This window comes from Micromonospora noduli, assembly GCF_003264365.1.
GTDB lineage: Bacteria > Actinomycetota > Actinomycetes > Mycobacteriales > Micromonosporaceae > Micromonospora > Micromonospora noduli.
Genome location: NZ_PYAK01000002.1, coordinates 285,288 through 331,529 on the forward strand (window position 1 = coordinate 285,288; position 46,242 = coordinate 331,529).

A 46,242-nucleotide genomic window follows, 5' to 3' on the forward strand; every position below is an offset into this window, starting at 1 on the left:
GTGAGCCCGTCCCTCTGACGACCGATCACCCCGGGCAGGTGGCGTCTGCGACGCCACCTGCACCGGGTCGGTCCCGCCGGTTGAGCGACCGCTGGCTCGCCGTCACCTTCATCTCCCCCGCGATGCTGCTGTTGCTCGCCATGTCGGTGTTCCCGTTGCTGTGGGCGTTGTACCTGTCTTTCACCGACTACTCGGCCACCCGCGGAGGGCCCGCCAATTTCATCGGGTTCGGGAACTACACCGCCATCCTGACGTCGGCGCAGGTCCACACGAGAGCCTTGACGACGTTGATCTACGTGGTCGGCGCGGTCGGCCTGCAGACCGTGCTCGGATTCGGCATCGCCTACCTGATCTCACGGCGCACGCATGGGCGAGGAGTACTGACCACCCTGTTCCTGGTCCCGATGATGCTGTCGCCGGTCGTGGTCGGGCTGTTCTGGCGATTCATGCTCGACGCGCAATTCGGCGTGGTCAACAGCATGCTCGGCTCGATCGGCCTGGGGCAGGTGGAGTGGCTCACCCGGCAGCGAACAGCACTGCTTTCCCTGATCGTGGTCGACACCTGGCAGTGGACGCCGTTCATCATGCTCATCGCGCTTGCGGGCCTTACCGCGGTTCCCAAGTACCTCTACGAGGCCGCCTCGATCGACCGGGCGTCCGAGTGGTTCCGGTTCCGCACCATCACTCTTCCGCTGGTGTGGCCACTGCTTCTCATTGCCGTGATGTTCAGGGCCATCGAGGCATTCCGGCTGTTCGACCTCGTCTACATCCTCACCAACGGAGGCCCCGGTGTCTCCACCGAGACGTTGTCGTTCCACATCTACAAGGTCGCGTTCCTTGGCTTCAACACCGGAACCGCCTCGGCGTACGGGATCCTCATGGTCCTCGTCGTCATCGTCCTCACGCAGTTCTACCTGCGTTACTTGAACAAGCTCAAGGAGGGCTGATGGCCGTCTCCGTCGACGAGGCCGTGTCCACAGGTCCTGCCCGCGATCACACGGCCCCCGCGCGCCGCCCTGGCGGCCGGGGCCGCTCCGTGCTGGAGGTCGCGCTGCTGACGGTGCTGGCCGTCGTGATGCTCTTTCCGGTGCTCTGGATGATCGAGACGTCCATCAAGGAAAACCGGGACGTCTACGCCATCCCGGCCAAGCTCTTCGACTTCACTGTCACTCTGGAGCATTACAAGGACGTGTTCGTCGCCTCTGACGGCGGGCGCTCGGCCTTGTCCGTCTCGTTTCTCAACTCCGTCGTGGTCGCCGGAGCCTCCACGGTGCTGGCCACCGTGTTGGGAGTCCCGGCGGCCTGGGCCTACTCACGTTTCGCCGTGAAGGCCAAGAAGGACCAACTGTTCTTCATCCTGTCCACCCGCTTCATGCCGCCCGTGGTGGTCGTGATCCCGATCTTCCTCATGTACCGCCAGGTCGGACTCATCGACAACAAGCTCGGCCTGATCCTCATCTACACCGCGTTCAACGTCCCGTTCACGATCTGGATGATGAAGGGGTTCGTCGACGAGGTGCCCGCGGAGTACGAGGATGCCGCCATGCTCGACGGCTACACCCGTCTGCAGGCGTTCTGGCGATACACCCTTCCTCTGCTCGTGCCCGGCATCGCCGCGACGGCGGTCTTCGCGCTCATCTTCTCGTGGAACGAGTTCGTGTTCGCCACCTTCCTCACCTCCAGCGACAGCGTCCGGACGGCCCCACCCGCCATCGCCGGCCTCATCGGCGGCACCACTACGGACTGGGGTCTCGTGGCCGCCGCCTCCGTGGTGTTCGCCCTACCGGTGCTCGTCTTCGCGTACCTGGTGCGCAAGCACCTCATCGCCGGCGTGACGCTCGGGGCGGTGCGACGCTGATGGCCGGCATCGAGGTGACCGCCCTGCACAAGCGCTACCCGGACGGGACGGTCGCAGTTGATCACGTGGACCTGTCCATCGGCCACGGCGAGCTGTTCGTGATGCTCGGCCCCTCGGGTTGCGGCAAGACGACCACGCTGCGGGCCATAGCCGGGCTGGAGAGGCAGACGACGGGCGACATCCGCATCGGCGACACACTGGTCAACGACCTGCCGCCCGCCGAGCGCGACATCGCCATGGTGTTCCAGTTCTACGCCCTCTACCCGCATCTGAAGACCCGCGACAACCTGGCGTTCCCACTGCGGGCCGAGGGACTGCCCAAGCCGGAGGTGCACGAGCGGGTCAACGAGGCCGCCCGACTGATGCGGCTCGGTCCGCTCCTGGACCGGCGACCGCGCCAGCTGTCCGGCGGGGAGCAGCAGCGCGTCGCTCTCGCTCGCGCCCTGGTGCGACGACCGCGCGCCTTCCTCATGGACGAACCTCTCACCAATCTGGACGCAGAGCTGAGGGCGGACATGCGCACAGAGATCAAGCACCTGCAGGGAGAACTGGGGGCGACGATGGTCTACGTCACCCACGACCAGGTCGAGGCGATGTCGCTCGGTCACCGAATCGCCATCCTCAACAAGGGCCGCGTCGAGCAGATCGGCACACCACTGGAGGTCTACGACCGTCCGGCGAGTCTCTTCTGCGCCGCATTCATCGGCTCCCCGCCAATGAACCTGATCGAGGTGGAGGTGGCCGACGGGGAGCTGCGCGGTAAGGGCGGACTGGTCCTCCCGCCACCGCCAGGCCTGCCGCGCGACCGTTCCCTGATCGCAGGCGTCCGGCCGGAAGCGCTGGAAGTCACCGCACCAGGGGCGGAACGTTCGGTCCCGGCCCGCGTGGTCTCGGCGGAGTGGCTGGGCGACGAAATCATCTACGTGGTCGACCACGGCGGCGAGCGCGACGTGCGGGTTCGGATGCCACCGACTGTCCGTTTCGCCGCTGACGCAACGGTCGGGCTGCGGCACACCGGCGGGACCCCGGCGGTCTACGACGTGAGCACGGAAGAGCTGGTGGCCTGATGGGAACCCTGGCAGCGCACGGGCTGCGCAAGTCCTTCGGCAAGGTCCAGGCCCTGGACGGGGTGACGCTGGACGTGCCGGACGGCTCGTTCTTCGTCGTGCTCGGGCCCTCCGGGGCAGGCAAGACGACAACCCTACGAGCGATCGCCGGCCTGGAGAAGCTTGACGCCGGGTCGGTGCATCTGGACGGCAGGGACGCGACCGGTGACGCCCCGGCCGCACGCGACCTGGCCATGGTCTTCCAGAGCTACGCCCTCTACCCACGACACACGGTGTACGAGAACATTGCCTCGCCGCTGCGGGCACGCCGCTGTTCCTCGAGTGAGATCGCCGCTGCCGTCGAGCAGATGTCGAGCCTGCTGCACATCGAACGTCTGCTGCAGCGTCGTCCCGCGCAGTTGTCGGGCGGTGAGATGCAGCGTGTCGCCCTGGCCCGGGCGCTGGTCCGTCGCCCGCGCGCGTTTCTCATGGACGAGCCCCTGACGAACCTCGACCTCAAGCTCCGCGTCGAGATGCGCACCGAGCTCACCCGCATCCACCGGAGCATCGGGGCGACCTTCGTCTACGTGACCAACGACCAGGTCGAGGCCCTGTCCATGGCCGACCAGGTCGCGGTCCTCAAGGAGGGGCAGGTGCAACAGGTCGGAACGCCGACCGAGGTGTACGAGCGTCCAGCCAACCAGTGGGTCGCGGGATTCGTCGGAAGCCCGCCGATCAGCCTGCTCGCCTGCCGCGCCGAGGGAGATCGTCTGGTCGGTGCGGAAGGCTGGACGCTGCCGCGGCCCCGCTGGACCACGGCCGAGGACGGTCGTCCGTTGTTGCTGGGCCTGCGCTCGGAGGACCTGTCCGTCGAGCAGCGTGGGAGCGCGTCGTTGTCGGGTGAGCTCTACGGGCTTGAGCCGCTCGGTGACCGGACGGTGGTCGACGTCCGAGTGGGGACGGAGATCCTCAAGGTCAAGGCACGACCCACCGTCACCGGTACGCCGGGCGAGCGGCTGCTCGTCACTGTCGACCTGGACCGTGCGCACCTGTTCGATGCGGACACCGGGCTGTCGCTGTCCGAAGCTGGGCGGTAACCGCGTCGGGCGGCGACGGCAACATGCGCCCGCACCTGGCAATCGAGCCTCGGCGGACCGTCACCGGTGCGCGCTGCCTGACGACGCTGAGACGGCCGTCGCGCCCGCGAAGGCGATCGGTGCCGCCGCCCCGCAGACCGGGCCACTGCCACATTCGACCCGCTCGGCAACCTCGCCCCCCGACGAGGGCGTGTGACCCGTCCGTCTACGCGCACAGCCCGATTGCTGAGGCACGCCGGACATCACCAGGAAGATCATAGGAGGCGACGCGATGAGTGACCCGATGAACGTGCTGGCCCCCGAGCATCGGCGGCTGCGGATCGGCGACGCCTGGCGCGACGCCGCAAGCGGAGCCACCTTTGCCGTCGAGGACCCGGCCACCGGCAAGACCATCGCCGAGGTGGCGGACGCCGACGTCGTCGACGGGCTCGCCGCCCTGGACGTGGCCAGCACGGCAATGGCGGAGTGGGCGGCCACCCCGCCGCGGAAACGGTCAGAGTTGTTGACCGCGACGTACCGGGCACTGACCGAGCGATCCGAGGAGGTCGCCCGGCTGATAACGCTCGAGATGGGCAAGCCGCTCGCCGAGGCTCGGGGAGAGGTGGCCTACGGCGCCGAGTTCTTCCGTTGGTTCGCCGAGGAGGCGGTGCGCGTCGAGGGGCGCTACAGCATTGCCCCCGCGGGTGGATATCGCATCCTCACCGTGCCGAAGCCGGTCGGACCCTGCGTCTTCGTGACGCCCTGGAACTTTCCGTTGGCCATGGGTGCCCGCAAGATCGCTCCTGCGCTGGCCGCGGGCTGCACGACGATCACCAAGCCAGCAGGCCAGACGCCACTCACCATGCTGTTCCTGGCCCGCATCATGGAGGAGGTTGGCGTTCCCCCGGGCGTCGTCAACGTGGTGACCACCAAGCGTTCCGGCGAGGTGGTCTCGGCACTGCTGGCCGACGGTCGGACCCGCAAGCTTTCGTTCACCGGGTCGACCGAGGTCGGGCGCGTACTGCTCCGACAGGCTGCGGACAACGTGCTGCGCACCTCCATGGAACTGGGTGGCAACGCGGCCCTGATCGTGTGTGCCGACGCTGACCTGGACGTCGCGCTCGACGGCGCCATGGTGGCCAAGATGCGCAACATCGGGGAGTCCTGCATCGCGGCCAACCGGATCTACGTCGAGGAGCCGGTGCGCGACGAGTTCGCGGCGCGCTTCGCCGAGCGGATGGGCGCGCTTTCGATGGGCCACGGTCTCGACGACGGCGTGAACGTCGGGGCGTTGATCGACGAGGCCTCGGTCACCAAGATCGACGAGCTCGTCGTCGACGCGGTTGATCGCGGCGCCCGGGTCCTGGTGGGCGGCGAGCGTCCGGATGGGCCGGGCCACTTCTACCCGCCTACGGTCCTCGTCGACGTGCCCGACGATGCGCGGATGCTGAAGGCGGAGATCTTCGGCCCGGTGGCGCCGATCATCTCGTTCACGTCCGACGACGAGGTGATGGCGAAGGCCAACGACACCGAGCACGGCCTGGCCGGATACGTCTTCACCCGCGACCTCCAGCGGGCGCTCCGGTTCACCGAAGGGCTGGACACGGGGATGCTCGGCATCAACCGTGGTCTGATATCGGACCCGTCAGCTCCGTTCGGAGGCGTGAAGCAGTCCGGGATCGGCAAGGAGGGGTCGCACGAGGGCATCCTCGAGTACCTCGACCTCACCTACGTGGCGATCGACCTCCCGTGACCGCTCTGCTGCTCCGGGCGCCCGGCGCGCGCGCCTGCGCCACCCGGGCGGCCAACCTTGCCGACGTCGTCCCGGCCTCGCAGGTGACCTGGACGTCTGCCCAGCACATCGCCGCCGACGTTCCGGAGAGGCACTGACATGCTTGAGACAGTCCGCGGGCCACGCCAGCTGATAGTGGGCGAAGGGGTCGCGCAGAACATCCCACGAGTGGTGGCCGAGAGCGGCTCGCGAGTCCTCATCGTGACCGACCGGGTTCTTCTGGGGCAGCCGGGCGTGGCCGAGATCGTGGCCGCCGTGCGGGCGAAGGTCACTGTCGTCGAGGTGTTCTCCGACGCGACTCCAGACGTGCCACTCTCCGATGTCGACCTGGCCGTCTCGGCCGCCGCCGAGGTGGACGCCGACGTGATCCTCGCCATCGGGGGTGGCACGGTGATCGACCTCGCCAAAATCGTCGGCGTCATCCGGCGCCACGGTGGGACGCCGCGCGACTTCTACGGCGAGTCGAAGGTGCCGGGGCCGACGATTCCTCTCGTCGCGGTCCCGACGACATCAGGCACCGGCTCCGAGCTCACACCCGTCTCGGTGTTGACCGACCCGGACCGGCAACTGAAGGTGGGGGTTTCCAGCGTCCACATCGTGCCCGACTTCGCCATCGTCGACCCCGAACTCACCTACACCTGCCCTGCGACCGTCACCGCCCACTCCGGCATCGACGCGTTCTGTCACGCCGTGGAGAGCTACACCGCGCGACCCCGGGCCCACGGACCGCGCGACCCGGTGGAGCAGGTGTTCCTCGGCCGCAACCCGATCACCGACCACTACGCGCTCCGGGCCGCGGAGCGGATCGCCCGTAGCTTGCGTCGTGCTGTCACTGACGGAGGCGACACGGACGCGCGCGCGGACATGTCCTACGGGTCCATGCTCGCCGGGCTCGCCTTTTCCCACGCGGGCAACGCCGCCCCGCACGCTCTCCAGTACCCCATCGGCGCAGCCACGCACACACCGCACGGCCTGGGCGTCGGGCTGCTACTGCCCTACGCGCTGGACGCGGCCAAGGATGCCATCGGCGACCGGTTGGCCATCCTCGCCAGGGTGTGCGGGCTCGACGTGACCGACGCCTCCGATGCCGAGGCCGCAGATACGTTCCTCACCTGGCTCGACGGGCTCCTCGCCGACATCGGCATCCCTCGCACCTTGGCGGACATCGGCGTGGCACGCGCCGACCTCCCGCGCTTCGCCGAGATGGCCAGTGGCGTCACCCGCTTGATCCAGAACCATCCAGGCCCGACCGACACCGCCAGCCTGACCGCGATCCTCGAAGCGGCCTGGACCGGGGACCGGACCCGACACGTCCTGACTCCGACCAGAGATAGCGGCCGGCGGATGGATACTTGAGTGAATGCCGGGGCGACGTCCGGGTACGCCGTAGGGGGCGTCGATCGGCGGACCGGATGAGCCCGGCGAGACTGGGCGTGCGTGCCGCACGGGCCGTTGCTTCAAGAGATCACCTGCGGCACCATGATCGCGATGATTAGGCACCTGGACTGGGTAAACCGCTACGTCGCCGGGCAACAAGATCGGGTATGGCATGAGATGCGGCAGCTTGGCAGCCGCGTCCGTGAGCCAGCCTTCGCCGCTGAGGCGCAGGCGGTGTGCGACGAGATGGCCCGCCGAGCCCGGAGCAACATCGAAACCCTGGTCGCGCGCCTACGCGAGCAGGGCTACCGATTCCACCAGAACGACGACGACCAGACCCCGACAGAGCCATACACGCCACCCGACCCGAAGGCGGAAGAGCTCCTTCACTGGCTGGAACAGCGTCTCGGCCCACTCCCGATGGTGTTGTCGTCGTGGATCCGCATCGTGGGCGACGTGTGGTTGGTTGGGACGCACCCGCAATGGCCCAACTCGGCTGCGGCCGACCCGCTTGTGCTGGAGTTGGCGGGTTCCCGCTACCCGAACAGCGACATCCGCGAGTACTTCGCGGAAGAGATCGAGGCGTGGCAGGAAGACCAGGACGAGCCATTCCTACTGCCCGTCGCGCCCGACCACTTCCACAAGGACAACGTCAGCGGCGGTGGCCCCTACGGCATCATCCTCCCCGACGCATCCGCCGACGCGCACTTCGTGGGCGACGCCCGCATGCCCTTGGTGGCCTACCTGAACTGGACCTTCCGACACGGCGGCTTCCCCCGACCCACCGCCGACCAAGCACAGTGGCAAGTCATCCGCCAGCTGAGAAAAGACCTCCACCGCCTCTGACGAACGCAGGCGATACCCCTCCCGACTGCAACCCGAACCACGGACGGGCGTGCTGACGCCTCACAAGCGTCGGCACCACTCGTAGCCGTAGACCCACCCAGTCGCCCTGCCACGCAGCTGCGAGAATTCGCGTACGAAGCCGGCGAAGTCGACGAACGAGGCTCCGTCGATGACGAGCACGGGAAGGGCATCGCTCTGGATGCTCACGAGGCAAGCATGAGCGCGACCCAAAATCGCTACGCACAGCAGAGCCAATCCGACTCAATGAGCACCGTCAGTTTGGAAGGTGCCGAGCATCTCTTCGTGGGTCATGCGCGCGACCTTATCGCCGGGACGACCTGTAGGACCAAGCACAGGCGCTGCCATCGGCTACTCCGTGCGCTCACGCTCCGCCATCTGTCGCTAGGTTCCAAACCCCTGCCGAACATGAGCCCAGCGGTGTCGTGCACCGGCGAGAGCAGAGCCGAGCTTTGGAGAACCGCCGGTTCTTCACCTCGCGGACCGGTGCACCTGGGGCGGCGCAACCGCCGTGCACCGGATGTTCGACGCCGATGCGTAGCCACTCAGTTAGCGGGCCGGTCCGCCGTACGGGTCGTGGCTGAGCTGCTGGACGCCGCCCTGAGGGGGCCCGCTGTACGGGCCGGGGAACCCGTCGGCCGGCGGCGTCGTGTGCAGCACCGCGGTCGGTGCGTCGCTCATGCCCACTCCGGCCGGCGCTGTCAGCTGAGTCGCCGCGTGCGGAGCCGGCTTGTCCGGCGTGTTCCGGCGGCGGTTCACCAGCAGGGCCAGTGTGCCCAGGCCGACGGCGACCAGCAGGCCGCCCAGGATGTACGGCAGGGAACCGCTGCCCTCGTTGCTGACCGGTTCGAGGGCGGGGGGTGCCGCCGCGACTACGCTGGTCTCCGGCTCGGGAGCCCCGTCCGCTGCCGCGGTTGCGGTGGGCGAGGGCGGGGTCTTGGTGGGCGCGGCCGCGGTGGCCAAGGTCAGCCGCACGCTCGCGATGTCACCGGCGGGGCCCTGTACGGTCGTGCGGGTGGTGCGATAGCCGTCCAGGGCTGCGACGATCGTGATCCGGCCCTCGGCGATCGTCTTACCGGCACCCGACTTGATCGAGAACCGGCCGCTCCGGTCGCTCGTCGTACGGTATTCGTGCCCGGCGCTGTCCCGGATGGTCAGGGCCACGCCGCCGATCCCCTTGCCGCTGGTGTCACGGACCTGGCCGGACACCCCGTCCACCTCGGACGACGGCTTGTCCGCGCCGGGTTGCGGCGCGCCCGCGCCGGGTAGCGATGTGCCCGGGCCGTAAATGTAGACCATCTTGTAGTCGAAGCTGTTCTGCCCGCCGAGCCGTACGGCGACCGAGATGTTGCGACCGGAGATCTCGCCCGCGTTCACCTGGGGCGCGACGACGGTGGCTTGAAAGTCCTGGCTCTGGCCGGATTTGAGGTTCGGCTCCACCCGGCAGCCGGTGGTGCATTGCAGGCCGCCACTGACCACCACGATGGCCGTTTCGGCCCTGTTCCCGTTGTTCCTGACGCGGAACTGAACGCGAACCTTGTCGCCGGGCTTCACGTTCTCCGCCGACACGCTCCGGATGCTGATGGGTGCCGGGGCGCCCGCCACGGGTGCCGCGGACACCGCTAGCGTGCCCCCGGTCAGCGCGATCAATGCGGCGACCCGGGCCCATCGGGCAGGTGAACGCGTCGTCACTTCCTACCACCCTCTCCTCGGGCAGGCGACATCGCCCGATGACACCGCAGGACACTATGCACTGTCGGGATGGGTTGCGACTCGCGGGCCCCTACCCGGCCTCTCACAGGGGACCTCGCGCCGCGACCAGGAGCCTCGCCCGTGCAGTGCCGGGTAGCGCCGCGCCCGACGGACCGCACGGCACAGCCACTTCTGGCAGGATCCGCCGGATGCGCAAACTGATGGTGCTCCTTCTCCTGATGGCTGTTGCCGGCTGCGGCGACGATGATGCGACCGAGACGGGAGCCACCGAACAGTTCACCCAGGGCGGCGTCAGTATGGAGCCGACGGTCAAGGCCCGCCAGGTCGTCACCGCACGGACAGTAACCGGGATGTACGAGGCACGACGCGGCGATGTCGTCCTGATTCGTTCCCCCGGCGGCCTCTGGGGTGACCGCAAGGTGCCGCTACTCAAACGCGTCGTCGCGGTTGGCGGCGAAACCATCGCCTGCTGCGATAGCTCGGGCAAGGTGACGGTCGACGGTAAGCCGCTGGCCGAGTCGTATGTGGCTGAGGACGCGTCGCTCGACGAGCCGCCGAACGCAGACTTCTGCGGCCCGCGGCGGTTCGCCGCGGTTACCGTGCCGGCCGACTCCGTCTTCCTGATGGGCGATAGCCGCGCCCGGTCGAACGACTCCCGGTGTGCCGGGCCGCTGCCGGTGTCGTCGGTCTTCGCCGTAATGGTCGGCTGACCCGGGGCGCACCTGACACTTGCCGCGGACGTACCGAGGTGGCTGACGCCAAGCGCCCGGACGGCGGCAGTGGGTACGTCGTCCTGTACTGGGGCTTTCAACCCTCGGCACCACTCGTAGCAATAGGCCCCACCCGGTCGCCCTGCCATCCCGCGCACTTCCGCCTCAGCCGCAGGTTGGGATCTTCTCCGTTACCGGGCTCGTACTGTGGATCGTCAAGCACTTCCCATGCCCGGCTGTCCGTCCGGGCTCCTCCTCCGCTGTACAGGCGCTGGCAGCTCCGGCGGTCGATCGCAGACCGGACGGTCCGACACAGCGACGTTTCCCCGTTCCCTGCCGCGATGTCGACTGCCGTGGGTCGGCACTGTCGTCCAGGAACAGCCTGAGGAGGCTGGTCGATCATGGGGTGGCACCCACACCGGTGGTCCCGCCACGCCGACCAGCGGCCCTACGTCGTCGCCGACCGGCTTGACGACCTACAGGGGCCTCCCCGCCACGCCGTGAGCCTGGATCGCCAACTCGACTGGTCCGGGCCGGCGCGCTACGACCTAGACAACCCAGCGTGCTGGTGACCCCGTCCGTATGACGCCTCCCACAGTTGTGGACTGATCAGTCTCCTACTTCTTAAGGTTGTCGCATGGGCAGGCCAAGGACGTTCGACATCGACACGGCGGTGGACCGCGCGATGGAGTTGTTCTGGCGTCAGGGATTCGAGGCGACCTCGACCGAGGATCTCGTGGAGAGTCTCGGAATCGCCCGGGGCAGTCTGTACAAGGCGTTCGGGTCCAAGGAGCAGCTCTACGCGCTGGCACTCCGCCGTTACTGCCAGCGCCACGCGGCAGGGCTGACCGAGGTGTTGGACCGGGCGGAGCAGGTGCGCCCGGCGATCCGGGCGGTGCTCCTGGAACTGATGGAGGCCGACCTGGCCGACCCGGAGCGGGGCTGCCTGCTGGTCAACGCGGCCACGGAACGCTCGGCGCATCCGGACACGGTGCTGCAGGTCTCGCGCACGATGGGTCAGGTCGAGTCGGCCCTGGCCGGGGCGTTGGAGCGGGCGCGGGTCCGCGGGGAGATCGCGGCGGACAAGCAACCGCAGGAGCTGGCCCAGTTTCTGACCACGTTTCTGCAGGGCCTGCGGGTGATGGGCAAGGCCCGCGCGGATCGGGCGTTCCTCAACAATGCCGTGGAGGTCGCCCTGGGCGCCCTCGACTGACTTTTTGCTGCCCGAATTAGGAACTGATCAGTCAACAATTGTGGGAGTGAGTGTTAGTGGATCTCGAACTGCAGGGCAAGGTTGCCATCGTCACCGGCGCGAGCAAGGGCATCGGTCTGACCACCGTGGCGGCGTTGCTCGACGAGGGTGCGCACGTGGTGGCGAGCAGCCGTGCGAGCACGCCGGAGCTCGACGCCCTGGCCGCGCGTGGCGCCACCGTGGTACTGGCCGACATCACCGACGCGGCTACCCCGCAGCGGCTCGTCGACACCGCGCTGTCGGCGTACGGGCGTCTGGATGTCCTTGTCAACAACGTTGGCGCCGGCAGTGCCCGGTCAGGATTCCTCGACGTCGACGACGCCGAGTGGGCGCGAGTGTTCGACGTGACGTTCTTCAGCGCCGTGCGCACCAGCAGGGCAGCCCTGCCAGCCCTGCTGGGCAACGGCGGGACGATCGTCAACATCAGCAGCATCAACGCTCGGCTGCCGTTCCCGATGGTGGTCGACTATTCCGCGGCCAAGGCGGCGATGTCCAACCTGACCAAGACCCTGTCGGAGGAGTTCGCGCCGCGTGGCGTACGGGTCAACGCCGTCTCGCCCGGCCCGGTGCGAACCCCGTTCTGGACCGGGCCGGATGGCTTCGCGCACGCCGTCGCCGCCAGCGCGGGTGTCAGCATCCAGCAGGCGCTTGACGAGGTCGTGCCACAGAGCATGGCGATCAGCACCGGCCGGATCACCGAGGCCCGCGAGGTCGCCGACCTGGTGCTGTTCCTTGCCTCCGCCCGCTCCTCCAACACAACCGGCGCCGAGTTCATCCTCGATGGCGGCCAGGTCAAGACCCTCTGACAACAAATGCTCACCGTGCGCCGGCCGGGTCTCTCACTGACCCGGCCGGCGCTCCGACGGTCAGTGCTGTGCCAGCCGGGCCGGCCAGGAGCGTCAGCCGCTGGATGCTGGGGTGTCCACCGCCACAAGAAAGGCGCGGCAGCTCGATGAGCGAGGCCGCGACTGCGATCTCCAAGAAGGGCCCCGGCGGCGCGAACGTCCAGACGCGCGGGTGCGGCGGATTTCGCTGGCACGTTGCCTCATCGGCGAGCTGGAGGTCCCGACGAGTCTGCGGGCTCTGCACGCCGGGGTGACGGGTCAGCGGATGAGGGCGCGGCTGAGGAGGTGCTGTAGGGCGTCCTGCTCTTCGGGGGCCAGAGGGGCCAGGGGGCTGTCTTCGGAGAGCAACTTGAGGAGGCGTTCGCGCAGTTCGGTGCCCTTGGGGGTCAGGACGAGCTGCTTGGCGCGGCGATCGTCGGGGTGTGGGTGGCGTTCGAGATGGCCCTGCTCTTCGAGGCGATCGGCGATGAAGGTGATGTTGGAGGGCTCGCAGCTCATCCGTTCGGCGAGTTCACGCAGGGTCAGGGGGTGGGTCAGCTCGCGCAGCAGGTTGCCCTGTGAGGTGGTCAGACCGAGGGCGGCTGTCCGGGCCCGAAGGTGGGCATCGATCTGATTGGCCAGGTCTTTGACCAGCCCGCACAGCCGGCGGTCGCTCTGGCCTGGGGACTCGCGCTCGGTGGACACGTCACAACCTTACTACAGCTGACATAGTTGCAGCTGAAGTAGTTCTAGCTGTAACTTGTTGCCCGTGCCGCTGCCAGGTGGCACCTCTCCGAGCACGAGGTAGGACCATATGGCCGCAACAACAGATTTCGACCGCATACGACTGACCAGCGCACCGCGCGTCCGTTCGCTCAGCCTGGGTGAACTGAAGATCACCTACGTTCCGGACGGGCTGGCCCTGTGCAAGCCGCGCGGCTGGCTGCCCGCCGCCACCGACGCGGACTGGGCGGCCAACCGCGATCATCTCGACGACGGCGGCTTCCTGCCCGCAGCCATTGGCGGGCTGCTGGTCGAGCGGGGTGACCGGGCGCTGCTCATCGACACCGGGTTCGGACCGGAGTCCCACCCCGACGACCCGGCCAACCCGATGCTGGGGAGCATCCACGGCGGTGAGCTGCTGGACGGCCTGCGGCGGCTGGGCCGCGAACCGCGCCAGATCGAGGCCGTCGCCATCACCCATCTGCACCTCGACCACCTGGGCTGGGCCTGGAGCGCCGAGCCCGGCACCGATGCGCCGCCATTCGCACACGCCACCCATTTCATCGCGGCACCCGAGTGGGAGCGGCGCGACCTGGCCGCCGAGGGCGGGGCGACCGAGGAACGTGTGGCCGCCTTCGCACCCCGTGTTCGTACCGTCGAGGACGGCGAGGAGATCTTCCCCGGCGTGCGGGCCTCGTTCTCGATCGGACACACCGTCGGCCACGTCACGTACATCATCACCGGCGGCGACCGGCGGCTCATCGCGTTCGGCGACGCAATGCACGCGCCGGTCCAGGTCACCCACCCCGAATGGGGCTGCGGGATCGACCACGACCCCGCCGAAGCCGCCGCGCACCGCCGCCACCTGGTCGAAGAGCTGAGCCGCCCCGACACCATCGGCTACGGCAACCACTTCGCCGACGTGGTCTTCGGACGCGCCGAACGTCGCCCCGACGGCCGGTTCACCTGGGTCCCGGTCGCCTGACTGTCCCGCCGGCCGCCATTGGCCCGCCATCACCGCCGCCACGCTCACCCTGACCAGCGGGAGTGATCGGCAACAGTGCCGGCGATGAGCGGCGGAGCCGCTCATCGCCGTGCCCGACAAGTCGTACGAATCGCTAGAGGAACGGAGAACTGTCATGAAGCACATCAAGCTGGGGGACCTGGACGTCTCCCGCATCGGTCTGGGCTTGGTATCGATGTCCTACGCCTACACCGGAGCCGGCACGGACGACGCCGAGTCGGTACGCACCATCCACCGGGCCCTGGAACTGGGCGTCACTCTCCTCGACACCGCCGAGGTCTACGGCCCGTACATCAACGAGGAACTCCTCGGCAAAGCGCTCAAGGGCCGCCGGGACCAGGCCGTAGTGGCGACAAAGTTCGGCATGATTTCGCATGCGGGCGGCGGGGCAGGGCAACTCGACAGCAGCCCGGCCAACATCCGCACCGCCGTCGAAGGGTCGCTCAAGCGGCTGGGCACCGACTACATCGACCTGTACTACCAGCACCGGGTCGACCCGACCACGCCCATCGAGGACACCATCGGGGCGCTGGCCGAACTGATCGCTGAGGGCAAGATCCGCCACATCGGCCTGTCCGAGGCCGGACCGGAGACGATCCGCCGCGCCCATGCTGTCCATCCCATCGCTGCCGTCCAGTCGGAATACTCCCTGTGGACCCGGCACCCGGAGGCACAGGTGCTGCCCCTGCTGCGCGAGCTGAACATCGGCTTCGTGCCGTACTCGCCCCTGGGACGCGGATTCCTCACCGGCCAGATCCGCTCGACCAGCGGCTTCGACGAGACGGACCTGCGTAAGAACAACCCGCGCTTCACCGGCGAGAACCTCCAGCGCAATCTGCGTCTCGCAGACGAGGTCCAAGCCGTTGCCGCCGAAGCGGGTACCACTCCGGCGCAGATCGCACTGGCCTGGCTGCTGACCCGGGGCGACGACATCGCCCCCATCCCCGGCACCAAGCGCGTGGCACGCGTCGAGGAGAACACCGCCGCTGACGCCGTGGAACTGACCGCCAAACAGATCGAGAAGCTCGACAACCTTCCTCCCGCTGTCGGCGACACCCACGACGAAGCCGCCATGCGCCTGTTGGAGCGTTGACCCCAGCCCCGGCGGTGAGCGCCCTTGCCGCTTGTGCACGGGCGGCATCGACCCCAGCAGCTCTGACCGAGAACGTCTCTTAGCCGGTTGAACCCGGCGAACACCCCGTCGAGCGGTTCAGTGCGCAGCGTGCAGATGCGCCCTTGCGCCTGCACGCTGCGCACCACAACCCCGGCGATCTCGGGGGACCCTTCAGATGCGGAGAGACGGTTGGCTTGCTGACCTCACTGGCTGAGCCAGCATTCCGACAGTGGCCGGCCGTGGCTCAGCCGCGCCGGCATGGCACGCCGGCTTGCGTCGGTCAGGGCACCGAAGATGAGTTGGGACGTCCTCCGACGCTCGGCAGCTCCCCAATTGGGCACTTCTTCAGATGGAAGGCGGATTATTTGTCATGTCTAGTGATCTTCGCTGCGCCGTGCTGGACGACTACCAGGACGTGGCACTCGGCCTGGCGGACTGGTCCCGGGTGCGGGCCACCAGCTTCCGGAAGCACTTCACGAACACCGACGATCTGGTGGCGGCCATCCACGACTGCGACATCGTGGTCGCCATGAGGGAGCGCACGCCGTTCCCCGCCGAGGTGTTCGACCGGCTGCCCCACCTGCGGCTGCTCGTCACCACCGGCATGGGCAACGCCGCCATCGACCTGGGGGCGGCGCGGACGCACGGCGTCACGGTGTGCGGCACAGGCGGCGGCTGGACCTCGACGGTCGAGCTGACGTGGGCGTTGATCCTCGGCCTGGCCCGCCACCTGGTGCCCGAGGCGACCGCGCTGCGCGCCGGCGGCCCCTGGCAGCACACCGTCGGCACCGACCTGCACGGACGCACACTCGGGCTGCTCGGCCTGGGCAGGATCGGGTCCCAGGTGGCGGCGGTCGGGCGGGCGTTCGGCATGGACGTGCTGGCCTGGAGCCAGAACCTGACGCGCCAGCGGGCCGAGGAGGGCGGCGCGCGGCTGGCCCCCGGCCTGGATGCCCTGCTCGCCGGGTCCGACGTCGTCTCCGTTCACCTCGTGCTCGGCGACCGGACGCGCGGGCTTGTCGGCGCGCGGGAACTCGCGCTGATGAAGCCCACCGCCTACCTGGTCAACACCTCGCGGGCGGCGATCGTCGACCAGTCCGCCCTGGCATCCACGCTGCGCGAAGGGCGGATCGCGGGAGCCGGGCTCGACGTGTTCGACGAGGAGCCACTACCCGCCGGCCACGAGTTCCGTACGCTGCCGAACGTGCTGGCCACGCCGCACCTCGGCTATGTCAGCGAGCTGAACTACGCGACGTTCTTCCGTGACGCCGTGGACGACATCGGCGCCTTCCTCGACGGCAACCCGATCCGGGTGCTGACCTGACTCACTCGACCCTGGTCCTGGCCCGGAAGGCAGCAGCCTGGATGTGCTGTCCAGGCAGGTTGTCAACCTGGTAATGGATGGTAGGCCGCTGGTGGCGGTGTGGGGTCGGTGGCGGTTGTTGGGCTGTGGCCGGTAGGGGCGGGTCTTCTTCGGCGTAGTTCCCAGTCCGGTGCAGGCGTCGCGCCAGGCATGCGACTTGCAGGCCGAGCCGTGCGGGGGTCAGGCTGCGGTCAGAGATCCGCCTGCCGTCGATCTCGTGGGAGAGTTCGCAGCAATGCACGGTCGGCGGGAACTCGGTCAGGCACCGGTGTACGCGAAGGCCGCCCAGTGTTCCGAATCGGTGTAGGGACAATCACCCGGTGCACCTGGTGGCTCGATGTCGGGTAGGAGCGCGGTCAAGTCAGCTTGGTTAGCAGTGCGGAGCCACTGTTGGGCGCGGTTCAGCGCAACGGCCGGCTCGTTTTCCTCCCGACACCACAGGTGATAGAACGCCGTCATGAGATAGGTGGTGGCCAGATCGTCGACTGCCCACGCTGTCGCGATCACCCCGGCGAATCCGAGCTGGATCAGGGCCGACGGCAGTCCGACCACCTCGTTCGGTAAGGCGATACCGCTGACATTGGTCTGGCAGGCGGAGAGCACCGCCAGGCGGCGTCGGCCCGTTGCTAGGGCGCGACGCAGTTCCTCCAGCGTGACCTGACGGTCGGCGAAGTACAGCCGGCTGTCCAGGATCGAGCCGGGTTCGGCCGAGCCGTGGCAAGCGAGGTGCCAGACGGTGTGCTCGTTGGCCGCACTGCGGAACTCCTCCCAGGTGCAGGCGTGGCTCGGCGACGTGGGCAGCCCCGTCCAGCGGCGCACGATCTCGATGGTCTCCCGGGCGACGTACCGCAAGTGACCACGAGGGTCGACCCGGTGTCCGTCCGGCACATCGATGGCAAGCAGACTCTGCTCTCGTACGGCGAGTTCCCTTGCCGTGTCCCGGCAACGCCGGAGGGCGCGAGCGTTAGGTGCGTACCGAATCGCGGAGAACTGTCCGATGTGGCGCCGCCCGGCGGGTTCCTCACTAGGCGTGCTCGGCTCACCGGCGGCGTGAAGCGGCAGCAGGTTGAGCAGACCGACCGGCACGAGTGTCACGATCCGACCTCGCGCACTGAGAAGGACAACATCGCGGACACCGTCGTTCCACAACGTATGGAGGGCCTCGGTCATCGGACTGGTTGTCGTCTGCCCGAACGCTGAAAGGTCGCGCGCCCCAGCAGGCTTCCCATTCACGATCGCAAAGCTACGGAGGCCGGTCGCCGCCTCGGTTTCTGGCAGCACCTTGGCGACGAGCCCGGCGACACTCGCCCGATCGAGCTTGGGCAGGTCGACATACTGCGGATCGTGCCGCGCGGCCACCACGAGCGCGTACCCACCCGCCTTTGCCGCACCGAGGTATACCAGGGCGCCGTCGCCGGTCGCGGCGATGATGTCGTCGTAGTTCACCGCGATCGCCATCGGGTCCGCGCCGGTCACCGCGGCTATTCGCCGGGCGACATCACGGAGGTACGCCCAGGACCCCCGAAGTCCGGCGGATGGGTGACGTTCCTGCTCATCGAAATCCTCGATCGCACGTCGGTACTCGTCGGCAAGGTCCGCCCGACCGGCAGCACGCAGCCGATCGAATACCACGGCGTTGTCCCGCCCGATCACCTCGGTCAGGCCGACGGCCCGCCCGGTCTCCAACGCGAGAACCGCCTCCCGGTACCGCCCGGTCCGGGCCAGCCAGTATCCGGCCTCCTCGGCGTACTCCTGGGCGGCGGCGAGCACCCGTTGCTTCGCGCCGGCACCGTACCGCGCGACGGCGTCCTGAGACGCCAGAGCGACCAACTGCTGGTACGCCTCGGCGGCGAACTCCGCGACGCCGGTGCCGACGGCCCACTCCGCCCACGCGACGGCCAGCCGGGCCCTCGCCGCGGTGCTCCACGGCGTGTTCACCGAGTCGCGCCAGGCCCGGTGTCGATGCTCGTTGCCGGTGTTACCGGCGAGGGCGTCCCTGGCGGCAAGCGCTTCCTGGAGCAGGAGTTGGTCGTCCGCGCCGTGGTGGTGTCCGAGGCGGGATCTGCGACGGATGAGCCGTAGCGCCTCGTGCACGTCGCCGGGACCATCGACGAATGGCGATCCGGGCCGCAGCCCCCGCCACAACAGCAGCCTGGCCAAACCTGCATCAGCCGGGGTGGTGCGCCTCCACCAGCGAAGACCGGCCTGCCGACCGGCTCGACAGCACTCGATTCCCAGTTCAAGGTTCTTTGGGTCGATCCGTACCAGAAGCAAGCCAAGGGTAGCGAGGATCTGCGGCCGCAGCCGCCGAGCGAGCCTGTCGTCCTCATGAGAGCCGCGTTCGAGTTCAGCGACGGCCGCATCCAGGTCCCCGGTCACGATCTGCCGGCGGCCCTGCAGCAGGCGGATGAGACCAGGATAGGTCCCGGCGTAGTCGAGGCGTTGGACCAGCTCGTCGAGCGGACCAGTGTCGTCGTGGGTCTCCGCGATCGTGATCGCCGCGTCGGCGAGCGCCAATACGCGCTTCGAGTCCAGTTCCGAGACACCGGGAAGATCGTGCGGATCGTCCGTGGCGCAGGGCCCTCGGCCGAGCGCGATCGCCGCCGAGATCGGCGGCAAACCGTCGAAGGCGACCGCGGACGACCGGCGGGTCCGCACGATGGCGGCCCGGGTCCGATGGAGGGCGCGGATCTCGGCGATGCGACGGAACCCGCGGTGGTGCTGGTCCAGCAGTACGCTCTCGATGCGGCCCGCGACGTCGCGCATCGCGGCGTGGAGTTCTGCCTCCCGAGGATGGTCAATGGAGGACTGGCGCACCAGCACCGCGATGCACATCGACACGAAGGTGCGCGAGATCGTCCGCCGGGTGTTGTCCTCGTCGACGTCGCTGGTGTTGATGAATGGGTAGCACTCCAGCACGTCGTGTATCGCAGGGTCGAGGTCGTCGAACGCAGCGGCGAGCCGCACCATCTCGGACATGGACTTCGTCGTCATCCAGTAGCCGTCGGTCTCCTGCCACCGTGGTGGCCTCGCCCGGCGGTACGCCCTCCACGCCCGGTCGGCCGCCAGGCGATCGTCGCGGAGCCACGCGTCCTTGTACGCCCAGCTGTGTTGCTCCAGCTCGGCCATCCCCCGCAAGTGATGGTCCGGGCTGTGCAGGTGATTCTGGATCTTGTAGCCCCTGGCGTCGTGCGCCCACGGTTCCTCGAAGGTGGCATCGGTTGGCCTGTGACACTCCCGACACGGGTACGGCCAGGAGTGCGGCGCAGGTTCGTCGCCGGTCCCACAACCGTCGTTGTTGCACTCCCAGCCTTGCACCCGCGCGTCCGGCGGCGCGAGGTATCCGTAGGAGGTTCGCGGCGGCCGTTCACCCATTGCCGATGCCGTCCTCTCGCCGTGTCGCAGGGACCTCTCGGTAGCCTTCCGCCGTTCTCTGACGGACAGCGGTCCGTCAGAGAGCGGCATGGGAATCTTCAGTCGGTCACCTCAGTCCCCGTTTCCCGACGACATGTTCAGGTGGTTGGAGACCTTCGGCCGGTACTCGCTCGACGTGCACGGGAGCGGCATCGACGGTGGCGACATGTGGGACCGCTTCGGGGAGCTGCACCGGCACGCGACCAGGGACCAGGATGGCTTCCTGACCGCGCTGCGAGCCGTCGTGGCAGGAGACCAGGGCGGTTTCGCGACGTTCGGCGCGGCGCGCCTTGCCTGGGAGATGTACGGCGGCGACACGCTCCGCATCCCCGCCGCGTTGCCGCTGATCGACGCGGGCATCGAGTTCAAACGCTCACGTGGCCTGCCGACCGCCCTGTTGACCGGCTACGAGATGCAGCGTGTCAACCAGCTCCGAGAGCAGCGCGACTGATTCCTCCGCCGTGTCACCTGGGCAGGCCGTGTCAATGCCATTCACTGAGAAATGGAGCCATTATGGAAGGCTTTCTTTGCTTCGTTGGGGTCACCGCCCTAGTCAGCTTCGTCGTTTGGCAACTCATCGAGACACGAAAGGCGGTCGCGACAACCACGACCGAGACCGCGTACGACCCGGCGCAGACCGCCCAGATCGTGCGCACCGCGTTCGGCGGCCCCCGCGCGGTGCTGTGGACCACCGCGAGCGGACCGGGCACGATCAACATGCGCCGACGCGGAATCCACGGCGGCATCACCATGTCCATCACCATCGCGCCGCGCCCAGGTGGTGGCTCCCGGGTGGCGATGTGGGCATCGGAGACCGTCATCTTCTTCGGTTTCCTGGTCAACTTCGCCGGTTCGGTCAACGGACGCAAGAAGGCGATCGGACGTCTGCTGGAAGCAGCGCAATGAGCCTCTGCCTGACAGCCTGCGCAAGGCAGCCGGCACACCAGGTGTCGGCCAGGGCGACTGGTGAACCGGGGTGGCCAGGCCACGGTGCCCCCCGTCACGTCACGTCTCCTGGGCTGACCTGTTGGGTGGTGCCCAGCGACACCGATGGAGCTTCTTGATCATGGTCTGATGGCCGTGGGGAGGAAGTTTCAGTGGCAGCACCGAAGAAGTGCCCCGATGAGCTACGTCAGCGCGGTGTGCGCTTGTATCGCGAGTCGGGTGATCCGGAGGTTGGCTGAGTAGCTTGTGTGCATCACGAGGCGCTCAGGAACTGGATCCGGCAGGCCGAGGCTGACGCGGGTGAGCGCACCGACCGGCCGACCAGCGAGATGGCAGAGGAGAACCGCCGGCTGCGCAGGGAGGTCACACTCCAGATCCTCGCTGTGTTCATCTGCCCTGCACCAGCACAACATCCCGCAGTACGACAACACGCCCTGAAGCCACTCGGAGAAGACGCCACCAAGATCCTCACCAACCAGACCAAGACCAGCCTCGCCGAGCTGTTCACCGACTGGCGATCCGACGGCGATGCACCGCCAAGCGGATAGCTGCGCAGGGCCGGTGCTCCCCACGACTGACTGCGCCCTCATGAAAGCAACGTGCCACTCTCCTCTGAGGAATCGGCAGACACCGAGGGCAGCATCACGATGACCTGCCCGATCGTCATATCAGGTAGAGCCCGAGGTCGCCCCTCCGGCACGATGCCCGGATGATGTTGCTGGTCCCTGCGAACCCCCTACGGCCACGCCGGCCCGACGGCCACTTCGCGCCCGAAGCCCGCGGCCCGCGCCGCCGGGATCGACGTCGCGGTTATCGACCACGACGCTGCACCGAGACGCTCCCACGCCGCTCCGGCAGGTCGGCGGCCCATTCGACGATCTCCACGACGCGGCTCGATTCCCGAAACCACCGCCGCGATCGCGAGCAGTCCCGCCAGCGGATGGATCCGGCCGCCAGCGTCCCGTCGGTCCGGAACCCGGGCGAGGGCCTGCGGCAACCCCTGGCATGTCCTGTTCCGACAGCGGCAAAACTCGCCGCTGCACCGATCGCGACTCCTGCCTGACAAGGCGCCTTTGATAAACAGCGTAAGGCCCGGCTACCGGAACGGCATTGATCGATGTCTTGACTCTATGCGCCGCCCTGCTCATGATTTACTGCGGCAGTTCAACAGTGAGGGTCAATGTGATGACGCAGGTAGAGCCACCGGCAGGAGGCCCGACATCAGCCGTCACTCTCAGCGAGCTTGGAAAAATGGCCGACTCGCGCGCGCCGGTCGAGGCACGAGGGACTGGCTGACACGTAGGGCCCATCTGCGAGAACTGAGTATCGCGAGCCTCGGTTCGGTGCTCCTCGCTGTCGCGATGATCTGGCTGATTCCGCCGTACGCGGTTCGCGTGATGACTGCCGGCGCCAAGACTGTGCCCATCGCCGACCCGGCCCACACCATCGTCGGTGACGTGGGTGACCCGACGGCCCAAGCATGGCTGGTGGGATGGGGTGGCCACGCTCTCACCCACGGTCTGCGTGGCCTGTGGGATACCAACGCCTTTTATCCCGACACGTACGGCCTAGCCCTGAACGACAGCCTGCTCGGCTATGCCCCGGCAGGGCTGATAGGCAACGGTGTAGTCGGCGCCGTGCTGCGCTACAACATCCTGTTCGTGCTGGCTTTCGCGCTCGCCTTCCTCGGCGGCTACGCGCTCCTGCGTCAGCTTGGCGCGAATAAGGTCGCCGCCGCGGTAGCCGGGGCCGCCCTCGCCTACGCGCCCTGGCGCTACGGCCACGACGGCCATCTGAATATTCTCTCCACCGGTGGTATCACTCTGGCCCTGGCGATGCTGGCGCGCGGCCACGGACTCTCGTTCACCCGCGGCTACCTTGCCGAACGAGTCCGGCCGGGCTGGGCGTTCGCTGGCTGGCTGGTTGCGGCCTGGCAGGTCAGCCTTGGCTTCGGCGTGGGGCTGGGATTCGTATACGTCCTCGCCGCCCTCTGTCTGATCACACTGACAGCCTGGCTGATCCACCGCCCACGCCTTAGCCTCCGGCTGATCGTCGGCGATCTGATCGGCGGGTTGGTCTTCACCGCGGTGACCGGATACTTCGCGTACGCGTACCAACACGTGCGCGAGCTCAACCCACATGTCACCCGGGACTGGGACTACGTCGCGTTTTTCTCCCCGACACTGCGCGGACTTCTCGTGGCTCCGCAGTCCTCGCTGCCCTGGGGCACCCTACACAACGACGCCCGCACCGCTCTTGGTGGCGCACCGACTGAGAAAGTGCTGCTATGCGGGTATGCACTGTATCTACTGGCCTTCGCCGGCCTGTTCCTATCCCGCTGGTCACCGGTGCAACGGCTTCTGCTGCTGTTTGGGGCGGTCGTCGGAGTGTTGTTCGCGCTAGGCACGAACGGGCCGATCTACCGTCTGCTCTATCTTTACGTGCCCGGGTTCGATGGATCCCGTACACCAGGCCGGTTGATCTTGTGGCCCACTCTCTGCCTGGCCATCCTCGCGGCCGGCCTGGTTACCCACCTAGCCGAGGTGGCTCGCAGGGGCGCCAAGCCGAAATGGTCGGTGGGAGAGGCACGGCTACTGACCGTTCCGTTGCTGGTCCTCGTGCTAGCTGAGGGCCTGCCTGACCTGCACCACCCCCAAACCCCAGCCAAACCGGCCGCGATGGCGCTAGCCTCCGCGCACGCTCCGATCATGGTATTGCCGTCCGACGACGGCATCGACCTCCACGTCCTACTTTGGTCGACCGACGGTTTTCCCGCCATGGTCAACGGTGCGGCCAGCTACACCACACCTAACCGTCAGGCGATCCGCGACGTTATGGCGACCTTCCCCAGCGAGCCGGCCTTGGATCGGTTGCACCAGCTCGGCATCCGCAGCGTCGTCCTGCTGCGCAACCGGGTCCAAGGCACCCCATACGAACCACTGCTTAACATCCCCGACGTACCCGGCATCACCCGCCACGACGTCGGGCCAGACGTGGTTTACACCATCGACACCAACACCAAGAACCCCTAACGAAACGATGTCGGGCGCGTCCTCCTCCGCCAACGGCCGAAAATCAGTACGCTTGCACAACTCCAGATCTTGAGCGCGATACATGGGGCCGGCCGAGGCAGTGGGCGCGGTGGAGGCAACGCTGCTCGTGGCCCGCAGGTCGCCTTGGGCGCCTGCGATCGGCCCTACGGGCCCTTGCCAGCACGAGCATGTCCCGTTGACCGAACAGTTGGACGAGCCTCGACAGTTGGCGCGCGGTCAGTTGAACAGCGGAAGGACTACGACGGCGGCATCGGTTCGAGATTGCTCAGGCGTGCCGGTCGGGTCAGAGGAAGTCCCGCCAGAACGCCACAGTCGCATTCGGGTTCCAGGGGTCCGGCTGCTGCGCCTTCCGTCCAGCTGAAGGCTGAGACCTACCCCCGCGGACGGGACTAGGTGTCGGTGAGGACGGAATCCGTGAAGCTGTATCGCAGGCAGACCCTCATCCAACATGTGCGCCGCCGTTGGGGTCATCTGCTGGACGGAAACTGCCCTACAGTCGACGGCACGGTCGACGGGAGGAACCTCATGGACGAGAACGAAACGGTGTTCCGTACGTCCGCCCGCCTCACCTTCGTGTTCATGCTGCTGATGGGCTTGCTGGTTTGGGTTGTCGTCCAAGCCGTGCTAGCACTCATCGCCGGGCGGCCGCCGGCCGATTTGACGAGCATCGCCGCTTCAGGTGTCCTCTACGCCGTCGTTTTCAGCGCTCTCTCGCTTGTGCTGCATCGCAGGAACTGGTCCTCGGTTGAGTTCACCGGTCCGGCAGTGGGGCTCGCCGAGAAGGGGCGAACGGCCGTCCTGCCGTGGCAGGCGATCCAGTCGGCGACGGTTCGCCGTCCTGGCCCATTCGCCGTCCTCCAGGTCACTTTGCGCCCAGGAGCGGTGGCGCCGTCCGGCATGACGCTTCGTCCACGGATCCGTGCCGGTCAGCCTGTCTACACGGTCAACGTCGGACTGCTTCGGCCTGCGGCGGGCGTCCTGCGTACCGAACTTGCCCGACACCTGCCATAGGTCGCCTCCCGCTCCTGATTTCGCTCGAAGTCACTCGTACGACCACCGCCAGCACTGGCTCAGGGCCGCCTCGTACCCACCGGTTGTCCCCCGAGGACAATCGCCGGAGTTGGCGTGGCCGCTTCAGCGCCGGCCCGGATGCCGGCGCCGGTTCAGATGGTGGCGGGGACGGTGGAGTTCGGCCGGGTGGTGCCGCCGTCGGGAGAACCTGCAAGTCGCGGGCAAGCAGTTCTGGCTCGGCCCGGCCCGCTCCGGCGTGACGGTGACGTTCTGGGCCGACCCCGACGTCATCCACCTGCTCATCGCCGGCTCCCGGATCAAGACGATCCGGTCCCACTTGTCGGTGGCGGACCTGGCCGTGCTGCTGCGTCAGGGCGGTCGACCGCTGGCTCGTCCCCGCTACCCCTGGACACCGCCGGGCGTCCGGGCGTCGTGGAGGTCGACCGGACAGTCAAGCGGGACGGGAAGGTGTCGCTGGGTCAGCATGTCGTCCTGGCCGCCGAGATCCTCGCCGGCCGTCGCGTCGGTGTCCGCATCGACCCGACCACCCTGGCGTTCTTCGACCCCGAGACCCGGCAGCTGCTGCGCACCCGACCCAACCCGCTCACCCCGGAGCAGATCATGGGCTTTCGGGGTGCCCGACCGGCCGGACCGCCCCCCGCAGCCCTCGACCGAACCGGTCCGGGTCCAACGCCGCGCCTCCAACAGCGGCGTGGTCATGGTCGCCTGGCAGAAAGTCGCTCTCGGCCGCGTCCATGCCGGCAAGACCGTGACCATCACCTCTCGGACACCGAACCGGCGGTCGAGTGCGACGACGGCCTTCGCACCATCCGCCGCTCCAACGACCACCCACTCACCCGGACCAAAGCCCACCGCCCCCGCAAGGTCGCCCTCGATGTCTAAACCAACCGCCCGGCCCAGTGGTGCTCGGACATCAACGGTGGGGCCGTGCTACCTCATCGCCTTGCGGGTCGTAGATCGTCAGCCCATATCGCGCTGCAAGATCCACGACCAGCTCGATGGCGGGAGTGCTGCGCCGCCCAAAGCTCATGTTCATGCTGACGTGATCAGTACCAACGTCGAGCGGCATCGACATCCAGGGCGAGTCGTCGCGGTATGGCGGGAAGTCGGGGTAGCGGGCACGCAGACTCTCGTAGAAGCCCACAATGCGTTCGTCCAATTCGCCCTCGGGGTGCTGACCGCTTCTGCAGCGCTTCGCCATGGCGCGCACCGCGTCGTCGCTCGCCGCTGGGTCGATGGCCAGCACGTCGAGGTCGAAACTCACCGGCACATGCTGCCGCACTCGTACTCAACAGTCGAACAGCACCTGAGCCCGGTTCCCTGCAAGGAACCCCCACGAGACCTAGGCCCAAACGACAAGCATCTGCTGGGACAGATCCGTCAAGCATGTGGTGGGACTAGACACGACCGGCAGTTGGTGTCCGGTCTCAGGACGTGCGTGACAGATCGGTATCAACACCTGCCCGACAGTTCAACGAGGCGTCGTGCCGGCCGGCTACGAGGTTGTCTATTCCGGGACGACTCTTCCTAGTTCTGAGCGGAAGTCGCGTACCTCGCGCGGGTCCCCTTCCTCAACAACCACAGCCCCTGCCCTGCGGTTAGCCAAAGCCTTGTCTCCCGCCACCGCCGCTGCGAACGCTGCTGCTTGCAAGGGCGCGGTGCCCCCGGGATACACCTGCCGGAACGCCCCCCATGACCCCTGTTGGGCATGGACTTCGGCCGCCCACTGGCCGAAGGCGTGAAGGTCTGCGGCGTGACGCAGGAAGGCGACGCCGGGTCCGGCGACGTCATCTATCAGCTCTGCTGGCAATGGCTCCTCAGATGCGGGGCGCGGGTACTCGTTGAGTTGGCGGATCGGCTCAAGGTGAGTCCATAGCGCGTCGCGGCGGAACTCCACCAGTGGTTCCGGCAGGCCCACGATCCGAACGCTGAGGAACACCTGGATCCCCTTCATGGTGGGGTCGCCCCACCGAGGGGTGTAGAACCACATCTCGCGTAGGAGACCGTTGTCCGCCCGCGTGCAGCTGTTGCCGTGGCGCTCGAATTCGAGCGGCGCCAGGACATCGCGATGAAGGCGGTTCACAGCACGTCGGAGGCTCCAGCGACCGGACACCCATGAGATGTTAGGGCCAGCCATCTCTAGCCGCGGCTGTCATCCAGGTCCCGAGAATGACGAACGCCGGCCACCGAAGAGCCGCAAGTGCTGCGCGGTTGGCCGGTGCTGCCGGGACCTCCGCAGCTCGCACCGTCAAGGGAATCCGCGCCGTACTCCGCTCGGCGCTTTCTCAGGCTGAAGTGGAGGAACTGGTCGCAAAGAACGTCGCGGCCCTGGTGAAGCTCCGACCGATCCGCAATCGCAAGGGCAAATCGTGGAGCAGTGAGGAAGCTCGGGCTTTCCTGGAATGCCTCCGACGACGACGACTACCTGTACGCCGCCTATGTCCTGGTCCTCGTGCTCGGCTTATGCAAGGGAGATGTCCTCGGCCTCACCTGGGACCACATCAACCGGGACGGCTGGCAGAAGCCGTGCACCACCCACAGCGAGAATTTCTGCGAGCACGGCCGCGACAACCACGACATCAGCCTCGTCATCGACAAGCAGCTCCAGCGGGTACGTGGCCACCTACTGCATCGGGCCACCAAGACCGAAGAGTCCGACGCTCCCCTACCGCTACCAGCCATCTGCGTCGCCGCACTGCGGCACCGCTACCAACAACAGCAGGCCGCACGAGAGAAAGCCGGCGACGCCTGGCACGACACCGGCATGATCTTCACGACCCGCTACGGACTGCCGGTCGAACCCCGCAACTTCAACCGCTCCTACGACAGCCGCATCGCCCGCGCCGGCATCCGAAAGATCACCGTTCACGACGCCCGACGCACCTGCGGTTCGCTGCTGGTCGACCTGGACGTGCACCCCCGGGTCGCGATGGCGATCCTGCGGCACGCGGACCTCTTGATCAGGATGGAGATCTACAGCCAGGTCTCGTCCAAGACGACCCGCGAAGCCCTGCGGAGGCTCGGCGAAAGCCTCGATCAATGAGCCGTTGCTGTACTTCACTGCTGCACAAGATCAGAAATGGCCATCCGGAAGATTCCGAATGGCCTCTGACCTGCGTCGGGACGGCCGGATTCGAACCGACGACCCCTTGACCCCCAGTCAAGTGCGCTACCAAGCTGCGCCACGTCCCGCCCCCGCGTGGTTTCCCCGCGGCAGCCGGTACAGCTTAGCGCAGCAGCTCCGAGTCCTCCGCACAGGCCCCACCGGCGTCGCGACGCAACCGAACCACCCAGTGAGCAACCCCCGCCGACGACCATAAGGAGTCACCGCACACCCCCTAAAGCGTCCTAGGAGGGTGGCGTCGGATAGGGAAATGCCGGATGGGCAGAGGTGCCCATCCGGCATTTCGGCAGAACTTGACCGCGTCAGCCGTGCGCCTTGCCCCGGCCGCCGGGGCCGAGCTTCTTGCGCGGGCGGACCGAGATCTCGATCGGGCTGCCCTCGTACCCGAATTCCTCGCGGAGCTTGCGCTCGACGAAGCGCTGGTAGCCGGCGTCGAGCGGGCCGGTGGTGAAGAGCACGAACCGTGGCGGTGCCACACCGGCCTGCGTCGCGAACAGGATCCGCGGCGCCCGCCCTCCACGTACCGGGTGGGGGGTGGCCTGCACCAGCGCGGTCAGCCACTGGTTGAGGTGCGCGGTCGGCACGCGGGTTTCCCAGCTGGCCAGCGCCTTGTTCAGGGCCGGGGCCAGCTTGTCCACGGCACGGCCGGTCATCGCCGACAGGTTCAGCCGGATCGCCCAGGGGATGCGGCGCAACTCCCGGTCGATCTCCTTGTCCAGGTAGTACCGGCGGTCGGCGTCGACCAGGTCCCACTTGTTGAACGCGATGACCAGCGCCCGGCCCGACTCGGTCACCATCGACAGGATCCGCTGGTCCTGCTCGCTGATCGGTTCGCTGGAGTCCAGCAGCACCACTGCCACCTCGGCGGCCTCGATCGCGCCGGCGGTACGCAGGCTGGCGTAGTACTCGGTGCCGCTGGCCTTGCCGACCCGCTTGCGCAGCCCGGCCGTGTCGACCAGTTGCCAGGTCTGACCGCCGATCTCGACCAGGCTGTCCACCGGGTCCACAGTGGTGCCCGCCACCGAGTCGACGACCGCCCGCTCCTCGCCGGAGAACCGGTTGAGCAGGCTCGACTTGCCGACGTTCGGCCGCCCGACCAGCGCCACCCGGCGCGGTCCGCGCGGGCGGTTCTCGACGATCGCCGGTGCCTCCGGCAGCGCGGCGAGGATGGCGTCCAGCAGGTCGCCGGAGCCGCGTCCGTGCAGCGCGGACACCGGGAACGGCTCACCGAGGCCGAGTGACCACAGCGAGGTGGCCTCCATCTCGATGGAGTTGTTGTCGGCCTTGTTGGCCACCAGGATCACTGGCTTGGCGCTGCGCCGCAGCATCTTCACGGCGGCCTCGTCCACGTCGGTGGAGCCCACCATCGCGTCGACCACGAACAGCACCACGTCGGCGGTGACGACCGCCGTCTCGGCCTGCGCCGCGATGGCCGCGGCCCGGTCCTTCGCGTCCGGTTCCCAACCACCGGTGTCCACCACTGTGAACGCCCGGCCGTTCCACTGCGCGTCGTACGGGACCCGGTCGCGGGTCACGCCAGGGACGTCCTCGACGACCGCCTGCCGGCGGCCGATGATCCGGTTGACCAGCGTCGACTTGCCCACGTTGGGGCGGCCGACCACGGCCACCACCGGCTGCGGGCCGGTCGGTTCCTCAACGGCGACGTCGGGCTCACGCAGCTCGACCCAGCCACCACCATCGCTACTCATGCCACACCTCGCTCGGTGAGCAGGTCGCGCATCCGCGCCACGACCTCGTCGATGCCCAGCTCGGTGGTGTCCAGCACCACCGCGTCGGGCGCCTGGGCCAACGGGTTGACCTTGCGGGTCGAGTCGAGGCGGTCCCGCCGGGCCAGGTCGGCGGCCGTGGCCGCCACGTCGGCGGCGTCCTCGGCGCTGCGCCGGGCGGCACGGGCCGCCTCGGAGGCGGTCAGGAAGACCTTCAGGTCGGCGTCCGGCGCCACGACCGAGCCGATGTCGCGACCCTCGACCACCATCCGACCAGCGTTGGCGATCATCTCGCGCTGCCGGGCGACGAGCAGCTCACGGACAGCCGGCACGGCGGCGACGGCGGAAACCGCGCCGGTCACCTCGGTGCCACGGATGTCGGCGTCCACGCCGACCCCGTCGATGGTCACGGCGTACCCCTGCGGGTGGGTGCCGATGCGCAGGTTGACCTCGCCGGCGACCTTGGCCACCGACGCGGTGTCGGTGAGATCCACGCCGGAGCGCAGCACGGCCCACGTGATCGCCCGGTACATCGCCCCGGTGTCCAGGTAGCGCGCACCGATGCTCGCGGCGAGCCGCCGCGACACGGTGGACTTACCCGATCCGGACGGCCCGTCCACAGCGACCACACATCGCCCGGTCCGTACGTTTTCCTCCACCGTGTCCTCCTCAGCCCGTACCTCACGGATCGCCCGGTGATCTGGCGCCGCAAGCGGTTGTCAATCGTCATCAATCATGCCCGGGTGCGCTAACGAACCCGCGCGCGACGCCGCCGGAGGCGACCCACGCCACCACCCGGGCGGCCGCGTCCCGGCCATCGGTGGAGCCTACCGGCTGCCGTACCCCGAACTCGGGGGTCAGTCACCCACCACGTTGAACAGGGCGGCGACCTCGGCGTTGGTCAACCGCCGGATACGCCCGGTCCGCAGGTCACCGAGCCGGATCGGCCCGATCGAGGTACGCACCAGCCGGGTGACCGGGTGACCGACCTCATCCATCAGCCGCCGGACGATGTGCTTGCGGCCCTCGTGCAGGCTCAGCTCCACCTGGGCGGATTTGCCGAGAGTGTCCACCACCTTGAACGAGTCGACCTTGACCGGCCCGTCCTCCAGCTCGACGCCGGCCAGCAGCCGCTTGCTCAGGTTGCGCGGGATCGGCCCGACCACCTCGGCGAGGTAGGTCTTCAGCACCTGGTACGAGGGGTGCATGAGCTTGTGCGCGAGGGTGCCGTCGTTGGTGAGCAGCAGCAGGCCCTCGCTGTCCGCGTCCAGCCGCCCGACGTGGTAGACCCGCTGCTCCAGCCGGGCGCCGATGAAGTCGGCCAGCTCGTTGCGTCCCTTTTCGTCCGCCATGGTGGTAACCACCCCACGCGGCTTGTTCATCGCCACGTAGACCAGGCGAATGTCGACCTGGAGGCGCTCCCCGTCCACGTGGATCACGGAGGTTGCCGGGTCGACCTTGTCGCCGAGCTTGGCGACCCGCCCGTCCACCGTGACCCGGCGGCGGAAGATCAGGTCTTCGCAGGCACGCCGGGAACCCACGCCGGCGGCGGCGAGCACCTTCTGCAGGCGCTCAGCCCCCTCGTAGACGGGCGCGTCGGGTTTCGGGGAACGGTTATCGGGTCGCATCAGCAAGCTCTTCTACGTCGTCGGGCAGGAAGGGTGCGAGGGGCGGCAGCTCGTCGACGGTGTTCAGCCCGAGCTTCTCCAGGAACAACGTGGTGGTCCGGTAGAGGAACGCCCCGCTGTCCGTTTCGGTGCCGCACTCCTCGATGAGGCCGCGGGTGACCAGCGTACGGATGACCCCGTCGCAGTTCACACCCCGGATGGCTGAGATTCGTGAACGGGTCACCGGCTGCTTGTAGGCGACCACGGCGAGCGTCTCCAGCGCCGCCTGGGTCAGCCGCACGGACTGCCCGTCCAACACGAACCGCTCAACGTACGTAGCGTATTCCGGGCGGGTGTACAGCCGCCACCCGCCGGCCGCCCGGCGCAGCTCGAACCCGTGCCCGGCTGCTGTGTAACCGGCGGCGATCTCGTCGAGCATCGGCCCGACCCGTTCGGCGGGCTGCTCCAGCACCTGGGCCAGCACCAGCTCGCTGACCGGCTCGTCGACGACCAGCAGGATCGCCTCCAACGCGCCGCGCAGCTCGGCGTCGGACAGCGCGGGCGCGGGCTCCGGCGCGACAGTCGCCCGCCGCCGCCCCGCCAGCTGCCGCCGGGGTACGTCCCCAGCCCCACCCGACTCCCCCGCCGTGGCCTGCGTCACGGCACCGAGGTCCGGCCCCGCCGAGCCCACGTCGTTCCGGGGCGCCTCAACGGGATCTGGCTCACCCGGACCCGCCTCGTCCGAAGCCACCTCAAGGGGATCGGGCCCACCCGGGCCGACCTCGACATGGCCTGGCCCACCCGAGGCCGCCTCGACAGGGGCTGGCCCACCCGGGTCCACGTCGACCGGGCTCGGCCCATCCGGGTCAACCTGCTCAGAGCCCGACGCGACCACGTCCGGCTCGGCGGAGTCGGCGGCAGCGTCGGGTTCCGGTCGGCGCGCCGCCGCTTCGGGCGACGCCTCGGCCAACGCGGCCCGATCGGTGGTCGGCTCGGCCAGCTCTTCGGTGTCCGGTGGTGCCGCTGAGTCGTCCGGCGGCGCGGAGGTGTCGGCGGCGGCGGGCGGGCGGGGTCGGTCCCACGGAGGAACCCAGGCGGCGGCCTGGTCGGCCAGCGAGTCCCGACGTTGCTCGTCACTCATCCCGCGCACCCTCCGTCGTTCCCGTCCCGTCCGGCCCGCCGGCCTCCCCCGTCGGCACAGGGTCAGCCCCCGCCGGCTCAAGCCCATTCCCCGCCAGCTCAGGCCCAGCCAGCTCAGGCCCAGCCAGCTCAGGCCCAGCCAGCTCAGGCCCAGCCAGCTCAGGCCCAGCCCCCGCAGGTTCTGCCCCCGCCGGCTCAAGCTCAGCTCCCACCGGCTCAGGACCAGGCCCCGCCGGTTCAAGCTCAGGCGACTCCGGGTCGGCCGGGGTGCCGGCGTACTCGTCGACGTGCAGCTCGGTGTCGCCGTCGGTCGGGCCGGTCCAGCGCACTGTCAGCTCCTCCAGGGCCTGCTCCTGCACGAACGACACCAGGCCCTCCCGGTACAGCTCCAGCAGCGCGAGGAACCGGGCCACCACCTCCAGGGTGGCCTCGCAGTCCGCGCAGAGCAGCGAGAACGTGGCGGTGCCGGCCCGGCGCAGCCGGGCCGCGAGGATCGCCGCGTGCTCCCGGACACTGACCCGGACCATGTGCACGTGGGCGATGGAGACCTCCGGCACCGGCTTCGGGGTCATCGCCTTCACGGCCAGCTTCAGCAGCCGCTGGGGGCCGATGCCGAGCACCAGGTCGGGCAGCGCCTCGGCGTAGCGGGGCTCCAGGCTGACGGCACGCGGATAGCGTCGGCCGCCGACGGCCTCCAGCTCGGCGATGTGCGCCGCCGCCTCCTTGTACGCCTTGTACTGCAACAGCCTGGCGAAGAGCAGGTCCCGGGCCTCCAGCAGGGCGAGGTCGGCCTCGTCCTCCACCTCGGCGGCGGGCAGCAGCCGGGCCGCCTTCAGGTCGAGCAGCGTCGCGGCGATCAGCAGGAACTCGCTGGCCTCGTCCAGGTCCCAGTTGTCGCCCATCGCCCTGATGTAGGCGATGAACTCGTCGGTGACCGTGTGCAGGGCCACCTCGGTGACGTCGAGTTTGTGCTTGCCGATCAGTTGCAGCAGCAGGTCGAACGGGCCGGTGAAGTTGGCCAGCCGAACCGTGAACCCGGCGGGCTGCACACCGTCGACCACGGCCGCAGCAGCGGTCTCGGGTGGGTCGAGGGGTGGCGCGGTCACCGGACGACCGTAGTCCACGAGGCGGGCACCGGGCGTTCCGGCTACCGCTCCGACTGGGCGGCGATCACCTCGCGGGCCAGCTGACGGTAGTTACGTGCCCCGGAGGAGGCCGGGTCCATCGTCGTGATGGGGGCACCGGCCACGGTGGACTCGGGGAACTTCACCGTCTTGGTGATGACCGTCTGGTAGACCTTGTCGCCGAACGCCTCCACCACCCGCTGGAGGACCTGGCGGCAGTGCGTGGTGCGGCTGTCGTACATGGTGGCGAGGATGCCTTCGAGTTCCAGGTCGAAGTTGAGTCGCTCGCGCACCTTGTCGATGGTGTCCAGCAGCAGTGCCACACCGCGCAGGCTGAAGAACTCGCATTCGAGGGGGATGAGCACGCCGTGGGCGACGGTCAGCGCGTTGATCGCCAGCAGGCCGAGTGACGGCTGGCAGTCGATCAGGATGTAGTCGTACTCCTTGCGGACGGTGCGCAGGACCCGGGCCAGGGCCATCTCCCGGGCGACCTCGTTGACGAGCTGGATCTCGGCGGCGGAGAGGTCGATGTTGGCCGGCAGCAGGTGCAGGCCCGCGACGTCGGTCTTGATGACGACGTCCTCGGCGATGATGTCGTCCTGCATGAGCAGGTTGTAGATGGACAGGTCGAGGTTGTGCGGGTTGACGCCCAGGCCCACCGAGAGCGCGCCCTGCGGGTCGAAGTCGACGAGCAGCACCTTGCGGCCGTACTCGGCGAGGGCGGCGCCCAGGTTGATGGTGGTCGTGGTCTTGCCGACGCCACCCTTCTGGTTGGCCATCGCGATGATGCGCGCGGGGCCGTGCCGGTCGGTGGGCATCGGCTCGGGAATGGGCTTGCGCATCGTGTAGGCAGCCGGGTCCGCAGGACCCAGGTCCGCGCCGAGCGTCGCCTGCTGCTCGCGGAGCTCCGACGTCCAGGTCTCGGCACGGTCACCGTTGCCAGCCATGTGCTCGTTGCCCCCTCCCGACGACCCACCCGGCGTCGGAGCCGTCCGACGTCCTTCGCGGCGCCGCTGCGCACCCCGGTCGTGTCGCTCCAGGAGGTCCGCGCCGATGCCGACTGTACGCCACCGACCAGCAGGGGGTTCGGCACCGGCCCGGCGTGTCGGCGTCGACAGCGACCGGTTCAGCCCTGGGCGCGCGGATGCGCGGTGGCGTACACCTCGCGCAACCGCTCCACGGTGACCAACGTGTAGACCTGGGTGGTGGTCACCGACGCGTGGCCGAGCAGCTCCTGGACCACCCGGACGTCGGCGCCGCCGTCGAGCAGATGGGTGGCGTAGGAGTGGCGCAGGGTGTGCGGGGAGACCGCGGCCGGCCCGTCGACGGGCAGCCCGGCCCGGTCGGCGGCGCGACGCAGGATGCCCCAGGCGCCCTGGCGGGACAACGCGCCGCCGCGGGCGTTGAGGAACACCGCAGGGGTGCCCCGGCCGGCGGCGGCCAACCCGGGGCGGGCCCGGACCAGGTAGGCGCGCACGGCGTCGACGGCGTACCCGCCGATGGGCACCAGCCGCACCCGGCCGCCCTTGCCGCGCAGCAGCACCGTGCCGTCGTCGGTGTCGAGGTCGTCCACGGCGGCGCCGACCGCTTCGGAGATGCGCGCGCCGGTGCCGTACAGGAACTCCAGCAGCGCCCGGTCGCGCAGCGCGAGGGGCGCGTCGTCGCCGGTCGCGGTGATCGGGCCGGCGGTCTCCAGCAGCCGGATCACGTCGTCGACAGGTAGCGCCCGGGGCAGCCGCCGGGGCGGCGTGGGCGGGCGGACGTCGCGGCTCGGATCGGCGCCGGCCAGGCCCTCGCGCAGCGCGAAGCGGTGCAGGCCCCGTACCGCGCTGGCCGCGCGGGCGGCGGAGGAGACGGCGAGGGGCGGGTGCGCGTCGTCGCCGGCGCGCAGCCGCGCCAGGTGCGACTCGACGAGGCCGGCGCCGACCGACGCGAGGTCGGTGACGCCGGCATCGGCCAGGGTGGCGAGATAACGGTCCAGATCCCGACGGTACGAGGCGAGCGTGTTCGCGGAGAGGCCACGTTCGACGGTCAGGTGGTCGAGGTAACCGCGAACGGCACGGCGCAGCGCCGGCGTGGGCGATGTGCCCACGCCGGCGGAGTCCGTGCCGCCGGTCAGCCCGCCACCGTTCAGGCCAGCGCGTCGGCCAGCGGGAGCACGTCCATGCCGTGCGCCTCGGCGACCGGGCCGTAGGTGACCTGCCCGGCGTGGGTGTTGAGGCCCAGCGCCAGCGCCGGGTCGTTGCGCAGCGCCTCGCGCCAGCCCTGGTTGGCCAGCTCCAGGGCGTACGGCAGGGTGACGTTGGTCAGGGCGTAGGTGCTGGTGTTCGGCACCGCGCCGGGCATGTTCGCGACGCAGTAGAAGATCGACTCGTGCACCTTGTAGACCGGGTCGGCGTGCGTGGTGGGGCGCGAGTCCTCGAAGCAGCCGCCCTGGTCGATGGCGATGTCGACCAGCACGCTGCCCGGCTTCATCCGGGAGACCAGTTCGTTGGAGATCAGCGTCGGGGCCTTCGCGCCGGGCACCAGCACCGCGCCGATGACCAGGTCGGCGTCGAGCACCGCGCGCTCGACCTCGTAGGCGTTGGAGGCGACGGTCTGCAGGTGGCCCCGGTAGATCGCGTCGGCCTGCCGCAGCCGGGCGACGTTCTTGTCCAGCAGCAGCACCTCGGACTGCAGGCCCAGCGCGATCGCTGCGGCGTTCATGCCGGAGACGCCGGCGCCGATGACCACGGTCTTGGCCGCGTACACGCCGGAGACACCGCCGGGCAGCACACCGCGCCCACCACCGGTACGCATCATGTAGAAGGCGCCCACCTGCGGGGCGAGCCGGCCGGCCACCTCGGACATCGGGGCGAGCAGCGGCAGCGACCGGTCGGGCAGCTCGACGGTCTCGTACGCGATGCCGGTGACCCGGCGGTCGATCAGCGCGTCGGTGCACTCCTTGGAGGCGGCCAGGTGCAGGTAGGTGAAGAGCACCTGCCCCTCGCGCATCCGGTGGTACTCCTCGGCGATCGGCTCCTTGACCTTGAGCACCAGCTCGGCGGTCTCCCACACCTCGTCGGCGGTGGCGAGGATCTTCGCGCCGGCGGCGGCGAACTCCTCGTCGGTGATGCTGGAGCCAACCCCGGCGCCGGACTCGACGAAGACCTGGTGGCCGCTGCGGGTGAACTCGTTGACACCCGCTGGCGTGATCGCCACGCGGTACTCGTGGTTCTTGACCTCGCGTGGGATTCCGACCTTCACGATGCAGACACCTCTCTTCGGGGCTGCTCTCCCCCGACTGCTCGGTGCCACGACGGCCCCTTTGCCATCGCGGTACACCGGTCCTGCGGCGGCAGTCTAGGCGCGCCCGGTGCCGCCGCGAGCCAGCACAGTGCCACCCGGTGCCCGGGTGTCCTGACGAAGTGTCAGGGCACCGCCGACATTCGGCGGTCGACCGTCACCTCAGCCAACAGGACAGTGTTTCACCATTATCGTCCCATCTGCCGGGCGGCGGTGCGGACAGCCGGCGAGTGGATCACTAATGTGTCGGCCCATGACCACTCCTCCTTACCAGCCCGGGTACCCCCAGCCGGGGTATCCCCAGGGCGTCTCCGACAAGAGCAAGATCGTCGCGGGCATCCTCGGCATCCTGCTCGGCACCTTCGGTGCCGGTCGGTTCTACACCGGACACACCAAGATCGCCGTTCTCCAGCTCGTCGTGAGCCTGGTGACCTGCGGCGTCGGCGCTCTCTGGGGCGTCGTCGACGGCATCCTCATCCTGGTCAACGGCGGCACGGACGCGCAGGGCCGTCCGTTGCGCGACTCCTAGACCAACGAGTGGAAGGGGCCCCGCGGCTGACCGCGGGGCCCCTTCCGTGCGTACTCCCCCACCGGGCTGGACCGGCGGCGACGCTCAGCGCGGCAGCGGCGCGTCCGCCCGACGCAGCTGCGCGAAGCCGGTGTCCCGGGCGCGGGCCGCGGCCAGCAGCCCGGCCACCGCGGACGCGTTGGTGATCTCACCGGCCAGGACCATGGCGACCGCCTCGTCCAGGTCGATCCGGACGACCTGGAGGTCGGCCTCCTCGTCGTGGCGCTCGTGCCGCTCGTCGGCCGGCACGTCGCCGAGGTCGCGGGCCAGGAACACCCGGACGATCTCGTTGGTGAACCCCGGCGAGCTGTGCAGGTCGACAAGCACGTCGACCCGGCCGGCGGTGAGGTCGGCCTCCTCGGCCAGCTCCCGCAGCGCCGCCGCCGGCAGCTCCTCGCCGGAGACGTCCATCAGACCGGCGGGCAGCTCCCACAGGTGCCGCCCGACCGGGTGCCGGTACTGCCGGATCAACACCACCTGGCCGGCGTCGTCGAGCGCCACCACTGCCACCGCCCCGACGTGCCGGACGAGGTCCCGCAGCCCGGTCCCACCGCCCGGCATGGTCACCTCCTCGGTGACCACGTCGAAGATCCGCCCCCGGTACCGCTCCTCCCGGGAACGCACCTCGTAGCGGTGCTCCAGCTCGCTCACGAGGCCGACGACGCCTTCGTCGCGGCGCCGTTGCGGGCGGCCTTGCGCGTCGTCGGGGCCTCCGCCGCCGCGTCCAGGTCGACCGGCAGCTGGTCCGCCTGCGAGTACGCCACCGCGGCCTTGACGAACGAGGCGAACAGCGGGTGCGGACGGGTCGGGCGGCTCTTCAACTCGGGGTGCGCCTGGGTGGCCACGAAGAACGGGTGCAGGCTCCGGTCCAGTTCGATGAACTCGACCAGCCGGCCGTCCGGCGAGGTGCCGGAGATGTGCAGACCCGCCTTGGTCAGCGCGTCCCGGTAGGCGTTGTTCACCTCGTACCGGTGCCGGTGCCGCTCGCTGATCTCGGTGCTGCCGTACGCCTCGGCGACGATCGAGCCCTCGGTCAACGTCGCCGGGTACGCGCCCAGCCGCATGGTGCCGCCCAGGTCACCCCGACCCGCGACGATGTCCTCCTGGTCGGCCATCGTGGCGATGACCGGGTGGGCCGCCTGCTCGTCGAACTCCAACGAGTTGGCGCCGTCCAGGTCGGCCAGGTGCCGGGCCACCTCGATGGTCATGCACTGCAGGCCGAGGCAGAGGCCGAGCAGCGGGATGCCGGCCTCGCGGGCGTACCTGGCGGTGCCGATCTTGCCCTCGATGCCGCGTACGCCGAAGCCGCCGGGGATGAGGATGCCGTCCACGCCGGCCAACGCCGCGGCGGCACCGGCCGGGGTGACGCACTCGTCGCTGGGCACCCAGCGCAGCTGCACCCGGGCCCGGTGGCCGAAGCCCGCCGCCCGGATCGCCTCACTCACCGACAGGTACGCGTCGGGCAGGTCGACGTACTTGCCGACCACCGCGACGGTGACGGTGTGCCGGGGGCGGTGCACCCGCTCCAGCAGGTCGTCCCAGCTGGCCCAGTCCACGTCCCGGAAGGAGAGGCCGAGCCGGCGCACCACGTACGCGTCGAGCCCCTCCCGGTGCAGCACCTTCGGGATGTCGTAGATGCTCGGGGCGTCCGGGGCGGCGACGACCGCCTCGGCGTCCACGTCGCAGTAGAGCGACAGCTTCTCCTTGAGCTTCACCGGGATCTCCCGGTCACAGCGCAGCACGATCGCGTCCGGCTGGATACCGATGTTGCGCAGCTGCGCCACCGAGTGCTGGGTCGGCTTGGTCTTCAGCTCACCCGAGGGCGCCAGGTACGGCACCAGCGACACGTGCAGGTAGAAGCAGTTGTCGCGGCCCAGGTCGTGGCGGACCTGACGGATCGCCTCCAAGAACGGCAGCGACTCGATGTCGCCGACAGTGCCACCGACCTCGGTGATCACCACGTCGGGGAGTTGGCCGTCCTCGTCCGGGTCGGCCATCGCCAGGATTCGCGACTTGATCTCGTTGGTGATGTGCGGGATGACCTGGACGGTGTCGCCCAGGTACTCGCCGCGCCGTTCCTTGGCGATCACGTCGGAGTAGATCTGGCCGGTGGTGACGTTCGCCTTGCCGGACAGCGCCCGGTCGAGGAACCGCTCGTAGTGCCCGACGTCGAGGTCGGTCTCGGCGCCGTCCTCGGTGACGAAGACCTCACCGTGCTGGAACGGGTTCATCGTCCCCGGGTCGACGTTCAGGTAGGGGTCGAGCTTCTGCATCACCACGCGCAGCCCGCGCGCGGTCAGCAGGTTGCCGAGGCTGGAGGCGGTGAGGCCCTTACCCAGCGAGGAGGCGACGCCCCCGGTGACGAAAATGTGCCTGGTCGTCCGTGCTGATGGGGCCAAGGCCTGCTCCCGTGTCGTCTGTCGCGGTCATGCAGACCGCCGTGCTTGATCAGCAAAGTGATCACGCGATCCACGGGATTCGACGGTAACACCTCCCGGGCGGGTACCCGCAGGCCGCACCCCGGCTGCGACACCTCCGGGCCATCCGGACGAGGCCCGGCGCTCAGGACGCGGCAACCTCCGTCGATGACCGGGAGACCTGCCGCGGCGGTACGGGCACCGCCGGATCGGCGTCCGGCGTCGACCCGCTCGCGGTCGGCTCGGGCGGTTCGTCGGCGTCCCCGCGGCGCTCGCCCGCAGTGTCCGACGCCGGTTGGGTGACCTTCGCCGGTGCGCTCGGGGGCGGGCCGGCGATCGGACGGGGATGCACGGCACCCAGTGGCCCACCGCCGCCGGTCGGACCGTCACCCCCACCGACCGGGCCGACCCCGCCGGACCCCGAGTCGTCGTCGGCGCCGTTGGCGCGGGAGCGGCCCGCTGCCGGGCGGGTCCGGTCGGCGGCGTGCCCGAGCACCCGTAGCGACGCCAGGGCCGCCATCGGCACCACCAGGGCGGCGGCAGCGCCCATCACGTCCAGGGCCGCGCCGTCGAGCACACCACCGAGCACCGCGGCGACCACAGTGCCGGCCAGCGCGGCCCGGACCGCCGGGTAGATGCCGAACAGCCGCATCAGCCCACCCCACGGCTGCAACAGGGCGAACCACACCAGCAACCCGCCGGCCAGCGCCAGCACCGTCAGCGGGCTGTTGACCAACGTCTCGAAGTTCTCCGTGCTGGACCGGTGCACGGCGAACCCGCCGGTGCCGTCGCCGAGCGCGGAGAGGAACCGGCCCAGGCTGCCCCGCTCCCCCGGCGGACGCCGCAGGTCCACCACGGCGAACCCGATACCGACCGCCAGCGCTGCCATGGTGGCCCAGGCCAGCCGGCTGATCGTCAACCAGCCGCCGGCGCTGATCACGGCGGCGACGCTCACCCCGGCGGTGAGCGCGATCGCGCCGACCGGGTCGGCGCCCAGGTACGGGCTGCCGACCACCACCACGGCGAGGCCACCCACCGCCACCATCACCGCCGGCCGCCAGCCCCGGTGCACCCGTTGGGCGAACCAGCCGCCGGTGACCAGCGCACCGGCGAGGAACACTCCCAACCCCACAGTGCTCAGCCCGGCGTACCGGCCCCCCTGCAACGCGGAGTAGCCGACCACGCTGTTGAGCTGGAGGCGGGCCCCGGTGAGCACGTCCAGCCCGACCACGAGCGTGGTGAGGCCGGCCACCGCTCCGAGCGGCCCGAGGGTGTTCGCGTACCCGGGGGCGAACCGCACCGCCGCGGTGCCGGCCGCCACCAGCAGCGCTGTCGCCCCGGCGAAGATCCACCCGGGGTGCTCGCCGCGCCACCAGGGCACCGCGTCGGCCAGCAGCGCCGCCGGCACTGTCAACGCCACGGCGACCAGCAGCAGCTCCATCACCGCCACGATCCGCCCGGAGACGGGCGTCGGGCCGGTCGGGCCGGCGTGCGGACGGGCCCGGCGCAGCAGCGGCAGCATCGCGATCGCCAGCAGCACCTGAGCCCCGGCGAGCAGCGCGAAGAACGCCCCGGAGACGGAGCGCTGGGCGGCCGCCTCCCGGTCGGCGTTCGCCGGCGCGTTGATGGCCTCGGTCAGGTCGGCGGGGCGGCCGCCGGTGCTGATCGCCGGGCGGCCGAGGAAGAGCCGCTCCGGCATGGGCCGGCCCAACGCGGCGAGGGCGGTCGGCGCGAGGTCGACAAGTTGCAGGTACCCGTCCCGGCCGGTGCTGGCCGAGGTGAGCCACCCCCGTTCCCAGCCCGGCCCGTCGGCGACCGCCACGTGCAGCCGGGCCGGCTGGGTGGTGTCGGAGATCCCCGCGACCATCACCAACGACCGTGGGGGGCGTGCCGCCAGCACCCGGGCCAGCTCGGCGTCCGCCGCGCGGGCCTCCTCGGCGCGGGTGGCCGGGTCGGCCCCCTCGACAGTGCCGAGGTCGACGATGCTCAGCACACACGAGCCGAGCAGCGGCCGCGGGTCGGCCGGCAGCCCCGAGGCGTACCGGTCGACGCGGCCGAACGGTCGGGCGGCGGCCACTGCCGCGCCCGGGCCGACGGCGACGGAGCACCGCACCGACTCGGACAACGAGCCGGGCAGGGCGCCCCAGGGCAGCCGCTGCTGGTTGTACTGGACCACGCCCTCCTGGTCGGGCAGGTTCGCGCCGATGCCGTCCGGTTGTTCCACTGTCACCCCCGCCGACGGGCAACCGTCGACCGACCGGCTGCCGTTCCACGCGGCGAAGCTGCCCGCGCCGAGGGTCAGCCAGCCGTCCACCGGGCAGGTGGGCCGGTGCGCGGAACGCACCGACAGTGAGCCGATCGAGCCGTCCTGGGCCATCCGCCACAGCGTCGGGGTGCTCTGCGGATCCACGTCCTCCCAGCGCAGCCCGGCGATCCCGGCGAGCACCACGAAGTCGGCGGTGCGTTGCGGGGTGCCCTGGGGTGGGCGGGCGGCGAGCGCGGTGACGCCCAGCGCCACCACGAGCACTGTCAACAGGGCGGGGGCGATTCGGCGCAGCATCACCGGTGTCCCGTTCTCGGGGCGTCGGAGCCCGGGGCGGCCGCCGGACCGCCGGGATTCCCGGCCAGCTCGGCGTAGAGGGCGGCAAGCGTGGCGACGGTGTCCGCCTCGGTCGGCCACGTCGCCGCCCGTTCGGCGCCACGCCGGCCCAACTCCGCCCGCGCCGCCGGGTCGTCCAGCAACGCGCGTACGGCCGCGTCGACCGCGTCCACGTCACCGGAGGGAACCAGCGTGGCGGCGTCACCGACCAGGTCCGGCAGCCCACCGACAGCGGTGGCCACCAGCGGCACGCCGGCGCGCAGCGCCTCCTGGGCGAAGAGCTGTCGCGCCTCCCAGTCGCTGGTCACCACCGCCAGGTCGGCGCCGGCGAGGAGGTCGGCCACGTCGGTGCGGTGCCCCAGCAGGGTCACCGGGGCGCGGGCGGCCGACGTCCGCGCGGCGAGCGGCAGATACGCCGGCCCGCTGCCCGCGATCACCACGACCGGCGGCGGGGTACGCGTACGCCAGCGGGCCGCCGCGTCGATCAGCACGTCGTAGCGCTTCTGCGGGTGCAACCGACCGACCGAGACGATCAACGGCTGGTCCGGACGGACGCCGAACTCGGCGCGTACCGCCGCCGGGCGTCGACGCGGCGCGGGCAGCGTCGGCGCGGCGACCGGGGCGAGCCGGGCGTCGACGGCACCCACCTCGGCGGCCCGTCGCACCAGGTCCGCGGAGGCGCCGAGCGCCACCCGGACGCCCCGGGCCACCACCCGTTCGACGAGCCGGGACACGCCGCCCCGCAGTCCTCCCGCGAGCACCGCGTTGTGCCAGGTGACGATCAGCGGGGCGGCCGGACGGGCCAGCACGGCGACCAACCCGGCCCGCAGGCCGTGCGCGTGCACCACGTCGACGTGAGCGGCGGCGAGCGCCCGGCGCAGCGCGAGCACCGCCCGCGCGTCGGCCGGAGTCGGGCTGGCCGGGATCTCCACCGGCTCGAACCGCGCACCGACACCGGTGAAGTCGAACTGCTCCTCAGTGGCGGCGGGCCCGCAGACCAGGACGGTCGTGCCGCCCGCGACGAGGCCCCGGGCCACCGAACGGACGTGCTGGCCGACCCCGCCGGTGCTGGACGCGAGCACCAACGCGACGGTGCCCGACCAGTTGGCAGGCTGAGCTGGCTCAGTCATCGCGTCGCCGTCTCCTTCCCGTCGCCCCGCTCCGCGGAGCCCGCGCCCGGTGTCGGCGCACCGCCGGACGGCCCCCGCCGGCCCAGACGCCGCAGCACCCCGGCGAGCAGTGGCTGTACGTCCCGCCGGTCGACGAACCAGACCACGGCGAGGAACACAACCCCAACCAGAACCCCGGACAGCATGCCCTGACCGAACGCCGCCGCCGTCGTCGGGGTGCCGCCGCCCGACTGGTCGAGCCAACGGCTGAGGCCCAGCCCGGCGAGCCCGGCGAGCACACCGGCGAGGCCACCGGCCGCTCCGGCCCGTGCCGCTCCCGCGAGGGCGGGACGGCCGGCGCTGCGCAGCACCGCCACGAGCAGCAGGGCGCCGAGCACCAGCATCCCCACCGAGTTCGCGGACGTCACCGCGAGCACCCGGTCGGCGGTGGGGAGCAGCGCCGTCAACGGCAGCGCCGCGGCCGGAACAACCAGCCAGCCGAGGGTGATCGCCACTGTCGCCGACCGGGTGTCGCCGCGCGCGTACAACGCGCGGGACAGGATCGCGAACAAGCCGTAGCCGAGCAGACCCGGCGCGAATCCGCTGATGGCCGCCGCGGTGGACGCCGGATTGTCCGGGTAGAAGAGCGCAGCGATCGGCTGCGCGGTACCGATCAACGCCGCGGCGCCCAGGCAGCTGAAGAGCAGCACACCACGCACCGCGCTGGAGAGGGTCCGTCGGTAACCGGCCTCGTCACCGGCGGCGCTGGCGGTGGCCAGAGTGGGGTAGGACGCCACCGCCAGCGGCACGGCGAGGACCGCCCACGGCAGCAGGTAGATCGCCTGGGCCAGGTTGAACACCTGCGGGGACCCGGTGGGGCCACCGGAGACCCGGTTCAGCACCACCAGTAGCGCGACCTGCTGTGCCGCCACCGTCACCGCGCCGGCCGTGGCGAGCCCACCGATACGGGCCCGCGCGTCAGCGGTGAAGGAGTAGCCGAACCGGGGCCGTATCCGCAGCCGCCGCAGCGGGACCAGCAGCGAGAGCGACAACACGACCACGCCCAGTGTGGTGCCGCCGGAGAGGAGCAGTTCGCCGCTGCGACCGACCTGGGCCACGGACACGCCCCGACCCTGGGCGGCGCCGAAGGCCACGTAGACGACGACCACTGTGAGGCTGGACAGCAGCGGCGCGATGACGGGCCAGGCGAAGCGTCGGTGTGCCTGGAGGACGCCGGTGAGCACGATGCCGATCCCGTAGAGCGGCAACTGCGGGGCGAACACGCGCAGCATCCGGGCGCCGGCGGCGAGTTCCGACGCCGATCGTCCCTCGCTGATCACCGAGATGATCGGGTCGGCGAACAGGGCGACGAGCACGGCGAGGGGAACCAGCAGGCTCACCGTCCAGGTGAGCAGGGCGCCGGTGGTCGCCGCCACCGTCCGCCGGTCCTCCGCCGCGACCGCCCCGGCCAGCAGTGGCACGACCAGGCTGGCCAACGCCCCGCCGGCGACGATCTCGAAGACGATGTTCGGCACCGTGTTGGCGATGACGTACATGCCGCCCAGGTCGCTCTGCTCGACCACCCAGGTGAACACGGCGGTGCGGCCGAAGCCGGCGAGTCGGCTGGCCACGGTGAGGACGGCGATGAGCGCGGCTGCCCCGGCCAGCCGGCCGGCGCCGGCGAGGGGTGCCGGTCTGTTCACGTCAGTCGGCGCGTCGGCCCAGTGCGTCGAGTTCGCGGAGCCCCGGGGTCCGCTGGATCACCGCGGTGAAGCTGACCTTCTCGCTGGCGGCGGTGAGCCCGGCGAGGACGGCGAGCAGACCGGCCCGGCCGAGCGGGCCGGTACGGGCGGCGAGCGCGACGCCGAGCACCGCCCCGAGCGCGTTCGCGCCACTGTCGCCGAGCATCACGTCCTCGGCCAGGTCGTCGCGGAGCAGGCCGGCGGCGGCGCCGGCCGCGCCCGCGGCGATCCCGCCCTGCGGGCCGCCGGTCAGCGGCGCCGCGAGCAGCAGCCCGGACTTGAGGGCGCGGCCCGGCCGCAGGTCGAGCAGGTTGAGCAGGTTGGCCGTGCCGGCGATCACGCCGGCGCCGAGCAGCACGTCGACACCCCGGCCGAACGCACCGTGCCGCTGCCGGCGCGGGTGCGCGGCGACCCGGGAGTCGGCGGCGAGCAGCGCGGCAGCGCCCAGCCCGGCGGCGCCCACCCCGACGACCTTGACCAGACCGGCGGTGACCCGCCCCTCACGCAGCGCGGCGAGGTGCCCGGCGAAGCCCTTGGCCGCCTTCTGCTCCGGCCGCGCGCCGACCACGTCGTCGTACAGCCCGACGCCGCCCGCGCCGAGACCGGCGACCAGGGCGGCC

At 69.8% G+C, this 46,242-nt stretch carries 41 protein-coding genes, 1 tRNA gene and 1 pseudogene; 21 read left to right on the forward strand and 22 right to left on the reverse strand.

The annotated features are described in order from the left end of the window. Positions 1 to 80 precede the first annotated feature (80 nt). The 8 genes from GUI43_RS02725 (at position 81) to GUI43_RS02755 (ending at position 7,995) form a co-directional block, all read left to right on the forward strand. Entirely contained in the window at positions 81 to 947 is an 867-nt protein-coding gene (locus GUI43_RS02725; RefSeq protein ID WP_249037629.1) for a carbohydrate ABC transporter permease, read from the forward strand. Continuing rightward, positions 947 to 1,858 carry a carbohydrate ABC transporter permease gene (locus GUI43_RS02730; protein ID WP_112697905.1) on the forward strand — a complete coding sequence of 304 codons (912 nt, stop codon included), beginning with the start codon at positions 947 to 949 and terminating at the stop codon, positions 1,856 to 1,858. Before GUI43_RS02725 ends, GUI43_RS02730 begins: the two co-directional genes overlap by 1 nt. Continuing rightward, on the forward strand, positions 1,858 to 2,925 hold the full coding sequence (locus GUI43_RS02735; RefSeq protein ID WP_112697906.1) for an ABC transporter ATP-binding protein: 1,068 nt from the start codon (positions 1,858 to 1,860) through the stop codon (positions 2,923 to 2,925). The genes GUI43_RS02730 and GUI43_RS02735 overlap by 1 nt, the downstream gene beginning before the upstream one ends. Next, positions 2,925 to 4,001 (forward strand): ABC transporter ATP-binding protein, encoded by a 1,077-nt coding sequence (locus GUI43_RS02740; RefSeq protein ID WP_112697907.1) that lies wholly within the window; start codon positions 2,925 to 2,927, stop codon positions 3,999 to 4,001. The genes GUI43_RS02735 and GUI43_RS02740 overlap by 1 nt, the downstream gene beginning before the upstream one ends. 271 nt (positions 4,002 to 4,272) lie before the next feature. Beyond that, positions 4,273 to 5,733, forward strand: coding sequence for an NAD-dependent succinate-semialdehyde dehydrogenase (locus GUI43_RS02745; RefSeq protein ID WP_112697908.1), 1,461 nt, complete (start codon positions 4,273 to 4,275; stop codon positions 5,731 to 5,733). Next, on the forward strand, positions 5,730 to 5,870 hold the full coding sequence (locus GUI43_RS33700; protein ID WP_170158658.1) for a hypothetical protein: 141 nt from the start codon (positions 5,730 to 5,732) through the stop codon (positions 5,868 to 5,870). The genes GUI43_RS02745 and GUI43_RS33700 overlap by 4 nt, the downstream gene beginning before the upstream one ends. 1 nt (position 5,871) lies before the next feature. Next, positions 5,872 to 7,128 (forward strand): iron-containing alcohol dehydrogenase, encoded by a 1,257-nt coding sequence (locus GUI43_RS02750; protein ID WP_112697909.1) that lies wholly within the window; start codon positions 5,872 to 5,874, stop codon positions 7,126 to 7,128. 81 nt (positions 7,129 to 7,209) lie between these two features. Continuing rightward, the gene (locus GUI43_RS02755; RefSeq protein ID WP_112697910.1) at positions 7,210 to 7,995 is read left to right on the forward strand and encodes a hypothetical protein; all 786 of its coding nucleotides are present in this window, start codon (positions 7,210 to 7,212) and stop codon (positions 7,993 to 7,995) included. A 60-nt stretch (positions 7,996 to 8,055) separates the two neighbouring features. On the opposite strand, the gene GUI43_RS33705 is transcribed toward GUI43_RS02755, so the two are convergent. After that, positions 8,056 to 8,202 (reverse strand): hypothetical protein, encoded by a 147-nt coding sequence (locus GUI43_RS33705; RefSeq protein ID WP_170158659.1) that lies wholly within the window; start codon positions 8,200 to 8,202, stop codon positions 8,056 to 8,058. A gap of 360 nt (positions 8,203 to 8,562) precedes the next feature. After that, a complete protein-coding gene (locus GUI43_RS02760; RefSeq protein WP_249037630.1) occupies positions 8,563 to 9,582 on the reverse strand; it encodes a carboxypeptidase-like regulatory domain-containing protein in 1,020 nt (339 codons plus the stop codon). 332 nt (positions 9,583 to 9,914) lie between these two features. Between GUI43_RS02760 and lepB the strand changes: the two genes are divergently transcribed. From lepB to GUI43_RS02775, 3 genes are all read left to right on the forward strand, one after another. After that, entirely contained in the window at positions 9,915 to 10,436 is a 522-nt protein-coding gene (gene lepB / locus GUI43_RS02765) for a signal peptidase I (RefSeq protein ID WP_170158660.1), read from the forward strand. A gap of 637 nt (positions 10,437 to 11,073) precedes the next feature. Then, positions 11,074 to 11,649 carry a TetR/AcrR family transcriptional regulator gene (locus tag GUI43_RS02770; protein ID WP_112584371.1) on the forward strand — a complete coding sequence of 192 codons (576 nt, stop codon included), beginning with the start codon at positions 11,074 to 11,076 and terminating at the stop codon, positions 11,647 to 11,649. Positions 11,650 to 11,705: 56 nt separating this feature from the next. Further along, positions 11,706 to 12,494 carry an SDR family NAD(P)-dependent oxidoreductase gene (locus tag GUI43_RS02775; protein WP_112697912.1) on the forward strand — a complete coding sequence of 263 codons (789 nt, stop codon included), beginning with the start codon at positions 11,706 to 11,708 and terminating at the stop codon, positions 12,492 to 12,494. Positions 12,495 to 12,791: 297 nt separating this feature from the next. On the opposite strand, the gene GUI43_RS02780 is transcribed toward GUI43_RS02775, so the two are convergent. Continuing rightward, on the reverse strand, positions 12,792 to 13,217 hold the full coding sequence (locus tag GUI43_RS02780) for a MarR family winged helix-turn-helix transcriptional regulator (protein ID WP_112584368.1): 426 nt from the start codon (positions 13,215 to 13,217) through the stop codon (positions 12,792 to 12,794). A gap of 109 nt (positions 13,218 to 13,326) precedes the next feature. Here GUI43_RS02780 and GUI43_RS02785 point away from each other — a divergent pair, with 109 nt between their 5' ends. From GUI43_RS02785 to GUI43_RS02795, 3 genes are all read left to right on the forward strand, one after another. Next, positions 13,327 to 14,220: an MBL fold metallo-hydrolase gene (locus tag GUI43_RS02785; protein ID WP_112584367.1), complete on the forward strand. Its 894-nt coding sequence runs from the start codon at positions 13,327 to 13,329 to the stop codon at positions 14,218 to 14,220. A gap of 154 nt (positions 14,221 to 14,374) precedes the next feature. Further along, complete coding sequence (locus tag GUI43_RS02790) at positions 14,375 to 15,352, forward strand: aldo/keto reductase (protein ID WP_112697913.1); 978 nt, start codon at positions 14,375 to 14,377, stop codon at positions 15,350 to 15,352. 391 nt (positions 15,353 to 15,743) lie between these two features. Further along, positions 15,744 to 16,697 carry a D-2-hydroxyacid dehydrogenase family protein gene (locus GUI43_RS02795; protein ID WP_112697914.1) on the forward strand — a complete coding sequence of 318 codons (954 nt, stop codon included), beginning with the start codon at positions 15,744 to 15,746 and terminating at the stop codon, positions 16,695 to 16,697. Between the two features lie 297 nt (positions 16,698 to 16,994). On the opposite strand, the gene GUI43_RS02805 is transcribed toward GUI43_RS02795, so the two are convergent. Continuing rightward, positions 16,995 to 19,715 (reverse strand): CHAT domain-containing protein, encoded by a 2,721-nt coding sequence (locus GUI43_RS02805; RefSeq protein ID WP_146765849.1) that lies wholly within the window; start codon positions 19,713 to 19,715, stop codon positions 16,995 to 16,997. A 529-nt stretch (positions 19,716 to 20,244) separates the two neighbouring features. On the opposite strand from GUI43_RS02805, the gene GUI43_RS02810 reads away from it, so the two are divergent. The 5 genes from GUI43_RS02810 to GUI43_RS02830 all read left to right on the forward strand — a co-directional run bounded on the left by GUI43_RS02810 (position 20,245) and on the right by GUI43_RS02830 (position 25,159). Further along, positions 20,245 to 20,601 carry a hypothetical protein gene (locus GUI43_RS02810; protein WP_112584363.1) on the forward strand — a complete coding sequence of 119 codons (357 nt, stop codon included), beginning with the start codon at positions 20,245 to 20,247 and terminating at the stop codon, positions 20,599 to 20,601. 62 nt (positions 20,602 to 20,663) lie between these two features. Then, on the forward strand, positions 20,664 to 21,056 hold the full coding sequence (locus tag GUI43_RS02815; protein ID WP_112584362.1) for a hypothetical protein: 393 nt from the start codon (positions 20,664 to 20,666) through the stop codon (positions 21,054 to 21,056). Between the two features lie 287 nt (positions 21,057 to 21,343). Beyond that, the gene (locus GUI43_RS02820; RefSeq protein ID WP_112584361.1) at positions 21,344 to 21,643 is read left to right on the forward strand and encodes a transposase; all 300 of its coding nucleotides are present in this window, start codon (positions 21,344 to 21,346) and stop codon (positions 21,641 to 21,643) included. Between the two features lie 795 nt (positions 21,644 to 22,438). Next, the gene (locus tag GUI43_RS02825; RefSeq protein WP_249037631.1) at positions 22,439 to 24,127 is read left to right on the forward strand and encodes a hypothetical protein; all 1,689 of its coding nucleotides are present in this window, start codon (positions 22,439 to 22,441) and stop codon (positions 24,125 to 24,127) included. 435 nt (positions 24,128 to 24,562) lie between these two features. Next, entirely contained in the window at positions 24,563 to 25,159 is a 597-nt protein-coding gene (locus GUI43_RS02830; RefSeq protein WP_146765850.1) for a hypothetical protein, read from the forward strand. A gap of 399 nt (positions 25,160 to 25,558) precedes the next feature. Here GUI43_RS02830 and GUI43_RS34205 read toward each other — a convergent pair whose 3' ends face one another. From GUI43_RS34205 to GUI43_RS02845, 3 genes are all read right to left on the reverse strand, one after another. After that, positions 25,559 to 25,879 (reverse strand): hypothetical protein, encoded by a 321-nt coding sequence (locus tag GUI43_RS34205; protein WP_146765851.1) that lies wholly within the window; start codon positions 25,877 to 25,879, stop codon positions 25,559 to 25,561. Positions 25,880 to 26,093: 214 nt separating this feature from the next. Beyond that, positions 26,094 to 26,444 (reverse strand): hypothetical protein, encoded by a 351-nt coding sequence (locus GUI43_RS02840; RefSeq protein ID WP_249037632.1) that lies wholly within the window; start codon positions 26,442 to 26,444, stop codon positions 26,094 to 26,096. Positions 26,445 to 26,687: 243 nt separating this feature from the next. After that, positions 26,688 to 27,293 (reverse strand): hypothetical protein, encoded by a 606-nt coding sequence (locus GUI43_RS02845; RefSeq protein ID WP_146765852.1) that lies wholly within the window; start codon positions 27,291 to 27,293, stop codon positions 26,688 to 26,690. Positions 27,294 to 27,351: 58 nt separating this feature from the next. Here GUI43_RS02845 and GUI43_RS33715 point away from each other — a divergent pair. Beyond that, positions 27,352 to 28,223, forward strand: a pseudogene (locus tag GUI43_RS33715) (tyrosine-type recombinase/integrase); the annotation flags it as partial. 75 nt (positions 28,224 to 28,298) lie between these two features. On the opposite strand, the gene GUI43_RS02855 reads toward GUI43_RS33715, so the two are convergent. The 9 genes from GUI43_RS02855 to ald form a co-directional block, all read right to left on the reverse strand. Further along, positions 28,299 to 28,372 (reverse strand) — tRNA-Pro (locus GUI43_RS02855). 234 nt (positions 28,373 to 28,606) lie between these two features. After that, on the reverse strand, positions 28,607 to 30,013 hold the full coding sequence (gene der, locus GUI43_RS02860) for a ribosome biogenesis GTPase Der (protein WP_091407237.1): 1,407 nt from the start codon (positions 30,011 to 30,013) through the stop codon (positions 28,607 to 28,609). After that, entirely contained in the window at positions 30,010 to 30,690 is a 681-nt protein-coding gene (gene cmk, locus GUI43_RS02865) for a (d)CMP kinase (RefSeq protein ID WP_112697919.1), read from the reverse strand. The genes der and cmk overlap by 4 nt, the downstream gene beginning before the upstream one ends. A gap of 198 nt (positions 30,691 to 30,888) precedes the next feature. Then, complete coding sequence (locus tag GUI43_RS02870; RefSeq protein ID WP_112584277.1) at positions 30,889 to 31,659, reverse strand: pseudouridine synthase; 771 nt, start codon at positions 31,657 to 31,659, stop codon at positions 30,889 to 30,891. Beyond that, complete coding sequence (gene scpB, locus GUI43_RS02875) at positions 31,646 to 32,779, reverse strand: SMC-Scp complex subunit ScpB (protein ID WP_112697920.1); 1,134 nt, start codon at positions 32,777 to 32,779, stop codon at positions 31,646 to 31,648. The genes GUI43_RS02870 and scpB overlap by 14 nt, the downstream gene beginning before the upstream one ends. Beyond that, positions 32,772 to 33,884 carry a segregation/condensation protein A gene (locus tag GUI43_RS02880; RefSeq protein ID WP_373861062.1) on the reverse strand — a complete coding sequence of 371 codons (1,113 nt, stop codon included), beginning with the start codon at positions 33,882 to 33,884 and terminating at the stop codon, positions 32,772 to 32,774. Before GUI43_RS02880 ends, scpB begins: the two co-directional genes overlap by 8 nt. A gap of 41 nt (positions 33,885 to 33,925) precedes the next feature. After that, positions 33,926 to 34,849, reverse strand: coding sequence for a ParA family protein (locus tag GUI43_RS02885; RefSeq protein ID WP_030487987.1), 924 nt, complete (start codon positions 34,847 to 34,849; stop codon positions 33,926 to 33,928). Positions 34,850 to 35,028: 179 nt separating this feature from the next. After that, positions 35,029 to 35,994, reverse strand: a complete 966-nt coding sequence (locus tag GUI43_RS02890; protein ID WP_112697921.1) for a site-specific tyrosine recombinase XerD — start codon at positions 35,992 to 35,994, stop codon at positions 35,029 to 35,031. A 38-nt stretch (positions 35,995 to 36,032) separates the two neighbouring features. After that, positions 36,033 to 37,148, reverse strand: a complete 1,116-nt coding sequence (ald, locus tag GUI43_RS02895; RefSeq protein WP_112584275.1) for an alanine dehydrogenase — start codon at positions 37,146 to 37,148, stop codon at positions 36,033 to 36,035. Between the two features lie 292 nt (positions 37,149 to 37,440). Here ald and GUI43_RS02900 point away from each other — a divergent pair, with 292 nt between their 5' ends. Then, complete coding sequence (locus GUI43_RS02900; RefSeq protein ID WP_181539390.1) at positions 37,441 to 37,716, forward strand: TM2 domain-containing protein; 276 nt, start codon at positions 37,441 to 37,443, stop codon at positions 37,714 to 37,716. 84 nt (positions 37,717 to 37,800) lie between these two features. Here the strand turns inward: GUI43_RS02900 and GUI43_RS02905 are convergent, their stop codons facing one another. The 6 genes from GUI43_RS02905 to GUI43_RS02930 form a co-directional block, all read right to left on the reverse strand. Beyond that, entirely contained in the window at positions 37,801 to 38,406 is a 606-nt protein-coding gene (locus tag GUI43_RS02905; protein ID WP_112697922.1) for an NUDIX domain-containing protein, read from the reverse strand. Beyond that, positions 38,403 to 40,154: a CTP synthase gene (gene pyrG, locus GUI43_RS02910; protein ID WP_112697923.1), complete on the reverse strand. Its 1,752-nt coding sequence runs from the start codon at positions 40,152 to 40,154 to the stop codon at positions 38,403 to 38,405. Before pyrG ends, GUI43_RS02905 begins: the two co-directional genes overlap by 4 nt. 163 nt (positions 40,155 to 40,317) lie before the next feature. Beyond that, positions 40,318 to 42,732, reverse strand: a complete 2,415-nt coding sequence (locus tag GUI43_RS02915; RefSeq protein WP_112697924.1) for a hypothetical protein — start codon at positions 42,730 to 42,732, stop codon at positions 40,318 to 40,320. Next, complete coding sequence (locus GUI43_RS02920) at positions 42,732 to 43,901, reverse strand: glycosyltransferase family 4 protein (protein ID WP_112697925.1); 1,170 nt, start codon at positions 43,899 to 43,901, stop codon at positions 42,732 to 42,734. Before GUI43_RS02920 ends, GUI43_RS02915 begins: the two co-directional genes overlap by 1 nt. Then, positions 43,898 to 45,583: a murein biosynthesis integral membrane protein MurJ gene (gene murJ, locus GUI43_RS02925; RefSeq protein WP_112697926.1), complete on the reverse strand. Its 1,686-nt coding sequence runs from the start codon at positions 45,581 to 45,583 to the stop codon at positions 43,898 to 43,900. Before murJ ends, GUI43_RS02920 begins: the two co-directional genes overlap by 4 nt. A gap of 1 nt (position 45,584) precedes the next feature. Further along, positions 45,585 to 46,242, reverse strand: a 658-nt coding sequence (locus GUI43_RS02930) for a hypothetical protein (protein ID WP_112697927.1), incomplete at its 5' end; no start/stop codon positions are given.

Excerpts from the sequence above, each read along its gene's own strand:
- GUI43_RS02730 (WP_112697905.1), top strand. The coding sequence starts at position 947 with ATGGCCGTCTCCGTCGACGAGGCCGTGTCCACAGGTCCTGCCCGCGAT.
- GUI43_RS02735 (WP_112697906.1), top strand. The coding sequence starts at position 1,858 with ATGGCCGGCATCGAGGTGACCGCCCTGCACAAGCGCTACCCGGACGGG.
- GUI43_RS02740 (WP_112697907.1), top strand. The coding sequence starts at position 2,925 with ATGGGAACCCTGGCAGCGCACGGGCTGCGCAAGTCCTTCGGCAAGGTC.
- GUI43_RS02745 (WP_112697908.1), top strand. The coding sequence starts at position 4,273 with ATGAGTGACCCGATGAACGTGCTGGCCCCCGAGCATCGGCGGCTGCGG.
- GUI43_RS02750 (WP_112697909.1), top strand. The coding sequence starts at position 5,872 with ATGCTTGAGACAGTCCGCGGGCCACGCCAGCTGATAGTGGGCGAAGGG.
- lepB (WP_170158660.1), top strand. The coding sequence starts at position 9,915 with ATGCGCAAACTGATGGTGCTCCTTCTCCTGATGGCTGTTGCCGGCTGC.
- GUI43_RS02770 (WP_112584371.1), top strand. The coding sequence starts at position 11,074 with ATGGGCAGGCCAAGGACGTTCGACATCGACACGGCGGTGGACCGCGCG.
- GUI43_RS02785 (WP_112584367.1), top strand. The coding sequence starts at position 13,327 with ATGGCCGCAACAACAGATTTCGACCGCATACGACTGACCAGCGCACCG.
- GUI43_RS02790 (WP_112697913.1), top strand. The coding sequence starts at position 14,375 with ATGAAGCACATCAAGCTGGGGGACCTGGACGTCTCCCGCATCGGTCTG.
- GUI43_RS02795 (WP_112697914.1), top strand. The coding sequence starts at position 15,744 with ATGTCTAGTGATCTTCGCTGCGCCGTGCTGGACGACTACCAGGACGTG.
- GUI43_RS02805 (WP_146765849.1), bottom strand. The coding sequence starts at position 19,715 with ATGTCCGAGATGGTGCGGCTCGCCGCTGCGTTCGACGACCTCGACCCT.
- GUI43_RS02810 (WP_112584363.1), top strand. The coding sequence starts at position 20,245 with ATGTTCAGGTGGTTGGAGACCTTCGGCCGGTACTCGCTCGACGTGCAC.
- GUI43_RS02815 (WP_112584362.1), top strand. The coding sequence starts at position 20,664 with ATGGAAGGCTTTCTTTGCTTCGTTGGGGTCACCGCCCTAGTCAGCTTC.
- GUI43_RS34205 (WP_146765851.1), bottom strand. The coding sequence starts at position 25,879 with ATGACCACGCCGCTGTTGGAGGCGCGGCGTTGGACCCGGACCGGTTCG.
- der (WP_091407237.1), bottom strand. The coding sequence starts at position 30,013 with ATGAGTAGCGATGGTGGTGGCTGGGTCGAGCTGCGTGAGCCCGACGTC.
- GUI43_RS02870 (WP_112584277.1), bottom strand. The coding sequence starts at position 31,659 with ATGCGACCCGATAACCGTTCCCCGAAACCCGACGCGCCCGTCTACGAG.
- scpB (WP_112697920.1), bottom strand. The coding sequence starts at position 32,779 with ATGAGTGACGAGCAACGTCGGGACTCGCTGGCCGACCAGGCCGCCGCC.
- GUI43_RS02885 (WP_030487987.1), bottom strand. The coding sequence starts at position 34,849 with ATGGCTGGCAACGGTGACCGTGCCGAGACCTGGACGTCGGAGCTCCGC.
- GUI43_RS02900 (WP_181539390.1), top strand. The coding sequence starts at position 37,441 with ATGACCACTCCTCCTTACCAGCCCGGGTACCCCCAGCCGGGGTATCCC.
- GUI43_RS02915 (WP_112697924.1), bottom strand. The coding sequence starts at position 42,732 with ATGCTGCGCCGAATCGCCCCCGCCCTGTTGACAGTGCTCGTGGTGGCG.
- GUI43_RS02920 (WP_112697925.1), bottom strand. The coding sequence starts at position 43,901 with ATGACTGAGCCAGCTCAGCCTGCCAACTGGTCGGGCACCGTCGCGTTG.